Genomic DNA, 57,671 nt, shown 5'->3' with positions numbered 1-57,671 from the left:
GCTGCAACCTGTTACAGCAGCAACCATAGTCGCAGCGAGTAAACCGCCACCAATAACTTTAAATACTGTTTTATCTATCACAATTTTTTTCATTTTAATATCCTCTACTTATCAGACCTACAATCAGGCGCTGACCTAAAATAAGGATAACGCCACACTGCAAAAAACGATGTGACAAATGTCTATAAACAGTTGATTAGTTGCTAAATAAATTCAAAAAAATGAATACAGAACGACGTCTCGATTCTATAAATTTTATATATTCCAGACATCTGATATTAATTACTTTCACTCGGTGCTCTGCCACCAATTCGCAATCACCTGACTGACTCTATGATTGATAAGATAACCGTAAGAACGATGGCAATTCAAACCATCTTCATCGTGAAAATAGTTATAAACACCTTCCGACTGATCTTCAATCGCGTCTAACAATTTTAATTCAACCATTCTTTTGTAATCATTCACCAAGAACCGATCAAGAGCAATTAAGTCACCATCGGCTGCAATATTTATCCAATAGCGAATATTGCTCGGATATTTATGTTCGTCCGTCATGTGATGCCCCATTAAACGGGATTGCACATAATTCATCCCCAAAGGACTGCCTAGCGTTAAAAACAGATCAACCTTTCCCGGTAAATGCTCCAGATTGGAAAGCGCCCAGAGCGTGTCATAACAGATTATTGAGCCCATACTATGACCAATTAACAATACCTTATGACCGTTCTCTAATAGTGGTCGCAGCTCTTCTTTTAATTGCTCGCGTATATGGCTGGCAATTTTATCTTCATTTTCGAAATAGCGATTTGTATCTTGCGCCGTTTCTTTTAACTTACCACGCAATAAACGCAATAACACCGGCGAACTATCGACCGTGTTATACATAAACATATCCAAACGATGTCGCCATGCCCTCGCCTGTTGAATATCCTTTTCGCTAGGACCGCCCTTCTCCATCATTTTTTCTACCCATGGGCGATGTGTCTCGATATCCTCGCGGCTTTGATAATATGCATAATTCCAATTGATAAATTTGAAATACTCATCATGCGAAGCCAGATCATCCGCAACATCAGGATCAACGCGCCGCACGCCTTCGATCATCGTCTGCCAAAGTAAGTTTTGATGTAAATTAGCGGGAGGCTTCGGATTCTTCCCAGGTACATAAACAATATGTCGCTTATTCATTAACAATCACTACAAAGAACACCCTTATAAATTTAGACATTATAGTCTCAAACCCGTTTATTATTTAAGAAGCATCTACATGTGAAAGTATAGAACTAGAATGAAAGGTTCGCAGAAAATCCATTAGCAAAAATGATAAAAGACAATAAAATACCGAATAAAGGGTTTACGCCCATTACTAACAACCTGCAAATGATATTATTTTTAAATTAATAATCATCAAATTACATGTCAAACAATCAGTTACCCTATCAGAAAGATTCAGTATCGATTGAAGAAAAGGTACGTTTTCTTCAGCGAGTGGATTCCTATCCGCATGAAAACGATCACATCGAAGTCATTGAAACTCATATGTCATGGATTTTTATGGGTGAAGAATACGTTTACAAACTAAAAAAGCCAGTGGCTTTCGACCGCATGAACTTCAGTACTGTTGATGACCGATATATTAATTGTGAAAGAGAGGTACGACTTAATCGTCGCATGGCGGAAGAAATCTATCTCGGCATAATCCCACTGACCCTAAGTGAAAACAAGCAGATAGCACTAAATGGAGAAGGGCCAACAATAGACTGGCTGGTAAAGATGCGTCGCCTACCTCTGGACCTAATGCTTGATATGGCAATCTTGAATGACACGGTCAGCAACACAGATGTATCACGCTTTTCTCAAGTACTAATTAACTTCTATCTACATATTGCAACCCCGATCCAGATCGACCCAGATACTTACCTGAATCGATTTAAACAGCGAATAGCTAACATTCATACAAAATTATGCAACCCTGATTACCAAATGTCCTTGTCCCAGATTAAGCGGCTCTCGGATGCACAAATGCAGTTCCTTGAAACACAGGGAGACTTACTAAAATCTCGGGCAAAAGAAAACCACATTGTTGAAGCGCACGGTGATCTCCGCCCCGAACATATTTGCCTCACGCAAAAACCCATAATTATTGATTGCCTAGAGTTCGACTTGGATTTGCGCACTCAAGATCCCGTCGATGAATTATCTTATTTGGCGATGGAGTGTGAGCGACTAGGTGCGCCATTAATTGGTGAACAGGTTTTACGGCTTTATTTTGAGGCGACCAGTGACCAGCCACCTGAGCCATTAATTAGTTTCTATAAAGTTTTTCGCGCATACATACGCTCCAGAATTGCGTTGCGACATATTGATGATGATCAACCAAACAACCATCAAAAATGGCGCGCACAGGCTAATCAATATCTTACAATAGCCGAACGTTATATACCTTAGCGTTAGCGATAATCTAGAATTAGCATTCTATACACAACCAGAATAGATTGATGATCCAAGGAATTAAATCACAGAACAGTCTAACGCCCAGAAAAAACATAATTAGTCACTTAAGACTACAATTGATAATTTTCTCTGAGCGTTAGTAGCTAACTAAACTAATCTTCAAATGAGTTTATTATTTGATTTCAATCTCGGTAGATTCGGGCTTTCCTTCTTCTGATTTTGGCAAAGTCAAAGTAAGGACGCCTTTTTTATAATTAGCATCTATATCATTCAACTTAATACCATCAGGAAGCGTAAAACTCCGTGAAAAGCTACCGTAAAAACATTCTCTACGATGATTCTTACCTTTTTTACCCTCGGTTTTTTCTTCTTTCTTTTCACCTTTAATCGTCAAAAGACCATTATCATAAGTAACATGCACATCTTCTTTTTTGACGCCTGGCATCTCAGCCTTAATATTAAACTCAGTATCGGTTTCATCCACATCAACAGAAGGTGACCAGTCAGCCATAGCTAACCCCCCAGTATCAAGACTCAAAGCACGCTTTGTGTTTTGATTATAACGGTCGAATAACTCATCCATATCTTTAAGTGGATTCCATAATGTCATGTTCATTTTAACTCTCCCTTATTTACGAAAAACAATCTACAAATTAATGTTTCATATCTAATCATCAATATAAAACATCTATTAAAAATCATTTAAGTCTTCTCCCTACTTGGATTAAATATACGCCTCATAGTGGGGAAAGGAGGTAACAATTATCAATTTTTATATAACTTTATTTACTTAGACCTACTAACAATCCAAGCAAAGCAGGAATCTCCAAAATACATTAGTTACTACTTTCTTTTCAATAGCTTACGCAACTCTTTCAAAGAACGGGTATTCACAACATTTTCTGCCTCTAGCCATCCACGCCGTGCCTGGTTGATACCACATAGCATATAATCAAAATCATTCTGGCTATGTGCATCGGTCGAAATGACTAACTTAACCCCAAGTTCTTTCGCCGTCTTACAGTGAATTTCGTTGAGATCCAACCTATCTGGTTGCGCATTGAGCTCCAGAATAATGCCCCGTTGTTTTGCTGCCATCATTAGCTTCTGCATATCGATTTCATAAGCTTCCCGTTGATTGATTAATCGTCCTGTAGGATGTGCGAGAATAGTAAAATAAGGATTATCCATGGCACGGAGAATACGCTCTGTCTGCTTTTGTTGCGACAGGTTGAATTTATAATGAACCGCGCAAACGGTGAAATCGAGTTCCTTAAGTACGCTGTCAGACAGATCCAGCGAACCGTCCTCAAGAATATCAACCTCAATGGATTTTAAAATAACAATATCATCAGACTTGGCATTGAACTTATCGATCTGTCGGATTTGCTCCAGCAGCTGGGCTTCATCAAGGCCATGAGTGACAGTAAGCCGTTTTGAATGGTCATTAATCGAGATATATTCATAACCCTTTTCTCGTGCACTGCTCGCCATCTCGGAAAGCGTGCAATGCCCATCAGTCGCATTGGTATGGCAATGCAAATCACCACGAATATCTTTGAGGCTAATCAGTTGCGGCAAACTACCGTTTCGCGCTGCAGCTAGTTCGCCAGTATTTTCCCGCAACTCAGGCTCGATATAATTTAGACCAAGTTTTTTATACAACTCCTCTTCGGTTTTACCCCCGATATGCTTATCCTGTTTGAAGACTCCATACTCATTAATCTTATACCCAAGCTTCTGTGCCAATTTACGTAATTCAATATTGTGCGGCTTCGAACCCGTGAAATAAACTAGCGCGGCGCCATAGCTTTCGGGGGCAATCACACGTACATCTACCTGCATACCGCAATCAAGGATAACGGTACTTCGCGTGCTACCCATAGAAACCACATTGCTGATTTCATCATAATGGCTAATGCATTCCATCACCTTTTTACTTTCTTTAGCGGTTACTAAAATATCCAGATCACCTACTGTCTCTTTACAACGACGAAAGCTACCCGCAAGCATGACTTTTCTTACACCTTCGCATTGCTTTATATATTCCAGCAGTGGGCGTGCAATATCTCTGGCTAGCAGCCACTTGGTGCGTTTTTCTTCGGTACTGTAACTGTTGATTCTCTCCATCAGCGCTTTTACAGTCTTCTCACCAAAACCTTTGACCGTATATATCTTGCCACTTTGAATCGCGCGCCGTAGATCTTCCAGCGTATTGATATCGAGTTCTTTATAAAGCAGTCTTACGCGCTTAGGACCAAGCCCTTGAACTTTTAACAAATCACTGAGGGTTGGAGGTGTACGTGCTTCAATCTCACCTAAAAGAGGCAAATCGCCTGTTTCGACAATTAGTTGTATTTTCTCAGCGAGATCTTTACCGATATTTGGCAGCGTCGAAAGATCCTTACCCTGCTTTAGTAAATATGACATGCTTACGGTACTACCGCGTATCGTACGTGCTGCGTTACGGTATGCCCTGATGCGAAAAGGGTTTTCATCTTCAATCTCAAGCAGATCAGCGATACGCTCAAAAAATGATGCAATTTCCGTATTATGCACAGCCATAAAAACCCTCACTGCATTACATAGCAGCCAGCTCCCTATTTCTGATTGAGAACTTGCTGTCTTTTTTCATTTTAACTTTACGCTCGATATCCAGAATGATGGTTTTACTAAAATCAGCTTGCTCAAAATGCTCTGCGCTATTCATTCCTCCAGGCGTAAACACATTGATTTCCATCAGTTTACTACCAACAATATCCAGCCCTACCAAAAACATGCCATCATGTTTGAGTCGAGGGCCAATGGTTTCGGCAACCTTTAACATCCTATCGTCTATAATGGCCTTCGCAGGACCTGCACCGGCTGTCATATTACTGCGCATGTCTGAGTCGCTATCAGAACGAACTCTTCTCAACGCAGCTATTTTGCCATCGCATCGCAATATTTCGCCATTCATAAGAAATAAACGAGTATCACCGTTTATGGCTTCAGGTAGATATTCCTGAGCGATGATATAATCATCTCTGGCAACAGTTTCGATCATTTGATGCATATTAGGCGCGTCTTCAGGGCGCAGTAAAAACACATTTCTGCCACCAGAACCAAATAGCGGTTTAATCACAACGGTTCCCTCTGCCTTGGCGAACGCTTCAACCTGTTCGCGATCACGGGTAATCAAGCATCTTGGGCGGACTGATTTCGGGAACTGCTGTAAATACAGTTTATTATTAGAATTAGCCAAACCTTCCGGATCATTCAATACCAATACGCCACATTTTGCGACAAAGCGACCAAAATCAATACCAGAATGGCGAGCCCAGGGACGAATCAAAGCATCATCCGCAGGATTATTACGTAACATCAAAACATCAATATCACTGATATTAATATACTCATTTATTACCTGATCACTCTGAATCGCTTTAATGTAATCTTCGCTATTTTCATAATTCACACTAGGCGCCCGGGAAGCAAAAGCATGTATATTTTCATCAGGATCATATACAAAATCACCAACATTTATATACCAAGCCTGATGACCCAGCCTAATGGCTGCATAAGCCAGCATAGCCGTAGTATAGTGCGGTGACTCAGATGCGATGTTATTGACTAGAAATGCAATTTTCATAACGACAACCCTCTTAAAATGCTTTCAATCTTCGGCTCTTTTATTAAAGCTCTTAGGCGATTTTGACAATCTTTCTGTCCCAGATATCGTGGCTTCAGCGCGACCGGTTTGATCACTTCACGCCAGCGTAATTCTTTAATTAATGGCAAGTACTTGAGGGATACTTTACCCGTATATAAGATATCAAAATCATCGCCTGTTTTAAGATAACCAAGTAAATGAGAGAAGCCGCGCAAATACACCATGTCTTTAATATAGCCCCCACCACGATGAACCCTTAGTGAAATCATAAATGCGGCATAAGGCAAGAAGTCATATTGTTTCGCCAACACATCATACGTCTCAATGAAATCATCTCCATTGATAACACTATTAGCCGCAATCACCCTACCGGCAAGTAAGCGCATGCGACTGATATCCAGTTCCCCAACCAGATATTCCGATAATACTGCCAGACCTTCCTGAAGCTCTTCATAACCTGCCATGCCCGCATATAATTGCTGGAAAGGCTGCTGGCGACCGTTATAATGGGTAACAACGTGAGTGCCAATCTCGTGGCTAAGCGTTGCATTCAACCTGTTTTTTCTGATCATGGCATCTGTGCCAATCAGGAAATTTCCATGCGAAACCAATATCCCCGCTATGTCATCCCGCACTTCTACAGAACAGGCAAGACCAGGATCAATACCTTGATAGTACTTGACCTCCGCACGGGCATACTCAGCGAGCTGCTCCGCATTGAGCATAGACGCGCCATCCTGATTCTTCTCATCAACAGAATAAGACAATATAGTTTCAGCAAGTTGTAATAAGGATTCCTCAACCGTGCCATATAGCTGGATACTTCCCGGCAAAAATTCGGGCAAGCCGCGTGTAGCCAGCAAGCTAATCTGTTTATCAAGTTCATCACGCTTAGTGGAAAAAATATTTGCCAGCGCAGGGTCTTCAATCTGCTCAATGGGAGCCAGAAAAAGCAGCCGTTTGAGAATCGCCGGATCAGCCGTTCGCGGACGGTAATGAAACTCCGGAATAACCTTGAAATCACTCTCCTGAAATTCTTCCCAAGCGGCCTGTGAATTGGTTGGGGTAACGTGTAACAATAAATCAAAATTATCACTGACCTCAGCCAGTTGCTCATCAACTTTCATCACCGCCCGAGTAATAGCCTTCCTGCCCAGCACATGAAAATGCTCCGGCTTAAAAGTGGTGTGTTCGTGAGAAAAAGTATAAAACATCTTTTTGAAGGCTACCGTCATGCCATGATGCAATTTTTTAAGTGCAAAGGTGAGTAGAGTATTTGCAAGAGGGTCTCGATAAACAGCATCAACCTCAAGTCCAAAGCATATAACCGGATGCTCCGATTCTTCTTCGGCAATAATCAAGGGAGGAAGCCCTGGAGGCGCTGGCTGGTCACTATGCGTAATTTTTACTTTGGCAAGCCGACCGCGAAGAGTAATGTCTTGCAACGCGTGTTCTAGCGTCTCAAGTGTCTGAAGAGGAACCGAATGCTCAGGCGCTATGATATTGAAACCTGGTCTTGGCAATCTTGTTTTCTGTTCCTCTGTTAGCTCTTTCGACCATAACTCAATCAATACAAACGCCCCATAATGTTGCGCCTGGCTTTCAGCAATCATGGAAACCAGATCTTTTATTGAATCCTGCAAATCCGCAGATGCAGATGTTTGTAAATAAGAAGCTTCACCCAGCAATAAATTTCGGGTGCCAACATCCTGACTCTCAACAGAACGACGATGAACAATCAGAAAAGGGAGTTTCCTGTCGATATGGATGCGCCCGCCATCCGGCAGTTTAAAACGTATCGGTTCATCATCTGCCAGTTTATGCCTGATTTCATCCAGCAAACTTTCCGAAAACAACCGATGCTTACTGAGTTGGCTCATAACTCCTCCAGAGCTCTTTTCACAGCAGGTATAGTGCTAGAAAGAGCCTGTCTGATTGCTTGTATTTCTACGGGGTCTCCCAGGCCAGTCCATTCATCCATAAAGAACTTTTTTACTTCTATGGATAATACACAGGCTGATTTTGGGTAATGTTGATGAATCCAGCGCGGGAATTGCCCACCAAAGAATTTAACATTTTCCCGAACATCGAGGTGACGACCCAGAAAATCAAATTCACTTAATTGCCGGATAAAACTATCTACCACAGACTTCCAATAGTTTCTGTCCATGGTGCCTGTTCCCACATTAATCTCAGGATTCGATTGCGGATCTTCAGGCGGCAAACCTGGGCCTACTCGACGATGGTTGTACGTATGCAAGTCATACACTACAAAGTTTCCATACTCAGCCAGCATTTCATTCAGCATGCTGGCTAACTGGCTATAAAAGGTATCGTATTCATCCAGAGAATGTTGAATGACCTCATCACTCGGTGTCGACTTCCAGACATCCAGCCCCCAGGCATTTTCGGGGGTCATATAAACTGCTTTTTCCCGTTCTCTATTAAGATCAACTTCAAAGCGGGAACGCTGTGGCAAAATGTAATTATCTGCAATACAAATCCAGGCATCCGTAAATGGATCTTCTTCGCGTAAACGATCAGTCTCATCCAGCTTGATTATTTCATGCAACTCCTCGCGTAAACCATGGCCTGCATGAATTGCCGTAATCAAAATAGGCTCACTGCCTTTATGAGAAATAAGCAAGGGTCGTGCTGTTGCAGTTGCTGAATTCATCGTTTAATCCTTATTCAAATATTGGCATCCCGGTTATTTTTATATAGTTTTTGTATTAATTACTGTTTCTAGCCATGATTAACAACATACCAGTCAAAACATGACCATAATTTAAAGATAGCGCAACTTAAGAGTGTGAGTGGACTAATCGAGCATACAGTTGATTTAAGTCATAAGGTTTGTATGCATGGAGTAGCATCACGATATACTCTCATGCGGATGCCATGAACCGTTGGAATTTAAGCACTACGAGAGTTTTTTAGTAATTCTTGAGAATCAGTTCCAGTTCAAAAAAGACATGTGTTAATCATGATTACAAATATCTTGATCCTTTTCAGGTAAGGTCTTAGCCATATTCTCGGTTTCTTTTGCTAACTCATAAATATCACTGGCACCTGCTTTCGCAGGCTTGTTATCGAAAGACATCAATTGCTCAGCAATTTCATTGGTGTTATCTCTATAGGTTTTAGAGATTTGTCGTTGTTTCTCACACGCATCAACGGCAAATTCTGGAATCAGGCTTAATGCACCATCTATCTGGCTAATACTGAGTTGATGTTTACTAGGATCCGTGATCTTTCCATCTTTAGATAAAGCGTCTTGCAGGTTTTTTCCACTCTCATTAAGCATGGCAGAACCCGCCAGTATATATTCCTTGCGTGTAGGCTCTAGTACTGAAATCGCATTAGAAATCGATGCAGAAATAATACGAGATGCCTGAGTAATATCGTTTTTCTGTTTGCGGGTAACTTCGTCATTGCTATTGCGCGTATAAATTTCAATCGTTTCTGGTTTTGCCAGTTGCTCAAGTGAATCTTTGAAGGGTTTGATATTATTATTTCTAAAAAGCAGTTCTAAAGAATCGTAAAGATCTAAGACATCTTCGTTGATACTCGCAGCGGCATGGCCAATCCTTAGCGTTACATCGTTATCACTGGCCTGACTACTCAAAAATGTTGAAGTATTCCGATAACTAATGGTAGCCGCATTAATTTTACCTAGAGCAATAAGTGCTTCAATCTTATTAATAGCCGGATGATCTGCAGAAACAAAACCAAAATCCTGACCATGCCAGGTTTTTATCTCATTAGCAGAATCCGTTTCTTCAATTGTACTAGAGCCTTCAGCTGTAATAGAGTCTTCAGTTGTAATAGAGCTATCAGCTGTAAAAGAGTCTTCAACGGTAAAAGAGTCTTCAACGATAAAAGAACTATCAGGCATTGAAGCATCAGAACCAGATAATAGCGATTGAGGCTTGATGGAATGGCTTTCTAAGTCTGTTTTATTGTCTTCACCATTACAGGCAGTTACAAAAAAGCCAATCAGAAATAGACCAACTAATTGGACCTTCTTTGGTCGTTTTATATTTTTATTATTAATATACATCTGCTAAAACTCTTCTAAAAATCCATGTTATATTTTTATCTATCGAACAATATTATTGTTAGTGATTGATTTCAGTGGATTTGTTCACAGAATGTTGTTTTTTTTTGACTAAACCTCAAAGTAGTCAAATAAGCAGGAGGGATATCCAAAATATCACCCCCCTACTTTTAGCAGGTTTTTCTTTATCTATCTGAATTTGATACTAAATTTTTTATTCAACGCCGAGTAATTCAACGTCAAAAATCAGAGTCGCATTAGGCGGTATAACACGGCCAGCGCCTCGTGCTCCATAACCCATTTCGGGCGGAATAATGAGAGTACGTTTTCCCCCAACTTTCATCCCTTCAACTCCTTGATCCCAGCCTTTGATAACGCGACCGCCACCTAAAGGAAACTGAAAAGGCTGACCACGATCAACAGAGCTATCGAATTTTGTACCATGATTATCCGATGCTTCCGGTTCGTATAACCAGCCCGTGTAATGAACAGAAACGGTTTGACCCGATTTAGCGACAGCCCCATCACCCATTTGAACATCGATTTTTTGAAAACTAACGGCACCGTTAGTCATTGAGCTTTTTTGTGTGACAACCTGCTTAATTTCATCCGTTTTAGTGCCGCCACAGCCGATAAGTAAAACGCTGATTGATAGAGTTGCAAGTAACGTAAGATGCTTCATTTGATCCCCTTTTTTTTATCAAAAATAAATAATAGTGGGGATTATGCCTGTGATTAGATTTTTGTAAATGTTTGAAGTAATAGGCTAAATTCGCATAGAAGAAAATGGGAGAAGTATTTATCTAATACTCCTCCCAGACTTTCTTCTATGTACCCTTTTTAATTATGTACCCTATTTAATTAAATAATTAACTGCTATTAAAGCGAAATAATGTTGCATCAACGATGCTTGATATATGCTAATTGACAAGATGTCATTTAGTTATTTAAACGTTTTCTAAATCGTCTAGTTAAAAGTAAAACAAATAAAGAAATTAGACCGGTAACATTTAGACTACCTCCTCCACTCGAACCACTGTCATCTGTATCTGTATCTATTTCTGCATCTACGCTTACATCAGCAATAACAGTGACCTTAAAAGTAGCTTCATCAGTACAGCCATTTCCATCGCTAATAGTGTAATTAAACGAATCAGTACCGCTAAAATCAATAGCAGGTGTATAGGTAAATGTTCCATCACCATTATTAGTAACAGCTATACCATTGGCAGAATTTGCGTCAGCCGCTGAGACGGTTAATGTATCTCCATCAATATCTGTATCGTTAGCTAAAACATTTGCAGTGGTTAAAATAGTGTTTTGAGGGGTATCATCTGCATCATCAACTGCGCTGCAAGTCTCTGCTGCACTCAATTTAGGTGAATTAGCTATGAGATAAGGTTCTGGATCCACAAACCCAAGGTAATTTGAGCATGCAGCAGTGGGGGTATAACCGTCTATTCTGGCCGATGCGGGATTTATACTGAAATGAAGATGAGGCTGAGAATCTGTGCCTACTAAATAAGGTCCTACCTCAGCAATTTTTTGGCCTCCTGAGACAGAGTCACCTGCCGCAACCGTAAAGTTTTTTATATGACCGTACAAGCCATAAAAAAACGTGTCATCGGATTTTGTATGCTTAACAACAATCACTCCACCGGAGGTTCCATTACTGCCATAGCCCGGAGCTGTTAGAGATGCACTCTCTACTACCCCTGGTCCTACAGCATAAACATTAGTCCCTTCAGCAAAGTTATAATCATTTGCTAGATGACAACTATTACCAAAAAATGGAATTTTATCTCCATAAGCATAATAAGTTGATTGCGCATGCGTTTTATCCGTTGGGTAATAAAACCCTGAATCTGTGCGAAGTGTTGCAGCGGCATATAATGCTAAAGGTACTAGGGCACCAGCCAAAACCAATACATTTACTTTTTTCATCTTTACCTCATATTTTTATTTGATTTAAGGTCAAGAACGCGTCAACACGTTGATACTTGTAGATTGAGGATTGTGCCCTAACGCTCTGTTTTATCTTGCTTATTAATTTTAATTCTACTGCTTTATATTTATTATAAGAATAAGCTTACACGATTTAAGGTTTATCTGTCAGGGCGTATGATTAGTGGCATTTTCTGTCTACTCTTCATTTTCATCAATGTCATCCAGAAACTCCGTCAAATACTGAATTTTATCTGGCACGCCTTCCCATTCCTCAGCGTCCTCAGGGGCGGGTATCATGCCTTCAATTACGGGCCATTGTGCAGATAGGTCTGCATTAATTTGTATGAATTTTAGTTGATCTTCGGGTAAATCGACTTCATCAAAAATAGCGTCGATTGGGCATTCTGGAACACAAAGTGCACAGTCGATACATTCCTCTGGATCTATTACCAACATTTCTGGGCCTTCGTGAAAACACTCCACTGGGCATACATCAACACAGTCTGTGTATTTGCACTTTATGCAATCTTCAGTCACTACAAATGTCATTTTTGATTCCTTCGGTACTCTTGTTATTCAAGCCAATCTATCCAGCCTCTACTGATGAACTCTAGCTATTCATAATTAAAGAATAATACACCCCCCTACTTTTAGGCTATTTTTTTCTGTTGTATTTCTTTACCTCGACTAAAACACTAATTATAGCGGCCAAGCCCATAAAATTAGAGGGATTGTGATTATGACGATGAGAATTTCCAGCGGTAATCCCATGCGCCAGTAATCTCCGAATTTATATCCTCCCGGACCCATAACCAGTGTATTTGATTGGTGTCCAACAGGTGTGAGAAATGCGCAGGAAGCACCAACGGCCACTGCCATCAAAAAGCCATCGATATTCACCCCCATGGTTTGCGCTGCAGCCACTGAAATCGGCGCCATTACTAACGCAGTTGCAGCGTTATTGACAACACTCGACAGCAACATCGTAACAATTAGAATGAGCGTTAATACGATTATTGGCGAGTCCGTACCGACTATTTTGAGCATGGTTTCTGCGAGTAGTTTGGTAGTGTTGGTTGAATCTAGCGCATTGCCGATCGGAATCATCGACGCCAATAACACAAGCACCGCCCAATCTATTTGTTCATAGACTTCACGCACGCGAACAATGCCGGTTAGCACGTAAACCATCACCGCCAGAATAAAAGCGATCGGTAGGGAAACCAGATTTGTCATTGCCAAAATAATCGCTCCGACAAAGGTGGCTAAAGCCAGCCCTACTTTTCGGCTTCTATCTAGCTCTATAGCACGCGGTGCCAAAGGCAATAAACCAATCTGGGTGAATTGCTCATCGATAGTTTCTTCGTGCCCTTGAATCAATAATACATCACCAGCCTTGAAAACTAATTGGCGAATTCGACTCACCACACTTTGACCATCTCGCGCCAAGCCCACTATGGCTATTGAACGTCCGGATAATCTCCTGAAATAACGAATATCTCGCCCAACTAAAGGAGAGCCTTGCGTAATTACACCTTCCATCAATATCGCGGTGTGTTCATCGGGCGCTTCATAGATATGAGTAGCAGAATTGAGTAATTCGAAATCGTGGTTATCCAGTAACGGCTTGATCTCCATTGGATCAGCACGAATGATAAAAATATCATCTTCCGAAATCTTATAGGTCAGATTCACATTGCGCGCATAAGTAGTGGGAGTTGCCACACCCAAAATTTCGGTACGGTCCTTACCTTTAAACATGGGTAAGTCTTTAAGCCTTTCTCCAATATACTTACTTTCTTTTTTTACTTGTATTTCAGTAAGATAGTTATTTATCTCAAACAAATTTATAGATGCATTTTTAGTCATCCTGCCAGATGGAATTAAACGCCAGCCAATGAATACAATAAACAAAACGCCAACAATTGCGACAGGTACTCCCACCGGAGAAAAATCGAACATGCCATATTCTTCTCCTGTGACCTTTGCACGATAAGCAGCGATAATAATATTAGGAGGCGTACCGATTAGCGTCGTCAATCCCCCTAAAATACTACCGAATGCCAATGGCATAAGTAGTCGAGCTGGTGGAATATTGTATTCTTTTGCTGCAACCATCGTAATCGGCAACATCAAAGCCAATGCACCGACATTATTCATAAAGGCTGAAAGAATAGTCACGACCAACGTAATCGTCGCCAATAAAGAAAAAGAGGTAAATTTAATAAGCCTCATCTTCTCGGTAATCAGGCTGACTACTCCGGCGTTTTGCAAACCTTGTGAGAGAATTAACACCGCAGCCACAGTAACAACAGCCGCATGACCAAATCCAGAAAAAGCCTCATCCTCAGGAATCACACCAAACAGAACCGCTACAATCAAGCAAAACATTGCGACAAGGTCATAGCGCCAGCGGCCCCAGGCGAAAAGAATGAGTGCGATAAACAGGATACTGCTTATTATTATTTGATCAAAATTCATATAACCCCAGATTCATTTTTTCAATTTATAGATTATCTATTCTTATGAGTTTAGTCATATTAAATAAATAAGACGAAAATAATCAAGATTATTACTACTATTAGAAGATATTCGATTATAAAAAATGTCACCCCCCTACTTTTCGTAACATTTTTGCGTCTTAGACAGCCCTGTAAATCAATGTCAAATACATCATCAATTTTTCGTGATTTTTGTCACAGACACTTTACAGAAAACAACCTATTCTCTTTTATTGATCTTTATACTATTGCAAGGGTTTAGGAATTAATTAAAAGTACACCCCCCTACTTTTAGCCGTTTTTTGTATAATTAATCTGCGACTACCGTTTTTCAGAAGATTTTTAGAATGGAGACCATCATGACCGCTAGCTCAACTGCTAATTCAGCAACTTTATTCAAAGCCCCAATATTCTATGTGATTAGTTTTTTATTCAGCATGGTTTTGAGCTGTTCTGCTAATGCCGAAGATAAAGCGATCATAGTCTTTGATGCTTCCGGAAGTATGTGGGGGCAGCTAGAAGGTAAAACAAAAATTGAAATCGCCAAAAAAACACTAGCCGATGTTGTGAGTAATTGGGATGAAGAAAAACAACTGGGTTTACTCGCCTACGGCCACCGCAAAAAGGGAGATTGCAGCGACATAGAAACATTAGTACCCGTGGGTAAAGTTAATAAGTCATCGATGATCGACATCGTCAACAAGATTAACCCTAAAGGCAAAACACCCATCAGTGCATCCATCAGAATGGCTGCAGATGAATTAAAATTTACCGAAGATAATGCCACAGTGATACTGATCAGTGACGGTAAAGAAACCTGTAACGCAGACCCATGTGGCACAGCAGCAGAGTTAGAAAAACTGGGGGTAAATTTTACCGCGCATGTCATCGGCTTTGGTGTCGATAAAAAAACCAGCGAGCAACTTCAATGTATTGCCGCAAATACAGGCGGACAATACTTCACAGCGGATAATGCAGAACAACTAAGCGTTGCCTTAGAACAAATAGTCGTACAAGCCAAAGTCATTTCAATACATGCAATGGATGAGAAAAGCGGTGGCATCTTGAATAAGATGATCGATTGGAAACTGATTAATCAAGACACCGAAGAAGTCATCAGTTTAAAAGGCTCTGGGGCTGGTGTTGAAATATTATTAGCTGGCGATGAAACTGATAGTAATAGCAAAAACATAGTCGCTACAGAAAAGTCCATTACGTCTGGTAAATGGCTAGTGAGTGGTACAAGCGGAAATTATTCTGGAGAATCTTACGTTACTATTGAAAATAAAGATCAACTCATCAACGTTAACTTCAATAGACAATTGCCCAAAGTAGTCATTAAAGCGGCAGATGAAGCAATCACAGGAACAGAATTAGATGTTAGCTGGGAAGCTCCCAAAGACTTAAAAGGCTTAATCAATCTTCAAATCAGTGATGAGAAACCGATATATCACTCAACCCCTTTAAAACATACACAAGGTATTTCTGAAGCAACACTTCGGCTGCCCTCTGTCGCTGGCGAATACGTACTGCGTTTTTATGACAACCAAGACAGAATCGTATTGGCAGAACACCCAATCACCTTAAAAGAAGCAGAGATCGTCATTACTGCAGCAGCAGAAGCTGGCACAGGAACCGAACTCGAGCTCTCGTGGATAGCACCAAAAGATGCTAAAGCAATAATCAATCTGGAAGCTGCGGACAATAAACCAAAATTCCACAGCAATCCGAACCTTTACGTCGATAATAAGAAGAAAGAAGGCGTCATGCGAATGCCTGCAATTGCGGGGGATTATGTATTACGTTGGTATAACCGAAGTGATCGTAAACTAGTCACCGAAAAACCCATCAAACTTACCGAATCAACCATTACCTTGAATTCACCAGAACAGGCTGGAACAGGCAGCGAGCTGGAACTATCCTGGGAAGCGCCTAAAACGACTCAGGCTAAACTCAATCTAGAATTTGATGGCGATAAACCAAAGTTTCATAGCAATCCGAACCTTTATATTGATGATAAGAAGAAAGACAGAATTATGCGAATGCCATCAACCGCTGGTAATTACATACTGCGCTGGTACAACCGTAGCGACCAGAAAATCGTCTTAGAAAAACCGATCACACTGGTAGAATCAGTTATCACCATAAATGCGCCAGAAGAAGCTAACACAGCGACTGAAATAGATCTATCCTGGGAGGCGCCAACAACCACAAAAGCAAGGATAAACCTTGAGCTTGTTGGCGAGAAACCGAAATACCATAGCAATCCTCATATCAATATTAATGGTAAGAAGAAAACAGGAACAATTCGCCTACCATCAACAGCAGGTGACTATGTATTACGTTGGTATAACCGCAGCGATCAACAAGTGGTCACCGAAAAACCCATAAAACTAGTCGAATCAACCATTACCTTAAATGCGCCCGACGAAGCAGGAGCGGGAACTGAAATAGACTTATCCTGGGAAGCGCCAAAAACAACCAAAGCCAGAATCAATCTGGAACTTGTGGGTGACAAACCCAAATACCACAGCAATCCTCACCTCTCTATTTATGACAAGAAAAAAGAAGGGATAATGAGAATGCCATCGACAGCTGGCGATTATATTTTACGCTGGTACAACAGCAGTGATCAAAAAATGATCACTGAACACCCGATAAAAATAACCGAGCAAACAATTACCATAACTGCCCCTGAAACTGCAATCGCAGGATCAGAGATAGAATTATCATGGGATGCGCCAAAAGGTCTGGATTCATTTATTAACATCCATCCCAGTGATGAAAAACCTGACTACAATGCAAAAACGTATATATATACAAAGAAGGACTCTTCTGCCTATATGCGCATGCCATCAGTGCCCGGTGATTACACCTTAAGATGGTTCAACCGGAGTGATCGAAAGCCACTGGCTGAGACCCCTATTAAACTCACCGAACTCGAAATCACCCTAACAGCAGATGATGAGGCAATTGCAGGAACAGAAACCGAAATTTCATGGAGTGCCCCAAAAGGTCTAGATGCTTTCATCAATATCCAATTGGCCGATGAAAAACCAAGCTACAACGCAAAAAATTATATCTATACCAAAAAGAACACTTCAGACTATTTACGACTCCCCTCAGAAGCTGGAAATTACGTATTGCGCTGGTATAACCGAAATCATAGAAAACCAATAGCAGAACGACCTATAAAACTAAGCGCGCCAGACATCACGATTAATGTGCCAGAAGATATTAGAGCAGATTCAGAAATAGAAATATCATGGCAAGCACCAAGGGGGCTAGATAACTCGTTTATCAATATCCAGCCAGTAGGTGAAAAACCAGACTACGGCGCAAAAAAATATATCTATACCCAAAAGAAGAAATCTGAATATATGAAAATGCCTGCAGAACCCGGTGAATATGTACTGCGCTGGTATAACCAAAGTGTCAGAAAACCAATCACGGAAAAGAAAATTACAATTAATTTAAATGAATAACTAAAATGACGAACGGTTCAGTTTCAATTCAGCGAAACCCTGTAGAATTGACCACGACTTCAGATAAACAGCCACAGACTTAATAATAATAATATGGCCGGGCTAACAATAATAATAAATGTTATGTGGAGTCAAAATACCACCCGGTTGAGGGTTTCCTCAATCGGGTATTTTTTTACAAATAAAAACAGTTTTCTTCTTGCGTAATTTCTAAAGCTTTAATAGAATGCACCGCGTCGCCGCAATAGCTCAGTTGGTAGAGCAACTGACTTGTAATCAGTAGGTCCCGAGTTCGACTCTTGGTTGCGGCACCATATATAAAGCCCTGATATGTTTACATTTCAGGGCTTTTTTTGTTTTGGGCACATTTAAAACACACAACCCTACTTTATAAGTAACTTTTCATTACGTAGTTTGAAATAAATAAAAATAATTTATGCTTTGCGATACCAGTTTTATGAAGCTACGCCTTTCCTTCGGATCAACTTTAAAAAATAAAGTTGTTGTCTCACTTCATTTCTATGGTTATTTTTGCTTTTTTAAAACGTAAATAGAATTTAAGCAGTGCTAGACAGTTTTTTAGCTACCACACATAAAAACCTGTTAAATTCTTCATATAGACTTATGCGTTCGCTTGGTCAATCTATATACATAAAATATCAAAGCGGCTAATAAACTCCCAATAAATGCCACAAACATATCTTCTTGCGAATCCCACACATCACCTTGCGTACCAAGGTATGAAATGCCCTGTTCTGCAAAGAATATATCAGCAACCAGCCATTCTATAATTTCATAGATTGCACTGGCAGACAGCACGATTAATATCGGTATGATCAACGCTTCGCGCTTTCTTAATTTTAAGCCGTTTAAAAGAATCTCGTAAAATGGAAAGTACAAAAGCAAGCCAAAACTCATATGTACAAGGCGATCATAAGGGTTTCGTGAAGTCTGTAGAATATCTTGTAGCCAAAAACCAAAAGGGTTTTCGGCATAGGTATATTTAGATCCGTAAACATGTAAACACAGAAATGCACAGATTAAAAAATAACTCGCAGTACTAAACCGATACCACTTAAACGTAAAAATTAAGTAAAGTAACGTTATCGCCGTTAGGGTATTTTCAATACGCCAGTTGGCAATGTCTGTTGTTCCTATGAGTGAGTCTGCCCACACGGCAAAAAAGAAAACACTAAAAATGACCAGCCAACGCATGTGTATACCTAGATATCGTTATGTCGAATAAAACTTCAGAATATTCAAAACTATATCGCTTAAGCTGGCTGTATTTCATGGCTTAGATCACGAATTTTGGCGAAATATCATATTTCAGGTAACCAAATAAAAAAGGGAGATGGCTTTTCTGGTTGTCGATAAACCGAAAAACCACCTCCCCCACTTACGGGCAGTTTTTTTAAGCGGCTTTAGAACAAGCCTTCGATCACAGTGTCATCTCTTGCATATATGTTTTCTGCTGATAATCGAACTTTAGATATCAGTACAACATGTTCGCTAAGTTTATCTATGGAAAATACTAAGGCATATAAATACCATAGCAATGGTAAATATCCATATCCTCAGGGATATCTATGCCATGATCGCCTTTTCCTGCGTCATTAACATGTGCACCATGATCAGGCGTAAATGCGATAACGTGACGTTTATCCCCCCAGTGCTGGTTTGCGGCTTTTGTCATTTCTGTGAAGTCTTTAATATGCTGTCTAAGAGACGCAATACAAACCGGCGAGTAAGGCTCAGTTTTATGCAGGTTATCATCGTAATCAGCTTGATAGGTGATGATTACGTCGTATTCATCGCCTTCAATAACTTCCAGAACTTTCTCTTTGACAGATTTATCATCCTTTTCTGAGAAATATGTTACGTCACGGTTTCGAAAAATCAAATCAATACAGCTATCTACGACAGCGACGATAGCAACTTTCTTATTAGCGCGAGCAAGTGCATCGAAAAGTGTGTCGCAGCTTAATACAGGTTTTATAAAGCTTTGAATACCATGAACTTCGGGCTGTGCTCCGCTAAAAATGGAGGCAAAGCAAACCGGTGTTACCGGAGGAAAAGCAGCACGTAGAGGAACACGTAACGGAACCAGAGGTAATATTTTATTGAGATCACTCTCGTGCGACTTCCATAAATGGGCGCCAATAGCATCCTGAGCAATAATCAGGCATTTTTCAAAAGGAAGGCTATTCTCTTCAAGTGTAGAGATAACCATATCTAATGCGGGTTCCGCTGAGACCTCTGGAGGGCTGATGCCGAGAAGATGGCATATCGTTGGAGTTAATGATGCTATAGAACCGTGATGAGGAGGAAATTTCATTTGATACACCTAATGTTTTTTCTAAAAAGAATATTGCCCAAGCTTTGATATTTATGTTGCCTGTCAGAGCCATTTTGATGAGTTTTTTGCGTCAGCTAATTGAAGTTAAAAACATCAAAGTATCTGGCTAAGAAACAACTTGGTTCTATCATGCTGAGGGTTGTTAAAAAACTGAAGAGGCTCGTTTTCTTCAACAATATCCCCCTCGTCCATAAAGATCACACGATCGGCAATCGTTTTTGCAAAGTTCATTTCGTGGGTGACCACGATCATCGTCATTCCCGTGTCTGCCAGTTCAATCATGACATCCAAAACTTCTTTTATCATCTCTGGATCAAGTGCAGAAGTCGGCTCGTCAAACAGCATAATTTTTGGATTCATACATAGTGATCGCGCTATTGCTACACGCTGTTGCTGCCCACCTGAAAGCTGCCCTGGAAATTTATCTGCCTGTTCCGGTATTTTGACGCGCTCTAGATATTCTAGTGCAGTAGCTCGGGCTTCGGCCTTGGGCATTTTACGGACCCAGATCGGGCCCAACATGAGGTTATCGAGTATCGACAGATGAGGAAATAGATTGAAATTCTGAAATACCATGCCCACTTCAGTGCGGATATGATCAATATTTTTGAGGTTTTTGTTTAGCGTAATTCCATCAACGACGATACTGCCTTCCTGATGTTCTTCCAGATTGTTGATACAGCGAATAAGTGTTGATTTCCCTGATCCAGAAGGGCCACAGACAACAATTCTTTCCCCTTTTTTTACTACCAGATCGATATCCTTCAAAACATGAAAATCATCGTACCACTTGTTAACTTTTTCAATATTTATGATGACTTCAGAGGACGCTGCTGATACCAATTTTTCTTCTGCTGCATTGTTGTCCATAGGTGTATTCGAATTCATTTTATTCCTTGGTGTTCTCTTTTTTAGTGTCTATTTCTTAATTTTCTAAGAACTACGTTTTACGATTAGTGGACAACTTAGCTTCTAGATGACGACTGTATTTTGACATCAGCGCGCAAAGTATAAAAAATATCATCGCGCCAAATAACAGTGGTTCCTTGTGTAAACCGATCCAAGATAAATCTCGACTGACGCTACTTAACATCCCTAAAATATCGAATAAGCCGATAATTGAGACCAATGTAGTCCCTTTTAAGATGCTAATAAAATTACCTACAATATTTGGAATCATATTTTTTAAAGCTTGCGGCATCACAATTAAACCCATGGTTCCCCAGTAACCCAAGCCAATGGTATGTGCCCCTTCATACTGCCCTTTGGGAATAGTTTGCAACCCACCACGAACGGTTTCAGCCATGTAAGCCGCATTAAATAGGCACACTGCAATGATTACCTGAGCTAATTTATTGAGCACAAAGCCTTCGGGTAAAAACAACGGAAACATGGTCGTCGCCATAAACAGCACGGTAATGAGTGGCACCGAGCGAAACACTTCAATAAAAGTGGTACTAAGCACCTTGATGACAGGTAATTTTGAACGGCGACCCAGAGCCAGAATAATTCCGCTAGGTAAAGCGGTGGCAATACCAATCCCTGAAATGACTAAGGTTAGGAATAGTCCTCCCCATTTAGTCCAGGGTACTTCGCCTAGAACCCAGCTTTGTTGCCATAAAAATGCAATGATAAAAGCCATGATTAGAAGCGCTATGTTTAGGTTCCGTTGGCTCTTTTCAGATTTCAGTGAACTGCCTAAACGGGTAGCAATAAATGTTGAAATACTTTGGCCCTGGATTACACCAATAATCGCATTCAACATAATAACGACGAAAGAAACGATCGCAGCTGAAACCATAAACTGGCTAAAAAAACTACTTTCACCCCCCAGGAATATATAATTTGCTAAAAAAGGGTAAAAACTAATCAAGGTAATGGCTATAAATATTTTGCCTTTAACACGCGGTAACCACAGCGGCAGCATCCAGACGATTAATAGTAAAATACCAACGTTAACTCGCCACAGCTCGTCTTTCGGATAACGACCGTAAAAAATATTATCCATCCACGCAATCACACCTGCCCAGCATGCGCCATCAATACTGATATCAAAACACTCTCGTCTACTCTCAGCGATCCATACAGCATCGGCTATGCCCCAGACCCATAAACCTTTCGTTGTAATGTAAATAATATACATCGTCACTATGGTGAGAATACTATTGTAGAAAGAGCTAAATAGATGTTTATGCATCCAGCCAATTACTGATCGTTCAGATAACGGTGCAGGTCTAGCGGGGGTTATTTCTTTTTTTACAAAAGCCATCTCAACGCTCCACCAGCTGGACTTTCTTATTATAGATATTGAGCAGCCCTGAAATAATCAGACTCACGAACATATAAAATCCCATGGTCATGGCGACGATTTCTATGGCATACCCTGCTTGATTTAATGACGTCTGCATAAACAGTGAAACAATATCTGAATAACCAATCGCCACTGCGAGTGATGAGTTTTTAACCGTACTCAGCCACAAACTAATCATCGGCGGGATAATGGCAGGCATTGCCTGAGGAATTATGATGAGGCGTAAGGCCTTGTTCTGCCGTAAACCAATGGCAAGCGCAGCATCATTCTGTCCTTTATTAATCGACTGTATGCCGGCTCGAACAATTTCAGCCATGTGTGCAGCACCATAAACAACCAATGCCACTAATAAGGCGATAAAAGCGGGAGGTAAACTGGCGCCTCCTACAAAATTAAAACCTTCAATCTTCGGGACATCCCAGCTAAGAGGAGCCCCTGTCAGTAAAAAAACGAGACCAGGTAAGATTAAAAGTATTGCTAGTGATGGTAACAAAACAGGTACTCTTTTCCCCGTTTTGTCTTGATGTTTATTGACCCATTTCTTGAGCAAATAGACACAGATAAGCGCAACCATAAATGCCAAACCCGTTATCCAGAATTGCTCTCCTGGTACTGGCCAAGCGGTATATAAACCTCGGTTATTGAGCAATACCACTTCTGCACCTGCAGAAAGATCCAAACTATTTTTTATTTGAGGCAGTATGCTAAAAACACCCACATACCAGAAAATTAATTGAATCAATAAAGGTGTGTTACGAAATATCTCAATGAATGTTAAGGCTACTTTTGAAATCAACCAGTTGCTGGAAAGTCTTAATATACCAATAAAAAACCCTAAGACAGTACACGCAATAATCGCCAAAAAAGAGACATACAGTGTGTTAAGTATACCGATTAAAAAAATACGACCATACGTTCCAATCCCCGGCGTATAAGAGATAAGCTTGAAACCAGGGTCAAATCCTGCCGCTACATTTAAAAAACCAAAGCCAGAGTTCATCCCCCTTAATTCAAGATTGTGTGCAGTATTACTGATCAAATACCAAAAAAAACAACCAATAATTACTACTGTCAATATTTGATAGAAGATGCCGCGAACGCGCTCATCTTGGAAAAAGTTAAACTTTTCTTTCGGTTTTATGCGTTGCGATTTGGTATTACTATCATTGGCCACAACAATAATTTCTCTTTGGTATTCGTTTATTGAGAACAACATACACCGACATCAACCCCTTACGACCAGTAAACAAATGGTCGTGCGCCAGTGCATGTTGAAACATGATTTATCGCATTTTTTATCGCGTCATTTATCGCATAGGAGGTGAATACAGTAATCCGCCATTTGTCCAAAGTGCGTTGAGTGTACCTGCACGAGTGATTCCAAGAGCCTTGTCACCATTTCCAAGATAGCGCTCATAGTTCTCACCATAGTTACCAATTTGTTTAATGATGTTATATGCCCAGTCTTTATCTAAGCCTATGCCGTCATGAAGATTCCCTTCAACACCTAAGAGTCGACGTATTGATGGATTATCTGACTTACGCATTTCATCAACATTTTGACTGTTGACACCTAGCTCTTCAGCATTAACCATGGCATTCAAAGACCATCTGACAAGATTTGCCCAGTCGCTATCACCCTGTCGTACTACAAGTCCAAGAGGTTCTTTAGATAGCGTTTCAGGTAGAATCAAATGATCCTTAGGCTTTGGGAAAGCAGCACTATTTGCAGCCAACGATGATTTGTCATTGGTGAGTGCGTCACAGCCACCCTTTACATAGGTCTCATCTCGAACATTGAAGTCTTCAAAAGTAACCGCGCTAATTTTTAGATTATGCTTACGGCTAAAATCGGCTAAATTAAGTTCAGAAGTCGAACCAGTCTTTACACATACCTTGGCACCTTTTAGTTGAAGCGCGCTTGTTATACCGCTGTCCTTTCGAACCATAAAACCCTGACCATCATAAAAATTGGTTTGTAGAAAATCCAAACCTAATTGAGAGTCACGTGACATAGTCATGGTAGCTGATTGTGATAAAAGATCTGACTCGCCATTTGCAAGTGCCGTGAATCTCACCTGGCTACCAACCGATTGATATTTTACTTTTGACTTGTCACCGAAAATAGCGGCGGCAATTGCCTGGCAATTAGCTACATAAAAGCCATCCCAATCACCCTTGGCATCAATGGTATAGAAGCCTGGGGAAGGCTTACCTATCTGACAGCGCAGATGATCGCGTTTTTTTACTATTTCCAAGGTACTTTCTGCTGAAGCGGTTGTCATACCACCAACTAATATTCCAGTAACTGCGGCAACTGATGTGAAAAATGTAGTGAGTTTCATTAATTCATTTCCTGATTTATAGTTAAATACTTATATTGAAATGATGACCGAAATGATAATTTTCATTCAGCAACCAGACCTATTCAATATTCCTTTTATATATTTGAAAAAAGTAAATAGTGTTAAACGATACTAGTGGACTTATATGACTCTTTAATGAATTTAAAAATAAACTGATACTTATAAAATTTAATTCATTTTTTGTTTTGTAAATAAATAAGTACGTATATCGAGATAGTGTTCGAATACATAAATCGTAATCGAGTAACTAGCCTCATCAATAACGTTCTCTTGCTCTTAAAGAATGTAAAATGAAAGGTTACTTCTGTCTAATGCCTTTAATGGTGCCACTCATGCAAAAAACGCATCACTTGGCGTTGAGTGCCTATTAAATCTTGATTATTGATGACGTTACGCTAGTGATTCAGAGTAAAGGGCAGAATCTCGAACTTGATTTGAAAAGCCTGACCGACAGTCAGCATGTTTTGAGAGTGTTGTTAGTATCAAGAGTGTTAGAATCGGGAGTCTTTGTGCAGTAACATCTGCCATATTTTTTCTGCCTGAGGTGGGATGATATTGGCGTTTCTATAAATTTTTATAACCAGTTTGATTTCGTCATTTTCATCACCTGCGCGAACCAACAATCCTTTATCTAAATCATTAATTGCAATTGATAAGGGCACCCATGCTACGCCATACCCTTCACGAGCCATCGCACACAATGAGGCTGCAATAGTCGATTGATAAACAGATAAGAACTTGAGATTACGGTAGCGACTATCAAGATGATGCTTTACCGGCAAAAGAGACGAAGTGTATTGAGTCTGAAGATAAGGGATAACCTTTTTAGGGTTTGATGGCAACCACCACCTCGGTTCTCCGTTACTATCTGGGCTTACCACCGGCACCAACACTTCAACGCCCAATTGTAATGATGAATACTTTTTCATATCATTCAGCAGTAATTCTGTTGGATCTTCATAGCAAATAAAAAAATCTGCCTCCCCTTGATCCAAAGCACCTAAGTAATCTTCTACATTCGCAAAATCTGTTCTTACACTGAATAATTCTGATTCGATATCTTCTTGAATACTCTTTAACCAGGAAGGTAGAAAGTATTGAGCCAGCGTACTTAAGGTAGCAAAACGAATTTTTTCTTCTTTCTCCCTCTTCTTTACCTGAATATCATTTCTTGAGAGATATGCCAGACGCACTATCTCTTGCGCAACTGGCTTAAATAGTTCGCCTGCTTCAGTTAAATACACAGGTTGTCTACTACGGTCTATCAGTGTGGCGCCTACCCAGGTTTCGAGTGAGAGAATACGTCGGCTAAATGCAGGCTGAGAGACAAACCTCTGCTCAGAAGCTATGCGAAAATTTCCACAATTAGAAAGGGTAAGAAAATCTTCTATCCAGTTAAGATTCATTTTAATTATTACTTCTTACCTTAAAGCACCAAACCATAACAGGTTGAGACTCAACTTAGTGTTAATAATAAATAATTTGGAGAATAATTTGGAAAAATGTGTGAGTTAAAGTAATGGAAATCACGACCCTAAAGTCTATTTAAGGTCATGCTTAGTATCGTTTTTAATATCACTCGTAGAATACTTTTCAATATCACCCTATTTTTTTAAAAAACAGTCTTTAGAACAATCCTTCTATCTCACCATCTTCTCTAACATAAATGCTTTCTGCTGCGGGCTTTCTTGGTAAACCAGGCATTGTCATAATGTCACCACAGACAACCACAACGAAGCCAGCACCTGCAGATAATCGAACTTCACGTATCGGTACAACGTGTCCGCTTGGAGCGCCCTTCAGCATGGGATCGGTACTAAATGATAATGGTGTTTTTGCGATACAGATCGGCAAATCACCGTGCTTTTCTTCGAGTGCTTCAAACTGATTACGTACTTTTTTATCGGCGATGATATCTTCTGCACCGTATAACTCTTGTGCGATGGTACGTGTTTTACCCCATAGTGAAAGTTGCGCGTTGTATAAAAATTCAAATTTAGCTGGTTCGTTATCTATCATATCGACAACAGCCTGACTCAATGCTTCTGCACCTTCACCACCGCGTGCCCAGTGATCTGATTCCACCGCGCTGATACCTGCTTTTTCACAGAGACCTAATAGTAAGTCACGTTCTGCCTTGGTATCGGCACTGAAGCTATTTAATGCGACCATCACAGGAACGCCAAATTTACGTGTATTAGTGACATGTCGTTTAAGATTAACAAAACCATCCTCGAGTGCCTTCAGATTTTCTTCACTAAGTTTATCTGCTTCTGCTCCACCGTGAATTTTTAGTGCACGAATCGTTGCAACGATTACTGCTGCATCTGGCTTCAAACCTGATTTACGCATTTTAATATCGAAGAATTTTTCTGCGCCTAAATCTGCGCCGAAACCGGCTTCGGTAATCACATAATCGGCGTGTTTGAGTGCGGTTTTAGTCGCGATTACCGAGTTACAACCGTGTGCGATATTGGCGAATGGCCCGCCGTGGATAAAGCACGGTGTGCCTTCCATGGTTTGCACCAGATTCGGTTGAATTGCATCTTTTAATAAGGCTGTCATTGCACCGACTGCTTTGATATCTCGCGCATAAATGTCTTTACCATCACGCGTTGTACCGACAATGATATTTCCGAGTCGTTCCTGTAGATCAGTTAGATCATTAGCTAGACAAAATATCGCCATAACTTCCGAGGCAACCGTAATATCGAAATGATCGGTACGAGGATAGCCATTAAATACACCGCCTAATCCAATTGTTAGTTGACGCAGTGAGCGATCATTCATATCCACCACCCTGCCCCAGGTGACTTTTCTGCAGTCTAATTCAAGCTCGTTACCCCAGTAGATGTGATTATCAATCATTGCAGATAGCAAATTATGCGCTGCGCCAATCGCGTGAAAGTCGCCATTGAAATGCAGGTTAATTTCTTCCATAGGCACGACTTGAGAATAACCACCGCCTGCTGCACCACCTTTCATACCGAAACAAGGTCCTAGTGAAGGTTCGCGTAAACAGATTGCAACTTTTTTACCCAGACGACTTAGCCCATCGCCCATACCAACTGAGGTGGTTGTTTTACCTTCGCCCGCTGCTGTTGGAGTAATACCGGCAACTAGAATAAGTTTTCCATTGGGACGATCAGATTGTGCTTCAACATATTCACGACTTACTTTTGCCCGGTTTTTACCGTAATTAAGAATATGATCACTGGGTATGCCGAGTTTATCTGCGATATCCTGAATCGGTAGCATGGTTGCTTTTCGAGCAATTTCTATATCTGACAGCGGTTTTGTGCTTTTTGCCATATCATCCTCATTCACTAATTTTTGTTTTTACGTTTTTTATATACAGTTAGTTAATCACTAAAATGACTAAATAGTCTTGAAGAACTAATGATAACTATAGGCAGACAATAACCTTAGAACAAATGACTCATTACACAAAATGCGCCATTGATGGTCTCTTAAGCGTCAAAAAGAACTATTTAAAACAATTACTTATTATATTTATTATTTATTATTATAGGCATATAGATTAGAGGCATGCAAGCTGACTTAGCTTTAGCGACTATAACTACAAAGCTAATTACGAATGCTTTCTCAACCAATCAGCAATGGCGGGGAAAATAGTCTGTACAGATTTAGGGCTAACAAAAATACCAATATGACCACCTTTCACGGGCATCGCCTGGTACTGGTGTTTGGGGATGAGTTTCTCTAGCGCTTTTGATGAAGCCGGAGGAACCAGATGATCTTTATTCGCGTATATATTTAATACAGGAATATCTAAGTTAGTGAGATCAATGGGACACCCCCCTACTTTTAGGGTGTTTTTTATCAATTGGTTCTGTTGATAACAGCCTCTGACGAATTCACCAAAGGCTACTCCCGCCTGATCTGGACTATCAAAAATCCAACGCTCCATAAGGATAAAGTTAGCAATACGCTCTTTGCTTTTCTCATCGAGCTGGTCTGTCGCATCAACCAGATTTAAATATTTCTTCAGCTGTAAATAATACGGACGTAATGAAAGAAAAGTATTACTGAGCATATCACCCGGAATATTTCCCATGGTTTTGACCATTAAATCGATATCTATATATCTGACCAGATTACTCAGCGTATCTTCTTTAGTATGGAAGTCGATTGGTGTCACCAAGGTCACAATGTTCTTAACTCTCTGCGGATGCAAACTGCTGTAGCATAAGCCAAGCACCCCACCCTGACAGACTCCCATTACACTCACTTGTTTAACTGGCTTACCTTGCAACGCGCTTTCTTTACTACAGACAAGATCTACGCATGCATCAATTTGTTCATTGATATAGTAGTTAAGGTCTAGATGCTTATCCGATTCATCCGGATAGCCCCAATCGATGAGATAGACATCGAGGCCGGATTCGAGCATTTGCTCAATGGCGGAATGACCCTGTTGCAGATCTAGAATACTGGGGCGATTAACCAACGCGTAAACAATTAAAACAGGTGTTTTTACTGTTGATTTATTCTCGCTAGTTTCGTTTGTATTGTTTTCGCTATTATCATTTTTACTTTCATTAGCGACATAACGATAAAGTTTTAACTTATCCTTCTCAAATACAAGTTCGCGTTCTGAGTACTGTTCTTCCAGCAGTCCATCTTGCTGTTTTAAACCCTGCAATAGATGACCAAACTTTTCACCATAAGCTTTTAGTTCATCGAATGCTTCTTGATTTGCACTACTATTGACCATTCGCGTTAGCCTGTGCAGATGACAAATTCGCCTGCATGAATTCAGCGTAGGACTTGTTTGATTTGTCTATCACCAGCATCCAGCTATTTACAACGTTTGCATAAACGCGAGAGTAATGTTCTGCTGCGATTAACTCCAGGTATTGGGTTTCAAGAAGCTCTAACCAGAGTGTCATGATTTCTTTCGCAGACGCAGGTTTGTCATTCAATGCCTTTAGTGCTTCAACCGTTTGTTTTGCAGCTACGATAAATAAATTGAAAAACTCCCGTTGGAATTCTTGTAATGCGATCAAATACGCATTTAAAGCTGCCGAGAATTCAGGATTATCAGCCGTATCTCCCAAAAAACTCGATAAAAAGTTTAACGACTTATTCTGCGACGAGAAAAGTGCTGCTTGTTGCTGCCAGTTTACCAAAGGTAGTTTCCAGAGTGAGTTAATGTCTGAATTATTATCTTTTTGATTAGTGTTTAAACGCTCGTCTGCTTCATTCTCTGTTGGTTTATTTACAGTTGGGGCAACAAACACAGAGGATTTATCAGTAAATTCTTTTAGGTATTTTTCAATCAGAACCTCTACAGTCTCACCCTGCTGATTTGTTGCCATTGACTCAGTGAAGTTAAAAAAGAAGCGGCTGGAAGACGACACTCTTTTGTATAAAGAATCAATATCACCGGAATTTGTTTGCGCGTGATTTTGCCAACATTTATCCACATCGTTTAACCATTGATTAAAAAACGTGGACTGTGAAGATTGATTGCTATTACCCGCACCTACACCTGCATCAGAAGCTGACTGAGGCAAATTTGTAAAACTTGAACCCACATTATTCCAAAAAGTATTTTGCAGGTTGTTCCATTCGTCGTTAAATGAGGTATTTTCTACCATGGTGTCAATAATTCTATAAAGATATAAGGATGATATTCGGGTGATAATGTATAGTTAAGCTCATTAGTGGCTATGCTGAGTGAATACCTGTTCAGTTTGAACTTTTTGTCTCAACATAAGAGGCATATTGTAATAGAACGAAACATTGAAAAATAGCTATCAATGAAAATAGACTGGTATTTAAACAACTTAGATCAATTTTAGTTAGCAGATCGCTAATAATAAGTTCAAGATAAATTCAATTAGGTAAAGAGATTAAGTATGGAAGCTGATGTAAGAATTATAAAAAAATATCCGAATAGACGCCTCTATGACACAGAAGATAGCTGTTACATCAAGTTGTTAGAAATTAAAGATATGATTGAGCGCGGCATTCCAGTCAAAGTAATAGACAGCAATACCGAAGAGGAAATCACTCGCAGTATTCTATTGCAGATTATTCTGGAGCAGGAATCTAACAAAGAACCGCTATTCACTACTGAAAACCTGGTTAACTTTATTCGATACAACGGCGAAACGTCTCGTGAAGGGTTTATGCATTTTATGGATAAAAACCTTAACTTCTTTCAGGAGCAACAAAGTACCATCCAGGAGCGCTTCAAAGAGTTTGCTGACTATAATCCAATGGATTTTTGGACAAGCAGTACTAAAAAGAATATGGATATCTGGAAAAAGATGCAGGAGAACTTTATGACTCCTGGCAGTGAAACGGATCCAGATAGCGACAAAAAACAGAAATAAACGGGAATAGAAAACCTCTAAAAAACACTTTCAAAGCTTCAAACCTCAACACACTCTAATTATTTTACTTTTTTAAGTCACCCCCCTACTTATAGGCTGTTTTTATATGTCATTAATTTTATTATAAAAACAGCCTAATCTGGCAATTACTCTCGCTACACTCCCCGATATAACCCCATCTAAAACTTTTTATTTACATCTTTTTATAAATAAATACTTGACAAAGTATCGGTCTTTTCATATATTTGTTGCACCGCAGCAATGCTGCACCGCACAAATCGAATTTACTTAACTTTAAAAGGCAATAAACATGAAACAATTAATCGAATTAAACAACAAACTAACTAATGACGGACTTGCAGTACTTAAGTCTTTCGGTGAATTAAACGTAAAAGCAACTGAAGCTTTTGTTGCACAACAAAAAGAAGCTACAGAGAAACTTGCTGCTACTGCTAAGCAAAACGCTGAGAAGCTTTCTGCTGTTAAAGATCCTAAGGTTTTCCTTGAGCTACAAAGCGAAATGCTACAAGACTCAATGGCTGCAGCAATGGATTTCTGGAAGACTGCATCATCTACTGCTGAGTCTAACAGCGCTGCATACAAGAAGCTTTCTGATGAGTCTTTAAAGACTGCTAAGAGCAACTTAGAAGAAGTTGTTAAGACTGCTAAAGAAACTGCTGAAACAGCTACTGCAGAAGTTAAAAAAGCAACTGAAACTGCTACAGCATCAGTTAAAAAAGCAGCTAAAGCGGCTTAAGTTTTAAACTAAAGACATATCACTGCTTATGCTGTGAGGTGTATCAAAAGGCCTCTTCATGTATTTCTTATAGGGATATGTGAAGGGGCCTTTTTTGTTTTTATCGCAATTTTTTATTGCAAGAAAACAGTATAAATATAGAAAACCATAATCGACACTAAGCTGCCCAGCGTGTTTATGTAAAAACCAGTTCTTTCAGAAATGACTCGCCTTGGTTATGACCTTATCATCAATTTATCTTTAATAAATGGCCTACAAGATCAATTCAGTCTGCCTAGCTATTCTGCTATTAAAACACAGTATTCATCGCTTGTCCTTCCTATAAAGAAGCAAATAGAAGACGCAAATAAATTCATTGCTATAAACACCGTTACAACAGCTTAAGTATCCACTTCGATGACAACCCATTGAAGATCACACAAAGACACATCACTTGAAATACATTGAAAATATCAGGACTCTACACAGCCTTATTTTCATTTTTTAAGTCACCCCCCTACTTATGGGCTGTTTTTGTATATTATTAATTTTATTGAATAAATAGTCACAAATACCTTTTAATTCATTTTTTCTGTCTTTATACCCTCTCATTTAAATCAAATTATTTTTATCTTTTTGTAAAATAATTATTGACAAGAATATGACGTTCTCCTATATTTGTTGCAACGCAGCAATGCTGCACCGCACAAATTTTATGACTGAACCTTAATGAGGACATTACCATGCAACAATGGATCGATTTAAACACTAAACTTGCTAACGATAGCCTAGCTACTCTTAAGCAGTTCGGCGAGCTAAACGTTAAAACAACTGAAGCTTTTTTCGCACAACAGAAAGAAATGACTGAAGGCCTAACTTCAACTACAGAGAAAAACATTGAGAAGCTTTCTGCAGCTAAAGACCCTAAAGATTTCTTCGAAATGCAAAAAGAAATGTTTCAAACTTCTATGGATCTAGCTCTAGGAAACTGGAAGAAAGCAATAGCTTCTACAGAATCTAACCGTGCTGCATACAAGAAGCTTTCTGAGAAGTCTCTAAAGACTGCTAAGACAAATATGGATAAAGTTGTTGAATCTGCAAAGAAGGCTACAACTGAAGCTACAGAAGCAGCTAAAAAAGCAGTTAAAGCAGCAAAATAAGTATTGAAAAAATAGTAGTGGCTAATTTTGACTATTCTTAAAAATAGTCGCACTATATAGTCACACTGGGCTTCTCCACTTTTCTTGAAACAATAGAACAAGTGGAGGAGCCTTTTCGTTATAAACCGCTAGATGATGGAGAGTTTTAAAGATGGGAAAGAATAACGTTGCCCTAGTAACGGGTGGTACAGGTGGAATTGGTGAAGAGATTTGTAGACAATTAGCAACAACAGGTTGCAAAGTTGTAGCAAACTACTTCCCTGCAGATAAAGAAAACGCAGAAAGCTGGCAAGCAGCTCAAAAAGAAGCAGGTTTTGATATTGAAATCTCTCCTTGTGACGTAACAGATTTTGACGCGACTGGCGCAATGATTGAAGATATTCAAAGCAATATTGGTCCAATCGACGTATTAGTTAACTGTGCGGGTATCACTCGCGATGCAACGATCAAGAATATGGACATCGATGCATGGAAAGCAGTTATCGACACTAACCTTACTAGTGCATTCAACGTAACAAAGCCAGTTCTTCTAGGAATGACTGAGCGCGGTTACGGACGCATCATCAATATTTCTTCTGTAAATGGCCAACGTGGTCAATTCGGACAACCTAACTACTCTGCTGCTAAAGCAGGTATTCACGGTTTCACAATGTCTGCAGCATACGAAGGCGCACGTAAAGGCGTTACTGTAAATACAGTTGCTCCTGGTTACGTTTCTACTGCAATGACAGAAGCTATGCCTGAGAATGTATTGGCTTCAATCATCGGTGGTATCCCAATGGGTCGTATGGCTCAACCAGCTGAGATTGCATCTGCAGTACTTTGGTTAGCAAGTGAAGACAACGCTTACACGACAGGTGCTTGTATCCCTGTAAACGGCGGACTATTCATTAGTCACTAATTTTTTCGGCTTTTACAGCAATGAATAATTAAGTAAAAAATACCTTCTTTAATCGATGATTATTGAGGGTATTTTTGTATTTGGGATCTATACTCTACCTAACGTTGTTTAATATTGATTAGCTTTAATTTATTTTAAATAACTTATCCTTTGTTTGACTTTAATTGTCTTTAATTGACTTTAATTAAGTCTAACAATCGCTAACAATGTTAAAACACAGCAAATATCAGATCTCTAATTATTAGTCTCTAGATATGGATCTATTAGTAAACAAAAAAGGATATAAAAAATGAGCGAAGACATAGTAATCGTTGCGGCAGGTCGTACTGCAGTCGGTAATTTCAGTGGAAGCCTGGCTTCTGTTCCGGCATCAACATTAGGTGCAAACGTCATCAAAGGACTCGTTGCGCAAACAGGTATTGATCCTGCAAGTGTGGACGAAGTCATCATGGGTGACGTATTGACCGCTGGTTTAGGCCAGAACCCTGCGCGTCAGGCAGTGATCGAAGCTGGGCTTCCAGAATCAGTACCAGCAATGACAATCAATAAAGTGTGCGGCAGTGGTTTGAAATCAGTGGTACTTGCGTATCAGGCGATCGCTTGTGGCGATGCTGATATCGTAATTGCAGGTGGTCAGGAAAACATGAGTGCAGCACCTCACGTTCTTCCACATTCAAGAAATGGCCAGAAGATGATGGACTGGACAATGAAAGATTCCATGATCACAGATGGCCTTTGGTGTGCATTTAATGATTACCACATGGGTATGACAGCAGAGAATATTGCTAATCAATACGGCTTTACTCGTGAAGAGCAAGATGCTTTTGCCGCTGGTTCACAGCAAAAAGCAGAAGCTGCGCAAAAAGCGGGTAAGTTTAAAGATGAAATCATTCCTGTTGAAATTCCACAACGTCGTGGTGATCCAGTTGTTTTTGCTGAAGATGAATTCATCCGTCACGGAACTACAGCAGAAAGCTTAGGTAAATTACGTGCTGCTTTCACCAAAGAAGGTACAGTTACAGCAGGGAACGCTTCAGGTATTAACGATGGCGCTGCAGCGGTAGTTGTAATGACTCGCTCAAACGCAGAGAAGCTTGGTCTTGAGCCACTGGCTAAAATCGTAGCAAGCGCATCAACAGGTGTTGACCCTAAAATCATGGGTACCGGCCCTATTTCTGCAAGTCAGAAGTGTTTAAAGAAAGCGGGTTGGACTGTAGCTGATCTAGACCGTGTTGAAGCTAACGAAGCATTCGCTGCACAAGCAATGTCAGTTAACAAAGACATGGAATGGGATTTAAGCAAGATCAATGTAAACGGCGGTGCAATTGCAATCGGACACCCAATCGGTGCTTCTGGAGCTCGCGTACTGGTTTCATTACTTCACGAAATGAAACGCGAAGATGCAAAGAAAGGTCTAGCGACTTTATGTATCGGCGGCGGAATGGGAATCGCACTTGCTGTAGAGCGTGCATAGTTCCTGCCAGATATGTTTTAAATGAATATTTAATAGATTTAAAACGTGTCGCTTAATAAAAAGCCGTTCTTATGAACGGCTTTTTATTTGCTATTTTGCAGCTCAACTATTCAACGGCGATTCAATAGCTATAGGCCTTACTTGCATGGCAATGCGTTAATTGAACTAAGGAAAGTATTTATTATGTCACCCCCCTACTTTGAGGCACTTTTTTAGAATCAATGAAATGAAATCAAATCAAATCAAATCAAATCAAATCAGCTTAACTGTTTATAGACTTTACACTGAATGGTATTGTCGATGTCATTGTCGATGAAAATACGATTTTAATTAATCTCTTCCTGTACCCTTCTGTCCAATGAAATTTATTTGTTACAACGACTGGAATCAGCTACCCAAAAGTAGCGCTGCGCTTTTTACGAAAGCGGAAAACGACAGCCTGTTTTTTTCGCGCCATTGGTTTGAAAATATTGTTGCAACAGCACTCGATGATGAGCAAAAACTACTGCTAGCCTGCGTGGTTGATGAAAATACGAACGATGAATCTAAGGTTTTAGCAATCCTGCCCCTGATCACTCATGACAATAAAGAATGGTCTTCACTTTGCCACTCTTACAGCTCTCTCTACTCCTTTTTACTGTCAGAAAACGATCAACAAGAGATTCTTAGTTGTCTTTGTCAGGGCTTGAAGACGCTATCGTTTGACTATCTAACCTTACAACCTGTTGCTGAAAATGATAGTGCCATAGAAAGCTTCAAACAGATGATGGAAAATTCTGGCTTCTCCTGCCATCGACACTTTCGATTTTATAACTGGTGTCATCGAACTGAAGGTCAAAACTTTTCCGATTATATGGCAGATAGGCCCTCTAAAGTGCGCAATACCATCGCACGCAAACAACGCAAACTTGAACGTGAGCATGGTTACCGTATACGACTCCATATAAACGATGATATTGAGAAAGCCTTATCTGACTATCACGACATCTATAAAGTGAGCTGGAAGGCGAATGAGCAATACGAACAGATTGTTCAAGGCTTTACTGACAGAGCCTCCAAATCAGGCTGGACAAGACTAGCTATCCTTTATATCGACGGACAAGCTGTGGCGGCTCATCTTTGGTTTGTGGTAAATCGTAAAGCCAGTATTTTTAGACTCGTTTACGATGAAGCGTGGAAGCAATATTCACCTGGATCAATTCTGATGGCTTACTTAATGGAGTATGTGATAGATACCGACAAGGTTGAGGAGATTGATTTTCTCACGGGTAATGATCTGTACAAACAAGACTGGATGTCTGAGCGTCGAGAAAGATCGGAGCTTACCTTCATTCTGAAATCAGAACCTGAGGTAAAGCCTAATTTGTTTACTAAAATTATTAGAATGGTTAAAGATTAAGTAAATAAATACTTTTGAGTTAATACGTTCTGATACTAAAAAAGTGTCTAACTCTGAATAAATTCTATTTAGGTTTTTAAAAAACAAATCCTAATAACATTTAATAGGTGAAGAATAGCTTAAATGTAATATGACTAATTACGCTAAATCTAAAAAGCAAAAAGGCCATTCAATGAATGGCCTTAATAACGTTTTCAGGGTTAATTGAATCGTTACTTTTCTTTGCGTTTTTACCTAACTTTTAACAAGCTTCCTACTAAGTATTTATTTAGCTTTTTTGTTCGCTAAATCTTTAGCTTGTGCTGGCCAGGTACTGGTGTCAAAACGACGGTTCTTAACATCTAGCGTATCCATTTTTTCCAGAATCTGCTTCGGTGTCATTGCCGCTATATCTGAGTAACTATTGAGGCCTAAAGAGCTCAACATTTCAGCAACTTTTGGACCTACTCCACTAATAACTGTTAAGTCATCTTTGGCTGATGAAGCTGCCGGAGCTGCTTTTTTAGCTTCAGCAACAGGTGCTACTTTAGGAGCCGCTGGCTTCTTAGGCGCTTCTGCTTTTAAATCCAACTGAGCCTGACTCGCTTGAGGTTTCGCGTTTTTAGCCGCAGGTTTTGACTGAGTAGCAGGTTTAGCTTTCGCCGCCGGTGCTGCTTTTGGGGCTGCTGGCTTTTTAACTTCTGCAGTCTTTACTTCCGCTTTTTTAGCTACTGGTTTTGTCGTTTCAGCTTTCTTAACTTCTGGCTTTTTGGCAGCAGGTTTCTTCGCTACTGGTTTTTTAGCTTCGACTTTCTTAGCAGCAGGTTTTTTCGCGGCTGGTTTTTTTGCTTCAGCTTTCTTAGCAGCTGGTTTTTTAGCTGTTGCTGGCTTTGGCTTTTTAGCAGGATCTAGCTTTGTGTATTCAACAACAGGTGAAGGATCATCCATCTTTGCTTTAACATAAGTACCTGGTGCAGCTTCAATAACTTTCAAGCCACCTTTACCTTCAACACGAGCTTTTACTGTTTCACTAGCTAAAGGACGAACCCATGAATCCCAGTTTGGCCACCAAGATCCTTCGTTAACTTCGGCTGCATCAGCCCAGGCTTGAGGATCATCAGGCAGTGTATCTGTTACTCTGTAGCCATACTTCTTAGCTTCTGGAGGATTAATAATTCCTGCGATATGACCTGATCCACCTAGGATAAATCGTGTATCGCCAGAGAATAATTTCGCACCTGAATATGTTGATAACCAAGGAGCAATATGATCTTCAACAGCAGAGATAAAGCACACAGGAATATCAATACTTGAGATATCAATTGGCGTGCCTTTAATGCTTAATTTATTAGGCTTACAAAGATTGTTATCTTTGTACATATTACGTAGATACCAGGAGTGCATGGTTGGTGTCATACGTGTTGAATCTGAGTTCCAGTAAAGTAGGTCAAACGGACGTGGATCGTTACCCAATAAATAGTTATTTACATAGAATGACCAGATCAAGTCATTAGCGCGAAGCATATTAAACGCACCAGACATCTTAGAGCCTTTTAAACAGCCCTCATCCTGCATCATCTTTTCCAAGCCTGCGATCTGCTCTTCATCAATGAATACACCTAACTCACCTGGATCGGCAAAATCAATCATAGTCGTGAAGAATGTGGCAGATTTAACACGATTGTCGCCATTCGCTTTCATATAGGCTAAAGAAGTAGATAACAAAGTACCACCAATACAATAACCGATAGCATTGATTTCACTTTCGCCTGTAGCTTGCTCTACTGCATCTACAGCTGTCACTACACCTTCTGTTACATAATCTTCAAAACCGACGTCTTTGTAGGTTTCATCAGGATTAATCCATGAAACAACAAATACGGTGTGACCTTGATCTACCATCCACTTCAGCATTGAGTTCTTTGGCTGTAAATCCATGATGTAGAATTTGTTGATCCATGGCGGAACAATCAATAAAGGACGCTTCAATACGGTATCCGTAGATGGTGTGTATTGAATCAACTGGAACATTTTGTTCTGGAAAACCACTTTACCCGGCGTTGTAGCAACATTCTCACCAAGCGTAAATGCTGATGTATCTGTCATGCGGATTTTAAGCTGACCTTCACCCTCTTCCAAATCTTCAAGCATGTTTTTCAAACCATGCACAAGGTTTGCACCTTTGGTCTCAATTACTTTTTCAAGTACTGCAGGGTTTGTAGCTGCGAAGTTAGTCGGAGACATTGAATCTAAATAACGTTCAGTGAAAAATTTAACTTTTTCAGCCGTTTTATCATCTAGTCCTTCAACATCAGAGACCGAATTGCGCATGTATTCCGAAGTTAGTAGATATGACTGTTTGATCAGATTGAAGGCAGATTTTTCTGACCAATCATCATGCTTAAAGCGACGATCACCTTTTTCTTCAGTGATCACAGGATCAGGTTTAGACTCATCATTCTCAGAGAACGTGTTTGTTAAAGCCTGCTGGCCGAGTTGCATGGATTTAGTCCAGAAATTCATGCTGTCTTGCATAACTTTTCCTGGGTCCTTTACAGCTTCAGTGAACCATTTTGAATAAGCGTCACTGAGCTTAAATGGGTCCATATCTTTAGCTTCGTGAGCTTCTGCAAATACTTTCATGAGATCTTCTACATGCTTGAAGTTATTTCTCATTTCTTCAGCTGCAGATCCAAACCCCAATGCGTTTATATCTTCTTGTTTAGAATCGGACATATCATCCTCCAAAATACAATGATGTGTGATTATATATTACTGTGTATATAAGGTACTTATTAAGCTTTTGTAAGCTTATTAAGCGATGTTAGTAAGTGTATTTTTAAACTCTTCCATACTTTCTTCAAGACGCTTGCTTACCTTCTCAGTAATCTCTTCTTGTGTCTTTTGAGCCATTTCGCTGATTTCAGTCGAATTTGCTAATGCTTTTTCATAAGCCTGCTGAATTAATTCAACTTGCTTGCTAGCAGCTTCTTGTGGTGATCCAGAACTTGCAAGTGCTTGAATAGCATCTGTCGCTTCTGTCATTGCCTGCTTTAGCATTTCTGCCTGACGCTCAAGCAATACTTTAGAGCTATCTGCAAAAGTCTGGTTAGTAGCCATTAATAACGCTAAGTTTTTTTCTTGTGATGCTTTGATTGCATCAAAATCGAATTTACCTTTAAGCGTATCGTTGAATGCATCCATATTGAAAGCATCCATGTTAAAAGTACTTTGAAGTTGCTCTGCTACTTTACTTGGATCAAATTGCTCAAATACTTTTGTAAAGTCAAATGGGTTGTTAGTAGACATAATAAAATCCTTAATAATAATGTTAGTTAATTTTTTTGGTACAACAAAAACAATCACGCTGAATTGCTGCACTGCACAATTAACAATAATAGAGATTTTAACGAGAATGTCAACCCTTTAAAAGGGTCTATTAAGCAAGTTATATCAAGCTTCTTGCTATTAGCGAATTAGTCGCGTGTTAGCCATGGAACAAATGCAACAGCTTCACCTATCACTAAAATATTTCCATCACTATCCACACAGGTGGTTTTTAAGGTCACGATGGGTTTTGTTTCATGAATTTTGATTACTTCAACACTCGCAATCACTTCTGTATCAAAATAAACAGGCGCTTTAAATTGTAGATTCTGCCCCATATAGATGGTGCCCTCACCCGGCAAATGCGCACCAAGTAACGCTGAGAATAGACTTCCCACTAACATTCCATGAACAATCCTGTGTTTGAATTGAGTTTCAGCAGCATAAGCTGCATCTAGATGGGCAGGATTCTTATCTCCAGATAATTCTGCATAATCAATCACATCCTGTTCTGTGAACGAACGAGTAATAGATGCGTTATCTCCAATCTTTAAAGTGGTAGCCATATTTTTCTCTCTGTTTTTTATCAATAAAAGTACTTTTACTTTCTAGCTTCTTATACTTTAGTCGCATTTTTTTATTTAGGTAAAAATAACTGAAACTAGTTTGATAAAGGTCGTATTTATGAGCTTTGATTTGATAACTGTTGCAAGCTTTTGGTTTATATCTCCTACTCTAAAAGATTCTTTTTCGAGTCAAACTTTGATCTAAATATTGAAAATAAAAAGTAAAATTACGTCGCAAAGCATAAGTTCTTTTTAGTCATTTCAAAAAACGAAACGAACAGTGCATTTGCGAAACAAAAGCATTGTTTTTTTATGCTTCCCTAAAGGAAAGGCGTAGCCGCTTAAAAAATGGCCTAAAAGGCGGGGGGTGTCTTTTATATGATTGATAGCGTAACTAAGTCTTAAGATTGTTTAAGCAGTGTAATTTATAAACAAACTCTAGTTATAAACTGATTATGAACAAAAAGTATTCAAAATAACCCTTACCTTTCGAGATACTTGCATTAATTCAGCATTAGAGTATAAATACGCCACCTGCTGCGGCGCACAAATCGTATGCTTACCATTTATTTTCTAATAATTCAAAAAAATCAGGGCTATGTTTTACTATGTTATATCAACTCCATCACCGAATAAATAAGTCTGTTAAACCATTAAACTTTTGGGCACAGGCCTGGAAAACACAACTTTCGTTAACCTCTATATTACCTTATAACTTTGATTACTTTATCCGCCCCACCATTGCACATTTAGAATTAATTGAACGCATTACCAATACATACGAAGAGCCTGAATTTGATCTTCCTTATACCGAAGTAGATGGTAAAAAAACCAAGATAACCGAAGAAGTCGCTCACTCACTTCCCTTCTGTGATTTATTGCATTTCAAACGTGAAGGAAACCACGATCATCCCAAGGTATTGTTAGTTGCACCTATGTCTGGGCATTACGCTACCTTGTTAAGAGGCACCGTAGAAAAGTTTATACCTGACCATGAGGTTTACATTACAAACTGGAAGAACGCTCGTGATGTGCCACTAAAAGATGGTGGATTTACTTTTGATGATTATGTACGTTACCTCATCGAATTTCAGGATCATCTTGGCCCAAATACGCACCTCATTGCCGTCTGCCAACCCAGTGTTCCGGCGATCGTTGCAACTACCGTGATGTCTGAACGCAATAATCCGAATGTTCCTAAATCATTGACGTTAATGGGTGGGCCGATCGATACGCGCTTAAGCCCCACAGAGATCAATGACTTTGCATCAGGTAAAGACCTCGAATGGTTCGAAACTAAAGTCATCAATACCGTACCACGCGATTTCCCTGGTGCAGGACAAAGAGTCTACCCGGGCTTCATTCAACTTTCTGGTTTTATGAGTATGAATCTGGATAGCCATGTACAAAAGCATTACAAATTCTTCGGCGATTTAGTCAAAGGCGATGGTGATAGCGCAGAAGCTCATCGTAAGTTCTACAATGAATATTTGGCGGTAATGGATTTACCCGCTGATTTCTATTTAGAAACGATTCGAAAAGTATTTATCGATCATCGTCTACCTAAAGGACAAGTACACTTTGAAGAAAAGAAAATAGATCCTAAAGCAGTCAATAATACCGCGCTATTTACTATCGAAGGTGAAAACGATGATATTACCGGAAAAGGCCAGACTAAAGCTGCTCACGACATTTTAAGTAGCATCCCTAAAAACAAAAAGCACCACTATGAACAACCAGGTGTAGGTCATTATGGAATCTTCAATGGTCGTCGTTTCCGCGAAGAGATTACACCTAAAATCAAGGCGTTTATTAAAGAAAATAACAAATAATAAAAATGCCCTTAAAGTACGGGGGTGTCTTACTGATTTAAAGCGGTTTTAACTAATAACACCGTGACGTTATCAGTGGCACCTCTGGCTAATGCCAAATCCATGAGTTCTTGTGCGGCATATTTAAGACTATTTTGCTGTAAAATTTCTTCTATATCCTTATCACTGAGTTCTTTAAACAGTCCATCACTGCAAAGCAGGTAGATATCCCCTTCCACCACTTCATAGCTTTGAGTTTCTGTAAACAGTGGCGATGACACGCCGACTGCTGCAGTAAGGTGTTGAGCTAATGGGTACTTTTCTGCATCTTCAGGGCTAAAGCCTGCATCAATAAATTCATTAACCCGATTATGATCTCTAGTGAGTTGCGATAATTGATTATTTCTTAATTGATAGATACGGCTATCACCTGACCATAAACAAACAATACTATTTCTCTGGGCGATTAAGACACAGACCGTACTCGCAATAAGCGTTCTGGTCTCTTCTCCACCACTTTTCTCGATAAGTTCGTCGTTGGTTTCTTGTAAGTTATCATTAATTTTATTAACAAAACTTCCAAAAAAGCGGCCTTTGTTAATTTTTGAAAGCTTTTCTACAATTAACTGACTGGCAACATCACCAGACTGGTGACCACCCGCACCATCTGCAACAACCCAGAATCCTTTATCACTCGATTCTAAAAAAGCATCTTCATTATGGTCTCTTACGCATCCCTGATTGGTTATGCCAATGGACTGAAACGTGAATTTACTATCTAATAATCTGTTCATCGCTCCACCCTCTTTTATCCCACTCTCCATCCATGAATGTCGCGACACTTTTATGTGGAGGTAGGCCTTCAGTTATGACAAAACTCGGCGGTATTTTTTCTGACCCGAATGTCCTCCAGACGCTGTACGAAGGATAAAAAGTGTTCAACATACTGTTGACTAATTCTGGGTAAACGACTCTTAAACTTTCATTTTCATGCACCGGGAAATTCCAGGCAGAATCTTCATAGCGATTCATTGTGGATTTCTTTAAGGTAATGGTACTGTCATCACCATTCTGGTTGCCTAAGACTGATAGTTTTTCATCAAATTGCTCTATCGAAAAATCATCTTCTAAACAATAAAGCAGGATATCCTCAGCTGACTTTAACCAGTCTCTACTGGTTTCGATGAGTTGCAGTGGATTTGTATTCATGGGAAATGACTTGCATATCGTCATTGGAAAATACCGACCGACGCTATCGACACTTGGCATCATTACACCCAACCAGGTCTGGTTTCCACATATTCCCGGAGCTAACACATATTGATACAGGGGCGTTGTTAGGTAGGACTCCATCCAGCTTTCACCTAATTCTGACTTGCTGTGGGCGAGTACTTCCCGTAGCCAGGCATCCCAGGGATCTGTGAAATTTCTGGGTAATGATTTTGTTATAAAATCCCCTTTTGAAGGGACTTTACCGTAATAACCAATGATCGATGTTTCTTCTGTCACTTTGGGCACCTGCATGATTTAAGGGCTTTCATTTTGCTAAAAAACTTAAATGGATTCTCTTTGAGTGTGGGAGTTTTAACTTCGAAAACTGCATTGCCAAATGCAGGAATTCTTATCTGATCATTTCTGACTAATTTAAATAAACCCCACTGATCAGTTGCGTCGGCTAAGGTAATAAACTTCGGAGCAATGGCAGGATTTCTAAAATTTGCCACTGCTGTAATGGGTGACGCAGGCCACGAATAGACTTCTTGTGGCCTAATTGCAGAACCTGGAAAAAAATTATTCTTGGTGCTACCTATTGATAGCTGTATCTTTTCAACATCAGGGCTAGCGCTAATTAATTTCAAGGTTAAATTGATATTAAGATTTCCTGCTGAAAAAAAAACAGATCTCAAGCGTTCTGATTCAGCTAGCATGTTATCTAAGGTATTGACCACACTCGGGTCGAAGTCATCCGTTTCTTTTAAGTTGGATTTTTTAAACGTATCTGCCACGCCGCCTATGGCAAAAAAGTTATTAAATTCCGAAATATCAACGCCTTTTTTAGAACGTTGATTGAATGGGAATTTATTTTTAAAGGCTTTTTCACAAGGCTCGCATAAGTCAGCACGAGCAGCTTGTATTAATTCCTTAGTTGCACCTTTGGTTACTTCTATTCCTATGATCTGCTTTGCTTCAAGAATCGGTTTATTCAACCAGATACGCATTATTTCAGGGAGCTTATCTACAGCTGCATTTAATTCTGCCAGAGTTGTTTTTACTTTATCTGAGGTGCCTTTCCCTCCTGATATGTCTTGATACAATCCTTTATACAAATCGTCTATGAGTTGCATGGTTTCTTTTAGTTGATCTTCTGCGACTAATTTATGCAGGGGCTTAAAATGACTATCGACGACTTTCAAAGTCTTTTTCAATTCAATCGCATCGCCTATTAAAGGTAATTTATTGTCGTCACTAAAGTCGGTTTCACTTTGCAGTGCTTTTAAAATATGAGTAAACAAGTCGCCGCTATCAGCCGTTAATGGACGAAGAATTTCTGATGCCTGTTTGGTATTTTCGAGTGGACGAATCTGTAAATCTAACAGTAAATTGCTCCATGTTTGAATGTAATCATCTTGATAGAGTTGCTGAATCGTTGATTTTATCGTGCCTGTATCACTCAAGATCTGCTGAGAATCGCCAAGTACCCAACGGTCTTCTTTCAGGTTTTTAACGATATCGTTGTATTTAGGCAGGAAGAGTTTTGAAAAGCCTTCTTTGGTAAACAGACTGGGTATCCCGACAAGAAATGGATTGCCACTTTTTCTTTCAAAACTACTGCTTATCGAACTTAAACCTTCAAACTCTGCAATTTTAAAATCAGGTACTATCGGGCTATTTAGTGCTCCATTTTTCAACTGAATATATGCTAGCTTAGCTGGGTCATTTGATAATAACTCTCGCGCTTGTGATACAAGGCCTTCATCTACAGTGATAGGATCACTAGGAGGCTCTTTTAACAAGGCATTAAAATGACCACTTAAAGTCACATCCTGATCATCATTGCTGTTGCCGTCACCATCCCAATCTACATTCCCTATTGAAGGCGAAGATGCACCTGCTGGCGCTTCTCCTGCTAAGTATAAGTAGGTTTTTAATAAGCCAAATAATGCGGTTGGATTATCGATATTTTTACTGATTAATTCTTCCAGATTTGCCTTCGCATGAGGCCTTAAAATTTTACGTAGTAACTCACGATATCTTTCATCCATGATCAACCTTAAAGAATCGCCTTGATATAAGCCAAGACGGGCAAAGATACTTGGATTTTCTGTAATATCAGAGTAGCTCTGCGTTAATCTTTTAAGTTGATTTAATAAAGGTAGTTGATCTTCCAAGGTACCTTTATAGGGCACGGCTTCAATTTGGTTTTCAATGACTTTTACCTGCTGCTCATACTCATCAATCAATTTTTGATTTTGTTGATAACTGTTAAACCATAGGCCTGCTACAGCAATAGTCGCTAGCCCAATAACGATCGTCAAGCCATTACGAACCCATTGCATCTTTTTAACAAACTTACGATTGACACCAGCAAGACCAGATTCTTTAAAAATCACATCTTTTAATAAACCGTTTATAAAGAAACTTTTACCCTGACCTGAGAAGTTAGAGAGTTGTTGTCTGGCAATTCCAAAACCACTGGCGAGCGATCCCATTATTCTGTCAATTGACGTGCCTTCCTGGGTTGCACTGGTAAAATAGTACCCTCTGAACATAATAGGTTTATGAAATTGTGAATCTTGAAAAACCTTACCCAGGAAATCATTCATCTTTAGTTTTAATGAGCTGAATTGTTGCGGAAACAAATAGATCGCCTGACGCCTTTCCAGATCTCTTTCTTTTTCAAGTTTACTCAACACCTGACCATGAATTCTATCTTCCAGTAATTCAAACTCTTTAATAAAGAGTTCGGTGTTATTCACACTGGAGGATTCATTTAATGGAAAAGTCGTGCCCCAAACCTGCTTTCGATCTTCTCTATTTATATCATCAAAATAATCACTAAAACCGGCGAGAAGATCACTTTTGGTGAACATCATATAGACGGGGATTGTGATATTTAACTGCTCATACAATTCCGTAATTCTGTCTTTAATAGAATTCGCGTGGCTTTCCAAAGCATCTTCAGAGAGTTTCATCATATCGACCAGACTGATTGCTACAATCACGCCATTTATGGGTTGTCTGCCTCGATACTTTTTTAATAAATCCAGAAATCCTAACCAGGATCCTTTATCTACATTTTTATTGCTGTCTTGCGTGGTATATCGTCCAGCGGTATCCAATAAAACCGCATCGTTAGTAAACCACCAATCACAATTTCGAGTACCGCCAACGCCATGCAGGGCTTCTTTTCCATATTTCTCGGATAAGGGAAACTCTAATTCGGAGTTTGCTAGTAAGGTTGTTTTTCCTGCCCCTGGTGGACCAATGATAATGTACCAGGGTAGTTGATACAGGTATTGCTTATCTGATGACTGTTTGTCACCTAAACGCACTCCTTTAAGTGCCTCAACTGCCTCTTTTAAGCGGCTATCTAAATGACCTATTTCGTTATCGGTAGCTTCATCTTCTGGAGACAGTGATGACTTTGAATCATCTGATATCTGATCGAGCATTTGCTTATTTTTTTGTCTTGCTCTGAATGCCTTCCACAAGTAATACAATGCCCAGATTACAGCAATAGCAAGAATCAGAATCATCCTGTTTTGTCTGGATTCAAACGGTAACCTTCCGCCAAAACCTAAAAGCGGCCCCAGAAACCAGATAAGTGCGGATATAGCAATTACACCTTGAAGTGATTGAAACCAGGACTGCTTAAGTATTCCAAATATTTTTTTCATCAAGTATTCCCGTCTCTCAATCGAGTATGATTTCTACGCGTCGATTTTTAGCTCTTGCGTCTTTAGTTGATCGGGCATCAAGTGGTTCGATATCTCCCTTACCTTGAACCGTTATTCTATTTCTCAGGTTAGGCGCAAAGTCTTGTAGCATTTCTTTTACGGTCGTTGCTCTCGCTTTAGACAAAGCAAAGTTATCGGCAAATCGTATCGAATTTCTGATCGGGACATTATCCGTATGGCCAATGACTCTGATACTATGTGCATTGTATTCAGGAGCAGCTATTATCGCTGCTATTCGTTTAATAAGTGGTTCACGTTGCTCAGTAATCCGGTCGCTTCCTGAAGCAAACAAACCACGATCACCTCTTAATTCGATAAGTGTTCTACCATCATTCTCTCTTGGTCTAACATCTACGTACTCTTTACCTATTTCTATCGGTAATTGCGCTCTTATGGCTTCTATTTCTGATATTTTGGGTGGAATCGGTACCTCGGGAACATCCAGCTTAACGATCTCCCTCTTCACGGGTTCTGCTTTTGAATTGAGCAGAGAATATAACCCTAAAAACAACGCTAAAAGTAATGCGCACGCAACTGCAATGGATACCCACAAGGGTATCGTTTTCGATAAACCTTTTGCTTCTGTCTCAACACCTTGCCAATGAGGCGATAAGAGAGGTTCCATAGAACCGCGCTGCTTGCGAATTAATTCACTTAACCAATTCCGAATTTGAAATAGTTTTTCTTTTCCGGCATTGACGATTCTATATCTGCCTTGAAACCCTAACGCCAGACAGACGTATTTGAGTTCTAGTAAATCGATATTTTTAGAGGGGTTTTGTCCAATATCTTTCAAGCTATGAAAAAATTGATCACCACCTGAAACTTCTTGATGAAAGATACTGAGTAAACTGTTTTCGCCCCAGCCACTTTCATGTCCCCAAGGCGTATTAAATATCGCTTCATCTATTGTTGTGCATAGCGCATATCGTGCGTTTTCTATTGTTTGTTGGTCATAACCTTCTTTTTCTGCACTTAAGTTAAAAGCTTTAATTTCATCCACCAACTTCCGTTTCAGTTGCTCTGGATTGTTATGCGAAGGACTATTGTATAAACGTGAAATGATAGCGAGTAACGCCGAAGCCGCACTTTCAAGAGGATTAATTTTGCCCAAGTTATGTAATGGTATTTCACTACCTTCTGAACTCGTATTGAACTCGACCTGTCTTTCAATATCCTGTCTTCTACCACCAGGCACTGGTCTGATAATAGTATGATCTGAACCACCTGAAGAGAAGAATGGGTCATCTGAATTAGACATATCAATACCTCATTAAAAAATTACTTTTTAACTACCTGTTCACTACAAACTACAACTAACAATCAATATCAGTCTCTAATTGCCCAAAGCTCTAATTCCAGGTTTTCTAGCTTCGTACCAACATGCACGGCTAGACCTCCTGAAGTTGAAAGAGGCGCCCAAAATTCATGTGCTGAATTCATTTCAAAATAGGAAAATCCGGAGTGATAAGGGATTTGACGTGGAGCAACAGCCAATGCGGTTAAATCGATCCCTGGGATGTGTGAGTTAACTAATTCGCGTATTTTTTCTACACTCGAAATCGTACTTTGTCTTGGAAATTTGCTTCTTATTTTTTCTGTGGCTACATCAGCTTTAACCGCTAACACAAATGTACAGCTATCCAGTAAGCTCTTGTCATTAATAATGGCAACCCAGATACCATACTTATGCTCTTCAATATCGAGACCTATCGCTTTTTGCTCAATGACAGAACTTAGTGCTTTTCTAATTTCATTCATGACAAATTCAAATGAGAACTGCTGTTGATCATGAATGTATTCTTTAAACTCGATTGGACGCCTTGTCTCACTGGTAAATGTGGCTAATTCTCCCGCTAAAACAATTAAAATTCGGTAGAGCTCTTCAGGGAAGATATCTTTGTTAATCTGTAGATGCCTGAATAAGGGTTCGTATTTATTGACGAGTTGCAATATCAGAAAATCAGTAATCTCTGATACTCCTGCAGAACCAGGAGCTGCTAGTCTGCTTGCCAAAGCCTCGCCACGATGTTTTAAAAGCGCTTGAACTTCTTTGATAAAACCCATTATTTGCTCAGATGTATTGCAATGCATTACTGCTGGAATATAGGATTCATCTAATTTCACTAATTTATCTTTAGTACTTTCAACAATTCGAGCTATTGGGATGACACTGTATGCGTTCAATTTGTCATTTTCAGAGAGAATGCTTATATTTAAGCAACCTACTTGTAAGTCTGCTTCTCCTTGAATTTTTCCTGTATGCAAATCCCCAACTTGTATGTCATTGATTTGATATCGTGTTAATTTGTTTTTCCCTTCTGACTCTTCGGTCATCAAAAGAGCATTTGGTTGAATTAATGGCACAGCGAGATAAATCAAACAGTTTTTATCATCCTTAGGCACCTCAAAGGGAGCTGGTGCAGGTGTATCATTCGGGATACCAAATGGTGTTCCGTCAGCAAAAATTCCCTGAGCACGAACAATCGCTATCTTTCCCAGTTTTAATAACTGAGGGTCAATTTCAAGATTCGTTACACCCCAGTTAAAAGGCCTTATTCCCTGACAGCGACCTTCAACCCAATTTTGAATAAAACGCTCTTGTTGTTGTAGATGCTGAGGTCTTAGGAATAAACCTTCATGCCAGACAACTCTATCTTTATTCATCCATAAACCTCGTAAGACATTATTTATCACCTCTGGCATTTTTTAATTTTTCAACTTGATCATCGTAAGCTTTTGCAAATTCCTGACCGAATAAACGATTGAAGTCATCTTCAGCTTCACCCTCTATGGTTTGATAAAGAAACTCAAATGCTTCCCATAATTTTGCTTTTCTGTGTATTGGAATACTGGCACTTATAGGACTTTGGCGCTCCAGCCGTTCGATGAGATTTTCCGGTTCAAACCTTTTCAACACTGAAGTTAAAGACGCTTGAATACCCGATATCACGGCTACTTGATGTGACTTAATATCATCATAGGCTTCGTCTATCGCTTTCGCAGAATCCATTTGAGATTTACTTTTTTCTAACAATAATTTAGTAATCGCTTCTTCAGCAGTGATAGAAAACTTAATCGGATTATTTTCTATGGGACGAATAGTTGTCATATCCATTCGCATCTCATTTTTAATTTCAGCACGCGATTGGAGTACTTCCATAGTGCCTTCTATCGATTTTCGAAATAAACTCCCTGCGAGGTATGCATCTTCTTTTGTGAACTCACCACTTTGAGGCTTAAGTTCAACCCCCATTCCTTCAAAGAAGTAATTAAGAAAATCAGTATTGTTATCTTCAACATTATTGAATGTTGCAGCTTTAGGTATATCTGTTTTATCTTTTATTTCAACCTCATCCTCGATCACTCCAACGTCCGCTTTCGGAGCAATATCTGCTACTTCTTTCTCAGATATTTCTGGGATATCTTCTATCTCAGTTTCAGGTAGTTCTTCATCGATATCTATACTTGTTGAAAATGGATCTACTATTCCTGTCAGCAAATCATCAATGGAGCTTTTATTATCATCAGTAGTAATCCAATCATCTGGTATAACTGCTGATGAATCGTTGCTTTCAGCATCAATATCGTCTGACTCTATTTCGATGTCTTGTTTAATGTCATTAAAGAAATCTTGATCTTTGTCTATGTCTTTGTCCTGTTTGGTGACATTAGGCGGTTTGAAGAAACTATCTAGATCAGGGATATCATCATGATTTTCCTTAGTATTGCCTTTAGTACTTATCGGTATGTCTTGGTCATCATCTAAGGTAAATTCACCAGATTGAAAAAAAGGATCATCTGAACCAATACTATTCTCCATGTATTGACTGTCTTTATCGATAGCCTCAGAAGTCGCTGATATTTTTTCTTCCACATTACTTTGTATTTCAATGGGATCATCTAAAAGATCAGCAAATAAGTCATCAGTAGGTATTCCAGCTGCTGATGATGTTGATGCTGGAAGCTCTTTATCCTTGAATTCATCATCAATAATTGAAACTTCAATACTGTATGTTCCCATTACCAACTGATCCCCGTGACCAACTTTATGACGATTCCCCTTGCCCAGCGGAGATTTATTACCATTAATAAATACACCGTTCGTACTGGTATCTATGATGTAGAAACTACCTTTGTCATACTCTATTTTTGAATGACTTCCGGAAAGGTGTCTATGCTCATCCGGTAATACCCATGAATTTGATATCTTGCGCCCAATAGTTCCCCCACTTTCTTTAAACTCATATTGCATAGAGGCTGTTGGAGTTTGATTTTTCGTTTGTATTACCTTAAGCATTAGCTGCATAAAAATACCGTAAACTACTTAGTAAAACGTTATAAACAGATTTTTGGTGATGATGTTCTTCTATCACGATCATTCCTCTGTTCTTCCTACAATCATCTGAACCTGATGCAAACTGTCGGGTGCCAAATCCTCCATTAGTGCCAGGAAGTCTTTATCTACCAAGCTTTTAGCTCTTTGCAAAATAAGTGGAATCGGGCTACCTGGTTCGTTTTTATGATAATAATCTTCTATCTTTTCTATCGCTGAAATAACATCTGCTCTTGTATTAATACCAGCCGGTTTTGCACTTACAGTGATGTTTTCGCTAGCGCTAGCGTGATCTATTTCAGTTATTAAAGTTTCTTCTTTACTATCACTTACACTATCAAGATGTTTCGCAATCGCAGATTTTGATTCTTTTAATATTTTGAGAAGACCCTCAAAATTGGGAGCTCTTGCGTCACCAACATGTTCTTCTTGTTTTAATAATGAAGAGACTTTTTGAAAATTTTCAATACTCTTTTCTAAATCAGAATGGACAGCTTCTCTAACCCCTAAATCACTACTTTTGAAAATAGCATCGGCTAACATGGCATCAACGCCATCTGCATTCTCCTCATCACTTCCAGATTTAGGATTACGAAGATCATAAAGGCTGACTTTTCCAACACCTTTTACACTTAATAATTCAATTTTTTGAAGTGAAAGTAAAAAGTTAAAATCCTCAAAAAGTGCGAGCATATTTAGTCTTTCTGTAGGGTCATTATCATCAGGATCTACTTCTGGGTGTATACACCCCCAAAATTTCTCTACTATTCCAGATAACAATCTCGCCCCATCAGCAAGCCCCGCATAACCTTCGAGATTAATAAGCGCTTGTGTCAAACTAATTACAACTTCCAGGCTATGCGTTTTTTTACATAGTTCTAAGCAATTTTTCTTAACCAGTTTCCAATCTGGCTCTTCACCCTCTATAACATCTTCGCCTATACGCTGTTCTGGCTTACCTTCTATAGCACTCCTTACTTCCAAAAAAAGCGGATCATATTCAAGGTTTTCACCGCATGCGGTATCCCCTTCGTGATCAACTAATATAGAATCTACATCCAACATGGATTACTCCAACTTATAATTTATGACATCACAAAATTAAAAATAATAATTGCGATAAATATCAAAGAAACTCTGATCTTCGTTTTTATAGAAGCTGTTAACTTCCGATTATTTTGATAAAACTCTTTAACCCCAAATATACTCAGAATTAGTACTATTACTCCTAATATAATCTCTATTGAAAACATCATTCTTCCAAACCTTCTCAAATAAACTATTTGTCCAAAATACTTTTATTAGTACCTAAATCTTCGTCAGTCTTTAACATCGCCATATGCATTGGTTTCTTTGGAATTAGGCTTATCGACATATTTTTTGTACCAAGGCTGTTCAGCTTTGGGGGTATTTGGCTCTTTATTTAGTTTTTTTTTAAATCCACGTTATTATGTGTATGCGTCCAATCTTTTTGTGATTGAGGAACTTGTTGAACAGGTCTTGGTGCACTCCCCCTAAATGCAAAGCGTTGTTCAGCAATATCATAAGATCCAAGATTTACATTTGCCTTGCTTGATTTTCCACCAAATTGGGTACTTATAACGTAATTACCGGGGGGGAGAACAAAATTCGCAGACGATCGCCCACTTACCGCTTTTACACGTTTACCATTTTTGGTGACAACAAAAGAGGTATTCAAAGGTCTGCCATTGAGTGTTGCATAAGCTCTAATTTGTCCATTCACAACCTTAGGTGGAGCTGCTTTTTTAACAAACTCGAAGGCTCTTGTTATATTTTTAGTGGTTAAATTAATATTACTACTTTTCCATTTTCCCGCATAACTCGTAGCTATTTGATAACGACCAGGCTTAAGATTTACATTCGCGGTTGACTTTCCTTTGACTCGTTTAATCTCTTTGCCATTCTGTTTTATTATAAAAGAGGTTTTCAGTGGTTTTTTATTAAGTGTCGCTATCAACCTTACTCGCCGAGTTTTATTTTGTTCTGCTTTGCGCTTTGCTTCTAATTCTGCAAGACGTTTTTCTTCTTTTTGCTTAGCAAGTTTAGCTAATCTTACTCTTTCGTCCTCCCTTTCTATTTCAGCCTTTCTTTCTTTCTCTTCTTCCAACTCTCTTGCTTTCTTTAATTCTTTTTCCTTTTCAAGTTTCGCCAATCGTTCTTTTTCGGCTTTGTTTTCCAGTTCTTTTAAACGTGCTTGTTCTTTTTGCTTATCAGCTTCTTCTTGTTCTTTTTTTTGCAACTCAGCCAAACGATTTTGTTCTTCTTTCAATTTCAATTCTTTTAAACGTTCTTGGTCTGCTTTAAGCTTTAATGCAAGTAAACGTTGCTGCTCTTTACTTTCCAGATCGGCTAAACGCTCTTGTTCTTGTTTACGTTCCAATTCTTCTATTCGTTTCTTATCTATTATTCTTTGTTCTTTTCTTAATCTTTCTTGCTCTTTAAGTTCAAGTGCAGCAACACGTTCTTGTTCCTTCTTTTTTGTTTCAATTTCAGCTAAACGTTCTTGTTCCTTTTGTTTTTCTCTTTCTGCCAGTTCTTCTTCTTTTAGCTTTTCTAGTGCTATACGATCTTCTTCAATTTGTCTTTCAATTTCAGCAGCACGATCTTCTTCTTTTAACTGCTGTAACTTATCAAGTCGCTCTTGTTTAACTTTCTCTTTTTCTAAATCAGCTATTTCTTGTTTTTTCTTTTCTTCAGACGCTATTCGTTTATTCTCTTTTTTTTCAATTTGAGCAAGCCGATCTATTTCAACTTGCGGATCAATTTTAATAAATTCTATTGAATCTTTTTCACTTTTTCCTGCACCCAACCATCCAGAAACTTTGTCATAGTTTGTGACACCAAAAGCCAAACCTGCAACAAGGACTAGTGATGTAGCTATCCCCGCATATAAACCTTTGTTACTTTTTTGATCTTTCTTTGGAACTTGATAATGCCCTGTTTGAAGAATTTGAGTTTTATCATCATCAACCTGAGGAGGGATTTTATGAATTACAGTTTGATCAACATTAACAGCATTCTTTACCGCTTCGACAAAATCACCTACTGTCTGATAACGATCATCAGGTTCTTTAGCAAGAACTTTATCTATCGTAGGCTGTAAAAAACTGTATTCAGGGGGTAACTCAGGTGGAGCAACGGTTGTATGTTGGTGAATCGCTTGAATAGTAGATTCAGCTTTAAACGCCTTTTGCCCAGTAAGCATCTCATAGAAAACCAGACCCAAACTATAGATGTCAGACCTATGATCCAAGTCTGTAGTAACAGCTTGTTCGGGGCTCATATATTGAACTGTCCCCATTGTATAACCCATACGAGTCAATTCACCCGATGTATCCTGTAGTTTGGCAATACCAAAATCCGTAATAACGGCTGTATCATCTTCTCGGAATAGGATGTTCCCAGGTTTTATATCTCGATGGATATAACCTTTAACATGCGCGTAATCTAATCCACTTGATGTTTGCTCCAGAATTCGAAGTGATTCTGCGTAGCTGAGTTTACCCTTCTCTAATTTTGTCTTGAGCGTTCCATTGGCTAAGTGTTCCATTGCCATGTAAAGAATAGAATCATCAATTACACCAACATCGTATATCCGAACAATATTACGATGTTCAAGGCTAGCAATAATTTTGCCTTCGCTTAAAAAACTCTTGCGAAAATTTTCATCTCTAGCCATATCAGGAAGCATGACTTTCAAAGCAACATTTCTACTAAGCATATCCTGCACAGCCAGATATACCGTAGCCATTCCACCTCGGCCTAGCTCACTATCAATTGTGTAATTTGGAATTTCTATCATTCTTAGATATTAGTTTCCGTATTTTGATGGTTTAGGTTAGGGGGTTATCATGGGGTTATTATTTATCACCCCCCTACTTTTAAGCACTTTTTTCAGCTTATTCTTTCTTAATCAAACATATTTTTAAGTATAGTAGTTATTTACAATTCTAGATTAAGTATATGAGCGAAGATTCATCAGAAATGTGACAAATTACACAATTTGAAAACTTATTTGGAAAATACAAAAAATTTTGCTTTAAATTACTAGTTCAATAAATAGTTATAGAATCTAGGATTCTATTTGTTATCTAACTACTGGAGATATTTGCGCAACAAAGAACATTTATTTATTAATTTATTTAAATGACTATTGAGTCCGCCAATCACGCACCCAATGCTCTATGTTCATGTAGAAATAATTATTTATTTGCCTAGATATATGTGTATTTTGTCGTGAATAACTTCCGTTAACCAGGGAGTTGGTTCGACCGTTGCTTGGTCTGCGAGGAGGGGCAGCTGCGGCTTCATCTGATAATGCATCCATGCCTTTCCCTAAACGAATCCCTACACTTTGTGCATTAGCGCTATTATCAATGCTTCTGGCATCGTTATAGAACAAACTTAAATATCTCTGTACAGCTACTCTGTCTGTTCCATGATATCGGTGTGCATACGCCGCTGCATGTCTTTGTAGTTCCCCAACCTCACCAGTTTCAAAATTAAGAGGGTAGTTAAATATAGTTTTTGTAAATGAAGTTCCAAAAGCAACCAGTTGTCCAGATCTATACCCCTGTCGTGCAGCTCGACGGGTCATCCAAAATGTCAAATCACGCACAGCCAGAGCAATGTCAATGGCCCACATAAAGGGGGCAAGTCTTTGCATGTTAGCAAAGGCACCACTCAAAAATCTTGCCATTGTGACCGTACGTCCACCGAACATACTACCCAGTATCGATTCGATTTTTAGGATAAACCTAGAAGTGCTCGGATATTTCGCAGCAATTTTATTGAACAATCTCCACCACATATACTCATGTAAACCTAACTGAAATGTCGCTTCCGGAACTATCGATTCGTTCCCAATTTTCAGAGGTAATGACCCCTTTATACTGACAAAACATAGATCAGAATCCCAACCAAGACTCAATGATGTATTTCCAAACCCAATGCTGGCGTTCAATCCGGAAACTAAGGGGCTAAAGTGGCTGGCACGACACTCCCCATCAGTTGCAATTTGCTCAAGTACATTATCGATTTCATTAAGGTTTATCCCCGCAGAAAATCCTGCCTTGACTCTCTCAGAGATGGCGACTTCGATAGAGCGGCCGGCGCTAATTTCCCTTTCTCTATTAATTTCAATAACTGAGTTAGTCGTTACACCACCAACAGCTCCGCTGGCATTTGGGAGATGCGCACTGGCTGCAAGTTTAAGCTCTCCCTTTGCGATAAATCTATGTCTGATTGAAAAAACATCACACGCACTACCATGTGGAATCTTTATTTCAAAACCACTCGCGAAATCCGTCATAGAAGTACCACTCCTGGCCAGTATATAAAAAAGTATGCAATTAAAGTCTGATGATACAGATTGATCTAATAGTAAAATGTGATGAAATTCACATATTTAATATAATGAGAGGGTCACCCCCACTGCTGTCCCATAGTTATTCAAACTAAAGAAAGCCTGAACTTCAATTGTTATAATGTTTGTACCACC

The 57,671-nt window shown here is 39.4% G+C and carries 43 protein-coding genes and 1 tRNA gene (1 of these 44 running past the window's edge); 10 read left to right on the top strand and 34 right to left on the bottom strand.

Annotated features, from left to right (window positions below):
* A protein-coding gene (locus Q1A31_RS05520; protein WP_299873524.1) for a hypothetical protein crosses the window boundary here: on the bottom strand, positions 1-93 show its beginning. Its footprint begins 345 nt before the window's first position; the window shows 93 of its 438 coding nt (coding positions 1-93); it begins with the start codon at positions 91-93; its stop codon lies off the left edge, out of view.
* Between the two features lie 195 nt (positions 94-288).
* Positions 289-1,191: a hypothetical protein gene (locus Q1A31_RS05515; protein WP_299873522.1), complete on the bottom strand. Its 903-nt coding sequence runs from the start codon at positions 1,189-1,191 to the stop codon at positions 289-291.
* A gap of 228 nt (positions 1,192-1,419) precedes the next feature.
* On the opposite strand from Q1A31_RS05515, the gene Q1A31_RS05510 reads away from it, so the two are divergent.
* Positions 1,420-2,451, top strand: a complete 1,032-nt coding sequence (locus Q1A31_RS05510; RefSeq protein ID WP_299873520.1) for a hypothetical protein — start codon at positions 1,420-1,422, stop codon at positions 2,449-2,451.
* A gap of 178 nt (positions 2,452-2,629) precedes the next feature.
* Here the strand turns inward: Q1A31_RS05510 and Q1A31_RS05505 are convergent, their stop codons facing one another.
* The 10 genes from Q1A31_RS05505 to Q1A31_RS05460 form a co-directional block, all read right to left on the bottom strand.
* The gene (locus Q1A31_RS05505; protein WP_299873517.1) at positions 2,630-3,073 is read right to left on the bottom strand and encodes an Hsp20/alpha crystallin family protein; all 444 of its coding nucleotides are present in this window, start codon (positions 3,071-3,073) and stop codon (positions 2,630-2,632) included.
* Between the two features lie 227 nt (positions 3,074-3,300).
* Positions 3,301-5,022 (bottom strand): DNA polymerase/3'-5' exonuclease PolX, encoded by a 1,722-nt coding sequence (polX, locus tag Q1A31_RS05500; RefSeq protein ID WP_299873514.1) that lies wholly within the window; start codon positions 5,020-5,022, stop codon positions 3,301-3,303.
* A gap of 16 nt (positions 5,023-5,038) precedes the next feature.
* Positions 5,039-6,088 (bottom strand): hypothetical protein, encoded by a 1,050-nt coding sequence (locus Q1A31_RS05495; protein ID WP_299873511.1) that lies wholly within the window; start codon positions 6,086-6,088, stop codon positions 5,039-5,041.
* Positions 6,085-7,989 carry a flavohemoglobin expression-modulating QEGLA motif protein gene (locus Q1A31_RS05490; RefSeq protein ID WP_299873508.1) on the bottom strand — a complete coding sequence of 635 codons (1,905 nt, stop codon included), beginning with the start codon at positions 7,987-7,989 and terminating at the stop codon, positions 6,085-6,087. The genes Q1A31_RS05495 and Q1A31_RS05490 overlap by 4 nt, the downstream gene beginning before the upstream one ends.
* Positions 7,986-8,786 carry an N-formylglutamate amidohydrolase gene (locus Q1A31_RS05485; RefSeq protein WP_299873505.1) on the bottom strand — a complete coding sequence of 267 codons (801 nt, stop codon included), beginning with the start codon at positions 8,784-8,786 and terminating at the stop codon, positions 7,986-7,988. The genes Q1A31_RS05490 and Q1A31_RS05485 overlap by 4 nt, the downstream gene beginning before the upstream one ends.
* A gap of 303 nt (positions 8,787-9,089) precedes the next feature.
* Entirely contained in the window at positions 9,090-10,172 is a 1,083-nt protein-coding gene (locus tag Q1A31_RS05480; protein WP_299873504.1) for a hypothetical protein, read from the bottom strand.
* 211 nt (positions 10,173-10,383) lie between these two features.
* Complete coding sequence (locus tag Q1A31_RS05475) at positions 10,384-10,743, bottom strand: FKBP-type peptidyl-prolyl cis-trans isomerase (protein WP_366942980.1); 360 nt, start codon at positions 10,741-10,743, stop codon at positions 10,384-10,386.
* A 365-nt stretch (positions 10,744-11,108) separates the two neighbouring features.
* Entirely contained in the window at positions 11,109-12,089 is a 981-nt protein-coding gene (locus tag Q1A31_RS05470; protein ID WP_299873498.1) for a cadherin-like domain-containing protein, read from the bottom strand.
* A gap of 222 nt (positions 12,090-12,311) precedes the next feature.
* Positions 12,312-12,665 carry a ferredoxin FdxA gene (fdxA, locus tag Q1A31_RS05465; RefSeq protein ID WP_299873495.1) on the bottom strand — a complete coding sequence of 118 codons (354 nt, stop codon included), beginning with the start codon at positions 12,663-12,665 and terminating at the stop codon, positions 12,312-12,314.
* A gap of 150 nt (positions 12,666-12,815) precedes the next feature.
* Positions 12,816-14,597, bottom strand: coding sequence for an SLC13 family permease (locus Q1A31_RS05460; RefSeq protein ID WP_299873492.1), 1,782 nt, complete (start codon positions 14,595-14,597; stop codon positions 12,816-12,818).
* A 379-nt stretch (positions 14,598-14,976) separates the two neighbouring features.
* Here Q1A31_RS05460 and Q1A31_RS05455 point away from each other — a divergent pair, with 379 nt between their 5' ends.
* Positions 14,977-18,102, top strand: a complete 3,126-nt coding sequence (locus Q1A31_RS05455) for a VWA domain-containing protein (RefSeq protein ID WP_299873489.1) — start codon at positions 14,977-14,979, stop codon at positions 18,100-18,102.
* A gap of 238 nt (positions 18,103-18,340) precedes the next feature.
* Positions 18,341-18,416: transfer RNA gene (locus Q1A31_RS05450), tRNA-Thr, on the top strand.
* A 298-nt stretch (positions 18,417-18,714) separates the two neighbouring features.
* Here Q1A31_RS05450 and Q1A31_RS05445 read toward each other — a convergent pair.
* The 10 genes from Q1A31_RS05445 to Q1A31_RS05400 form a co-directional block, all read right to left on the bottom strand.
* Positions 18,715-19,317, bottom strand: a complete 603-nt coding sequence (locus Q1A31_RS05445; RefSeq protein WP_299873486.1) for a DUF2238 domain-containing protein — start codon at positions 19,315-19,317, stop codon at positions 18,715-18,717.
* Positions 19,318-19,636: 319 nt separating this feature from the next.
* Entirely contained in the window at positions 19,637-20,440 is an 804-nt protein-coding gene (locus tag Q1A31_RS05440) for a hypothetical protein (RefSeq protein WP_299873483.1), read from the bottom strand.
* Between the two features lie 114 nt (positions 20,441-20,554).
* Positions 20,555-21,277 (bottom strand): amino acid ABC transporter ATP-binding protein, encoded by a 723-nt coding sequence (locus tag Q1A31_RS05435; protein WP_299873748.1) that lies wholly within the window; start codon positions 21,275-21,277, stop codon positions 20,555-20,557.
* 124 nt (positions 21,278-21,401) lie between these two features.
* Positions 21,402-22,730, bottom strand: coding sequence for an amino acid ABC transporter permease (locus tag Q1A31_RS05430; protein ID WP_299873480.1), 1,329 nt, complete (start codon positions 22,728-22,730; stop codon positions 21,402-21,404).
* Position 22,731: 1 nt separating this feature from the next.
* Positions 22,732-23,988: an amino acid ABC transporter permease gene (locus Q1A31_RS05425; protein ID WP_299873477.1), complete on the bottom strand. Its 1,257-nt coding sequence runs from the start codon at positions 23,986-23,988 to the stop codon at positions 22,732-22,734.
* Between the two features lie 91 nt (positions 23,989-24,079).
* Complete coding sequence (locus Q1A31_RS05420; protein WP_299873474.1) at positions 24,080-25,117, bottom strand: amino acid ABC transporter substrate-binding protein; 1,038 nt, start codon at positions 25,115-25,117, stop codon at positions 24,080-24,082.
* Between the two features lie 512 nt (positions 25,118-25,629).
* The gene (locus Q1A31_RS05415; RefSeq protein WP_299873471.1) at positions 25,630-26,544 is read right to left on the bottom strand and encodes a LysR family transcriptional regulator; all 915 of its coding nucleotides are present in this window, start codon (positions 26,542-26,544) and stop codon (positions 25,630-25,632) included.
* Positions 26,545-26,764: 220 nt separating this feature from the next.
* Entirely contained in the window at positions 26,765-28,450 is a 1,686-nt protein-coding gene (locus tag Q1A31_RS05410; protein ID WP_299873468.1) for a formate--tetrahydrofolate ligase, read from the bottom strand.
* Positions 28,451-28,730: 280 nt separating this feature from the next.
* Positions 28,731-29,876: a class III poly(R)-hydroxyalkanoic acid synthase subunit PhaC gene (gene phaC / locus Q1A31_RS05405; RefSeq protein WP_299873465.1), complete on the bottom strand. Its 1,146-nt coding sequence runs from the start codon at positions 29,874-29,876 to the stop codon at positions 28,731-28,733.
* Positions 29,866-30,762, bottom strand: coding sequence for a poly(R)-hydroxyalkanoic acid synthase subunit PhaE (locus Q1A31_RS05400; protein ID WP_299873462.1), 897 nt, complete (start codon positions 30,760-30,762; stop codon positions 29,866-29,868). Before Q1A31_RS05400 ends, phaC (Q1A31_RS05405) begins: the two co-directional genes overlap by 11 nt.
* Positions 30,763-31,023: 261 nt before the next feature.
* Here Q1A31_RS05400 and phaR point away from each other — a divergent pair, with 261 nt between their 5' ends.
* From phaR to Q1A31_RS05370, 6 genes are all read left to right on the top strand, one after another.
* Positions 31,024-31,503 (top strand): polyhydroxyalkanoate synthesis repressor PhaR, encoded by a 480-nt coding sequence (gene phaR, locus Q1A31_RS05395; RefSeq protein ID WP_299873459.1) that lies wholly within the window; start codon positions 31,024-31,026, stop codon positions 31,501-31,503.
* A 310-nt stretch (positions 31,504-31,813) separates the two neighbouring features.
* Entirely contained in the window at positions 31,814-32,260 is a 447-nt protein-coding gene (locus Q1A31_RS05390; protein ID WP_299873456.1) for a phasin family protein, read from the top strand.
* A gap of 722 nt (positions 32,261-32,982) precedes the next feature.
* Positions 32,983-33,399, top strand: coding sequence for a phasin family protein (locus Q1A31_RS05385; RefSeq protein WP_299873454.1), 417 nt, complete (start codon positions 32,983-32,985; stop codon positions 33,397-33,399).
* Positions 33,400-33,550: 151 nt separating this feature from the next.
* Positions 33,551-34,300, top strand: a complete 750-nt coding sequence (phbB, locus tag Q1A31_RS05380; RefSeq protein WP_299873451.1) for an acetoacetyl-CoA reductase — start codon at positions 33,551-33,553, stop codon at positions 34,298-34,300.
* Between the two features lie 289 nt (positions 34,301-34,589).
* Positions 34,590-35,774, top strand: coding sequence for an acetyl-CoA C-acetyltransferase (locus Q1A31_RS05375; protein ID WP_299873448.1), 1,185 nt, complete (start codon positions 34,590-34,592; stop codon positions 35,772-35,774).
* A 358-nt stretch (positions 35,775-36,132) separates the two neighbouring features.
* Positions 36,133-37,173 (top strand): GNAT family N-acetyltransferase, encoded by a 1,041-nt coding sequence (locus Q1A31_RS05370; protein WP_299873446.1) that lies wholly within the window; start codon positions 36,133-36,135, stop codon positions 37,171-37,173.
* A gap of 264 nt (positions 37,174-37,437) precedes the next feature.
* Here the strand turns inward: Q1A31_RS05370 and phaC (Q1A31_RS05365) are convergent, their stop codons facing one another.
* The 3 genes from phaC (Q1A31_RS05365) to Q1A31_RS05355 form a co-directional block, all read right to left on the bottom strand.
* Entirely contained in the window at positions 37,438-39,888 is a 2,451-nt protein-coding gene (gene phaC / locus Q1A31_RS05365) for a class I poly(R)-hydroxyalkanoic acid synthase (RefSeq protein WP_299873443.1), read from the bottom strand.
* Positions 39,889-39,966: 78 nt separating this feature from the next.
* On the bottom strand, positions 39,967-40,461 hold the full coding sequence (locus Q1A31_RS05360; RefSeq protein WP_299873440.1) for a phasin family protein: 495 nt from the start codon (positions 40,459-40,461) through the stop codon (positions 39,967-39,969).
* 167 nt (positions 40,462-40,628) lie between these two features.
* Entirely contained in the window at positions 40,629-41,045 is a 417-nt protein-coding gene (locus tag Q1A31_RS05355) for a MaoC family dehydratase (RefSeq protein WP_299873437.1), read from the bottom strand.
* A gap of 608 nt (positions 41,046-41,653) precedes the next feature.
* Here Q1A31_RS05355 and Q1A31_RS05350 point away from each other — a divergent pair.
* Positions 41,654-42,877: a polyhydroxyalkanoate depolymerase gene (locus tag Q1A31_RS05350; RefSeq protein ID WP_299873434.1), complete on the top strand. Its 1,224-nt coding sequence runs from the start codon at positions 41,654-41,656 to the stop codon at positions 42,875-42,877.
* 29 nt (positions 42,878-42,906) lie between these two features.
* Here the strand turns inward: Q1A31_RS05350 and Q1A31_RS05345 are convergent, their stop codons facing one another.
* The 9 genes from Q1A31_RS05345 to Q1A31_RS05305 all read right to left on the bottom strand — a co-directional run bounded on the left by Q1A31_RS05345 (position 42,907) and on the right by Q1A31_RS05305 (position 57,482).
* The gene (locus Q1A31_RS05345) at positions 42,907-43,650 is read right to left on the bottom strand and encodes a PP2C family serine/threonine-protein phosphatase (RefSeq protein ID WP_299873432.1); all 744 of its coding nucleotides are present in this window, start codon (positions 43,648-43,650) and stop codon (positions 42,907-42,909) included.
* A complete protein-coding gene (tagF, locus tag Q1A31_RS05340) occupies positions 43,631-44,365 on the bottom strand; it encodes a type VI secretion system-associated protein TagF (RefSeq protein WP_299873428.1) in 735 nt (244 codons plus the stop codon). The genes Q1A31_RS05345 and tagF overlap by 20 nt, the downstream gene beginning before the upstream one ends.
* Positions 44,362-47,754: a type VI secretion system membrane subunit TssM gene (gene tssM / locus Q1A31_RS05335; protein WP_299873425.1), complete on the bottom strand. Its 3,393-nt coding sequence runs from the start codon at positions 47,752-47,754 to the stop codon at positions 44,362-44,364. The genes tagF and tssM overlap by 4 nt, the downstream gene beginning before the upstream one ends.
* A gap of 16 nt (positions 47,755-47,770) precedes the next feature.
* Positions 47,771-49,075: a type IVB secretion system protein IcmH/DotU gene (icmH, locus tag Q1A31_RS05330; RefSeq protein ID WP_299873422.1), complete on the bottom strand. Its 1,305-nt coding sequence runs from the start codon at positions 49,073-49,075 to the stop codon at positions 47,771-47,773.
* A 68-nt stretch (positions 49,076-49,143) separates the two neighbouring features.
* Entirely contained in the window at positions 49,144-50,481 is a 1,338-nt protein-coding gene (tssK, locus tag Q1A31_RS05325; RefSeq protein ID WP_299873420.1) for a type VI secretion system baseplate subunit TssK, read from the bottom strand.
* A gap of 19 nt (positions 50,482-50,500) precedes the next feature.
* Positions 50,501-52,114 carry a type VI secretion system-associated FHA domain protein TagH gene (gene tagH / locus Q1A31_RS05320; RefSeq protein ID WP_299873418.1) on the bottom strand — a complete coding sequence of 538 codons (1,614 nt, stop codon included), beginning with the start codon at positions 52,112-52,114 and terminating at the stop codon, positions 50,501-50,503.
* Positions 52,115-52,192: 78 nt separating this feature from the next.
* Positions 52,193-53,215 (bottom strand): type VI secretion system protein TssA, encoded by a 1,023-nt coding sequence (tssA, locus tag Q1A31_RS05315; protein ID WP_299873416.1) that lies wholly within the window; start codon positions 53,213-53,215, stop codon positions 52,193-52,195.
* Between the two features lie 358 nt (positions 53,216-53,573).
* Entirely contained in the window at positions 53,574-55,973 is a 2,400-nt protein-coding gene (locus Q1A31_RS05310; RefSeq protein ID WP_299873414.1) for a serine/threonine protein kinase, read from the bottom strand.
* Between the two features lie 348 nt (positions 55,974-56,321).
* Positions 56,322-57,482: a hypothetical protein gene (locus Q1A31_RS05305; protein ID WP_299873412.1), complete on the bottom strand. Its 1,161-nt coding sequence runs from the start codon at positions 57,480-57,482 to the stop codon at positions 56,322-56,324.
* Between the last annotated feature and the right edge of the window lie 189 nt (positions 57,483-57,671).

This window comes from uncultured Cocleimonas sp. (assembly GCF_947495625.1).
Taxonomy (GTDB): Bacteria; Pseudomonadota; Gammaproteobacteria; order Thiotrichales; family Thiotrichaceae; genus Cocleimonas.
The sequence above is the reverse complement of the archived record's forward strand: the minus strand, read 5'-3'. Positions and strand labels throughout refer to the sequence as shown.

Excerpts from the sequence above, each read along its gene's own strand:
- Q1A31_RS05515 (WP_299873522.1), bottom strand. The coding sequence starts at position 1,191 with ATGAATAAGCGACATATTGTTTATGTACCTGGGAAGAATCCGAAGCCT.
- Q1A31_RS05510 (WP_299873520.1), top strand. The coding sequence starts at position 1,420 with ATGTCAAACAATCAGTTACCCTATCAGAAAGATTCAGTATCGATTGAA.
- Q1A31_RS05505 (WP_299873517.1), bottom strand. The coding sequence starts at position 3,073 with ATGAACATGACATTATGGAATCCACTTAAAGATATGGATGAGTTATTC.
- polX (WP_299873514.1), bottom strand. The coding sequence starts at position 5,022 with ATGGCTGTGCATAATACGGAAATTGCATCATTTTTTGAGCGTATCGCT.
- Q1A31_RS05495 (WP_299873511.1), bottom strand. The coding sequence starts at position 6,088 with ATGAAAATTGCATTTCTAGTCAATAACATCGCATCTGAGTCACCGCAC.
- Q1A31_RS05490 (WP_299873508.1), bottom strand. The coding sequence starts at position 7,989 with ATGAGCCAACTCAGTAAGCATCGGTTGTTTTCGGAAAGTTTGCTGGAT.
- Q1A31_RS05485 (WP_299873505.1), bottom strand. The coding sequence starts at position 8,786 with ATGAATTCAGCAACTGCAACAGCACGACCCTTGCTTATTTCTCATAAA.
- Q1A31_RS05480 (WP_299873504.1), bottom strand. The coding sequence starts at position 10,172 with ATGTATATTAATAATAAAAATATAAAACGACCAAAGAAGGTCCAATTA.
- Q1A31_RS05475 (WP_366942980.1), bottom strand. The coding sequence starts at position 10,743 with ATGACTAACGGTGCCGTTAGTTTTCAAAAAATCGATGTTCAAATGGGT.
- fdxA (WP_299873495.1), bottom strand. The coding sequence starts at position 12,665 with ATGACATTTGTAGTGACTGAAGATTGCATAAAGTGCAAATACACAGAC.
- Q1A31_RS05460 (WP_299873492.1), bottom strand. The coding sequence starts at position 14,597 with ATGAATTTTGATCAAATAATAATAAGCAGTATCCTGTTTATCGCACTC.
- Q1A31_RS05455 (WP_299873489.1), top strand. The coding sequence starts at position 14,977 with ATGACCGCTAGCTCAACTGCTAATTCAGCAACTTTATTCAAAGCCCCA.
- Q1A31_RS05445 (WP_299873486.1), bottom strand. The coding sequence starts at position 19,317 with ATGCGTTGGCTGGTCATTTTTAGTGTTTTCTTTTTTGCCGTGTGGGCA.
- Q1A31_RS05440 (WP_299873483.1), bottom strand. The coding sequence starts at position 20,440 with ATGAAATTTCCTCCTCATCACGGTTCTATAGCATCATTAACTCCAACG.
- Q1A31_RS05430 (WP_299873480.1), bottom strand. The coding sequence starts at position 22,730 with ATGGCTTTTGTAAAAAAAGAAATAACCCCCGCTAGACCTGCACCGTTA.
- Q1A31_RS05425 (WP_299873477.1), bottom strand. The coding sequence starts at position 23,988 with ATGTTGTTCTCAATAAACGAATACCAAAGAGAAATTATTGTTGTGGCC.
- Q1A31_RS05420 (WP_299873474.1), bottom strand. The coding sequence starts at position 25,117 with ATGAAACTCACTACATTTTTCACATCAGTTGCCGCAGTTACTGGAATA.
- Q1A31_RS05415 (WP_299873471.1), bottom strand. The coding sequence starts at position 26,544 with ATGAATCTTAACTGGATAGAAGATTTTCTTACCCTTTCTAATTGTGGA.
- Q1A31_RS05410 (WP_299873468.1), bottom strand. The coding sequence starts at position 28,450 with ATGGCAAAAAGCACAAAACCGCTGTCAGATATAGAAATTGCTCGAAAA.
- phaC (WP_299873465.1), bottom strand. The coding sequence starts at position 29,876 with ATGGTCAATAGTAGTGCAAATCAAGAAGCATTCGATGAACTAAAAGCT.
- Q1A31_RS05400 (WP_299873462.1), bottom strand. The coding sequence starts at position 30,762 with ATGGTAGAAAATACCTCATTTAACGACGAATGGAACAACCTGCAAAAT.
- phaR (WP_299873459.1), top strand. The coding sequence starts at position 31,024 with ATGGAAGCTGATGTAAGAATTATAAAAAAATATCCGAATAGACGCCTC.
- Q1A31_RS05390 (WP_299873456.1), top strand. The coding sequence starts at position 31,814 with ATGAAACAATTAATCGAATTAAACAACAAACTAACTAATGACGGACTT.
- Q1A31_RS05385 (WP_299873454.1), top strand. The coding sequence starts at position 32,983 with ATGCAACAATGGATCGATTTAAACACTAAACTTGCTAACGATAGCCTA.
- phbB (WP_299873451.1), top strand. The coding sequence starts at position 33,551 with ATGGGAAAGAATAACGTTGCCCTAGTAACGGGTGGTACAGGTGGAATT.
- Q1A31_RS05375 (WP_299873448.1), top strand. The coding sequence starts at position 34,590 with ATGAGCGAAGACATAGTAATCGTTGCGGCAGGTCGTACTGCAGTCGGT.
- Q1A31_RS05370 (WP_299873446.1), top strand. The coding sequence starts at position 36,133 with ATGAAATTTATTTGTTACAACGACTGGAATCAGCTACCCAAAAGTAGC.
- phaC (WP_299873443.1), bottom strand. The coding sequence starts at position 39,888 with ATGTCCGATTCTAAACAAGAAGATATAAACGCATTGGGGTTTGGATCT.
- Q1A31_RS05360 (WP_299873440.1), bottom strand. The coding sequence starts at position 40,461 with ATGTCTACTAACAACCCATTTGACTTTACAAAAGTATTTGAGCAATTT.
- Q1A31_RS05355 (WP_299873437.1), bottom strand. The coding sequence starts at position 41,045 with ATGGCTACCACTTTAAAGATTGGAGATAACGCATCTATTACTCGTTCG.
- Q1A31_RS05350 (WP_299873434.1), top strand. The coding sequence starts at position 41,654 with ATGTTATATCAACTCCATCACCGAATAAATAAGTCTGTTAAACCATTA.
- Q1A31_RS05345 (WP_299873432.1), bottom strand. The coding sequence starts at position 43,650 with ATGAACAGATTATTAGATAGTAAATTCACGTTTCAGTCCATTGGCATA.
- tssM (WP_299873425.1), bottom strand. The coding sequence starts at position 47,754 with ATGAAAAAAATATTTGGAATACTTAAGCAGTCCTGGTTTCAATCACTT.
- icmH (WP_299873422.1), bottom strand. The coding sequence starts at position 49,075 with ATGTCTAATTCAGATGACCCATTCTTCTCTTCAGGTGGTTCAGATCAT.
- tssK (WP_299873420.1), bottom strand. The coding sequence starts at position 50,481 with ATGAATAAAGATAGAGTTGTCTGGCATGAAGGTTTATTCCTAAGACCT.
- tagH (WP_299873418.1), bottom strand. The coding sequence starts at position 52,114 with ATGCTTAAGGTAATACAAACGAAAAATCAAACTCCAACAGCCTCTATG.
- tssA (WP_299873416.1), bottom strand. The coding sequence starts at position 53,215 with ATGTTGGATGTAGATTCTATATTAGTTGATCACGAAGGGGATACCGCA.
- Q1A31_RS05310 (WP_299873414.1), bottom strand. The coding sequence starts at position 55,973 with ATGATAGAAATTCCAAATTACACAATTGATAGTGAGCTAGGCCGAGGT.
- Q1A31_RS05305 (WP_299873412.1), bottom strand. The coding sequence starts at position 57,482 with ATGACGGATTTCGCGAGTGGTTTTGAAATAAAGATTCCACATGGTAGT.